59 protein-coding genes, 1 tRNA gene and 1 pseudogene (1 of these 61 cut by a window edge) are annotated in these 55,129 nt (G+C 69.2%); 37 read left to right on the top strand and 24 right to left on the bottom strand.

Annotated features, from left to right (window positions below; genetic code table 11):
- Together ACFWRV_RS19180 and ACFWRV_RS19175 are read left to right on the top strand one after the other, a co-directional pair.
- Window positions 1-446, top strand: partial view of a CocE/NonD family hydrolase gene (locus ACFWRV_RS19180; protein WP_384336017.1) — the end only. The gene continues 1,459 nt to the left of window position 1, outside the view; 446 of the gene's 1,905 nt are visible here — the last part of the coding sequence; the start codon falls outside the window, past its left edge; the stop codon is at window positions 444-446.
- A gap of 136 nt (window positions 447-582) precedes the next feature.
- Window positions 583-1,356 (top strand): polysaccharide deacetylase family protein, encoded by a 774-nt coding sequence (locus ACFWRV_RS19175; RefSeq protein ID WP_384336015.1) that lies wholly within the window; start codon window positions 583-585, stop codon window positions 1,354-1,356.
- Window positions 1,357-1,522: 166 nt separating this feature from the next.
- On the opposite strand, the gene ACFWRV_RS19170 is transcribed toward ACFWRV_RS19175, so the two are convergent.
- A complete protein-coding gene (locus ACFWRV_RS19170) occupies window positions 1,523-2,158 on the bottom strand; it encodes a hypothetical protein (protein ID WP_384336013.1) in 636 nt (211 codons plus the stop codon).
- Between the two features lie 265 nt (window positions 2,159-2,423).
- Between ACFWRV_RS19170 and ACFWRV_RS19165 the strand changes: the two genes are divergently transcribed.
- Window positions 2,424-2,984, top strand: a complete 561-nt coding sequence (locus tag ACFWRV_RS19165) for a hypothetical protein (protein ID WP_384336011.1) — start codon at window positions 2,424-2,426, stop codon at window positions 2,982-2,984.
- A 337-nt stretch (window positions 2,985-3,321) separates the two neighbouring features.
- On the opposite strand, the gene ACFWRV_RS19160 is transcribed toward ACFWRV_RS19165, so the two are convergent.
- A complete protein-coding gene (locus ACFWRV_RS19160; protein WP_384336009.1) occupies window positions 3,322-4,002 on the bottom strand; it encodes a response regulator in 681 nt (226 codons plus the stop codon).
- Window positions 4,003-4,327: 325 nt separating this feature from the next.
- Here ACFWRV_RS19160 and ACFWRV_RS19155 point away from each other — a divergent pair, with 325 nt between their 5' ends.
- From ACFWRV_RS19155 to ACFWRV_RS19145, 3 genes are all read left to right on the top strand, one after another.
- Window positions 4,328-5,383, top strand: coding sequence for an ATP-binding cassette domain-containing protein (locus ACFWRV_RS19155; protein ID WP_384336007.1), 1,056 nt, complete (start codon window positions 4,328-4,330; stop codon window positions 5,381-5,383).
- The gene (locus ACFWRV_RS19150; RefSeq protein ID WP_384336005.1) at window positions 5,380-6,198 is read left to right on the top strand and encodes an ABC transporter permease; all 819 of its coding nucleotides are present in this window, start codon (window positions 5,380-5,382) and stop codon (window positions 6,196-6,198) included. The genes ACFWRV_RS19155 and ACFWRV_RS19150 overlap by 4 nt, the downstream gene beginning before the upstream one ends.
- A 186-nt stretch (window positions 6,199-6,384) precedes the next feature.
- Complete coding sequence (locus ACFWRV_RS19145) at window positions 6,385-8,235, top strand: sensor histidine kinase (RefSeq protein ID WP_384336004.1); 1,851 nt, start codon at window positions 6,385-6,387, stop codon at window positions 8,233-8,235.
- Window positions 8,236-8,513: 278 nt separating this feature from the next.
- Here ACFWRV_RS19145 and ACFWRV_RS19140 read toward each other — a convergent pair whose 3' ends face one another.
- From ACFWRV_RS19140 to ACFWRV_RS19125, 4 genes are all read right to left on the bottom strand, one after another.
- Window positions 8,514-9,272 carry an SDR family NAD(P)-dependent oxidoreductase gene (locus ACFWRV_RS19140; protein ID WP_384336002.1) on the bottom strand — a complete coding sequence of 253 codons (759 nt, stop codon included), beginning with the start codon at window positions 9,270-9,272 and terminating at the stop codon, window positions 8,514-8,516.
- 292 nt (window positions 9,273-9,564) lie between these two features.
- Entirely contained in the window at window positions 9,565-10,149 is a 585-nt protein-coding gene (locus ACFWRV_RS19135) for a TetR/AcrR family transcriptional regulator (RefSeq protein ID WP_384336000.1), read from the bottom strand.
- A gap of 120 nt (window positions 10,150-10,269) precedes the next feature.
- Window positions 10,270-10,482: a hypothetical protein gene (locus tag ACFWRV_RS19130; protein WP_384335998.1), complete on the bottom strand. Its 213-nt coding sequence runs from the start codon at window positions 10,480-10,482 to the stop codon at window positions 10,270-10,272.
- Between the two features lie 213 nt (window positions 10,483-10,695).
- Window positions 10,696-10,917 carry a DUF6243 family protein gene (locus tag ACFWRV_RS19125; RefSeq protein ID WP_384335996.1) on the bottom strand — a complete coding sequence of 74 codons (222 nt, stop codon included), beginning with the start codon at window positions 10,915-10,917 and terminating at the stop codon, window positions 10,696-10,698.
- 418 nt (window positions 10,918-11,335) lie between these two features.
- Between ACFWRV_RS19125 and ACFWRV_RS19120 the strand changes: the two genes are divergently transcribed.
- Entirely contained in the window at window positions 11,336-11,746 is a 411-nt protein-coding gene (locus ACFWRV_RS19120) for a hypothetical protein (RefSeq protein WP_384335994.1), read from the top strand.
- A 523-nt stretch (window positions 11,747-12,269) separates the two neighbouring features.
- Window positions 12,270-12,653, top strand: coding sequence for a hypothetical protein (locus ACFWRV_RS19115; protein ID WP_384335992.1), 384 nt, complete (start codon window positions 12,270-12,272; stop codon window positions 12,651-12,653).
- Window positions 12,654-12,777: 124 nt separating this feature from the next.
- On the opposite strand, the gene ACFWRV_RS19110 is transcribed toward ACFWRV_RS19115, so the two are convergent.
- From ACFWRV_RS19110 to ACFWRV_RS19085, 6 genes are all read right to left on the bottom strand, one after another.
- Complete coding sequence (locus ACFWRV_RS19110; protein ID WP_384335990.1) at window positions 12,778-13,188, bottom strand: Imm50 family immunity protein; 411 nt, start codon at window positions 13,186-13,188, stop codon at window positions 12,778-12,780.
- Complete coding sequence (locus tag ACFWRV_RS19105; protein ID WP_384335988.1) at window positions 13,175-13,660, bottom strand: Imm50 family immunity protein; 486 nt, start codon at window positions 13,658-13,660, stop codon at window positions 13,175-13,177. Before ACFWRV_RS19105 ends, ACFWRV_RS19110 begins: the two co-directional genes overlap by 14 nt.
- On the bottom strand, window positions 13,647-14,066 hold the full coding sequence (locus ACFWRV_RS19100; RefSeq protein ID WP_384336097.1) for an HNH/endonuclease VII fold putative polymorphic toxin: 420 nt from the start codon (window positions 14,064-14,066) through the stop codon (window positions 13,647-13,649). Before ACFWRV_RS19100 ends, ACFWRV_RS19105 begins: the two co-directional genes overlap by 14 nt.
- A 90-nt stretch (window positions 14,067-14,156) precedes the next feature.
- Window positions 14,157-14,645, bottom strand: a complete 489-nt coding sequence (locus ACFWRV_RS19095) for a hypothetical protein (protein WP_384335986.1) — start codon at window positions 14,643-14,645, stop codon at window positions 14,157-14,159.
- A 473-nt stretch (window positions 14,646-15,118) separates the two neighbouring features.
- Window positions 15,119-15,457, bottom strand: coding sequence for a thioredoxin family protein (locus ACFWRV_RS19090; RefSeq protein WP_384335984.1), 339 nt, complete (start codon window positions 15,455-15,457; stop codon window positions 15,119-15,121).
- A gap of 256 nt (window positions 15,458-15,713) precedes the next feature.
- The gene (locus ACFWRV_RS19085; protein ID WP_384335982.1) at window positions 15,714-16,853 is read right to left on the bottom strand and encodes a PucR family transcriptional regulator; all 1,140 of its coding nucleotides are present in this window, start codon (window positions 16,851-16,853) and stop codon (window positions 15,714-15,716) included.
- A gap of 86 nt (window positions 16,854-16,939) precedes the next feature.
- Here ACFWRV_RS19085 and ACFWRV_RS19080 point away from each other — a divergent pair, with 86 nt between their 5' ends.
- Both ACFWRV_RS19080 and ACFWRV_RS19075 read left to right on the top strand, forming a co-directional pair.
- Window positions 16,940-17,995 (top strand): ferredoxin reductase, encoded by a 1,056-nt coding sequence (locus tag ACFWRV_RS19080; protein ID WP_384335980.1) that lies wholly within the window; start codon window positions 16,940-16,942, stop codon window positions 17,993-17,995.
- A 7-nt stretch (window positions 17,996-18,002) separates the two neighbouring features.
- A complete protein-coding gene (locus ACFWRV_RS19075) occupies window positions 18,003-19,121 on the top strand; it encodes a fatty acid desaturase family protein (RefSeq protein ID WP_384335978.1) in 1,119 nt (372 codons plus the stop codon).
- Between the two features lie 504 nt (window positions 19,122-19,625).
- Here the strand turns inward: ACFWRV_RS19075 and ACFWRV_RS19070 are convergent.
- The 5 genes from ACFWRV_RS19070 to ACFWRV_RS19050 form a co-directional block, all read right to left on the bottom strand.
- Window positions 19,626-19,811 (bottom strand): type II toxin-antitoxin system Phd/YefM family antitoxin, encoded by a 186-nt coding sequence (locus tag ACFWRV_RS19070; RefSeq protein WP_384335976.1) that lies wholly within the window; start codon window positions 19,809-19,811, stop codon window positions 19,626-19,628.
- A 251-nt stretch (window positions 19,812-20,062) separates the two neighbouring features.
- The gene (locus ACFWRV_RS19065) at window positions 20,063-20,434 is read right to left on the bottom strand and encodes a DUF6193 family natural product biosynthesis protein (protein WP_384335974.1); all 372 of its coding nucleotides are present in this window, start codon (window positions 20,432-20,434) and stop codon (window positions 20,063-20,065) included.
- 8 nt (window positions 20,435-20,442) lie between these two features.
- Complete coding sequence (locus tag ACFWRV_RS19060; RefSeq protein ID WP_384335972.1) at window positions 20,443-25,272, bottom strand: DUF6531 domain-containing protein; 4,830 nt, start codon at window positions 25,270-25,272, stop codon at window positions 20,443-20,445.
- A 600-nt stretch (window positions 25,273-25,872) separates the two neighbouring features.
- Complete coding sequence (locus ACFWRV_RS19055; protein WP_384335970.1) at window positions 25,873-26,274, bottom strand: DNA-binding protein; 402 nt, start codon at window positions 26,272-26,274, stop codon at window positions 25,873-25,875.
- A complete protein-coding gene (locus tag ACFWRV_RS19050; RefSeq protein ID WP_384335968.1) occupies window positions 26,271-26,519 on the bottom strand; it encodes a hypothetical protein in 249 nt (82 codons plus the stop codon). The genes ACFWRV_RS19055 and ACFWRV_RS19050 overlap by 4 nt, the downstream gene beginning before the upstream one ends.
- Before the next feature lie 350 nt (window positions 26,520-26,869).
- Between ACFWRV_RS19050 and ACFWRV_RS19045 the strand changes: the two genes are divergently transcribed.
- From ACFWRV_RS19045 to ACFWRV_RS19025, 5 genes are all read left to right on the top strand, one after another.
- Entirely contained in the window at window positions 26,870-28,165 is a 1,296-nt protein-coding gene (locus tag ACFWRV_RS19045; protein ID WP_384335966.1) for an RNase A-like domain-containing protein, read from the top strand.
- Window positions 28,166-28,382: 217 nt separating this feature from the next.
- Complete coding sequence (locus tag ACFWRV_RS19040) at window positions 28,383-28,781, top strand: hypothetical protein (protein ID WP_384335964.1); 399 nt, start codon at window positions 28,383-28,385, stop codon at window positions 28,779-28,781.
- Window positions 28,782-28,791: 10 nt separating this feature from the next.
- Entirely contained in the window at window positions 28,792-29,097 is a 306-nt protein-coding gene (locus ACFWRV_RS19035) for an RNase A-like domain-containing protein (RefSeq protein WP_384335962.1), read from the top strand.
- 12 nt (window positions 29,098-29,109) lie between these two features.
- Window positions 29,110-29,799 (top strand): contact-dependent growth inhibition system immunity protein, encoded by a 690-nt coding sequence (locus tag ACFWRV_RS19030; protein WP_384335960.1) that lies wholly within the window; start codon window positions 29,110-29,112, stop codon window positions 29,797-29,799.
- A 102-nt stretch (window positions 29,800-29,901) separates the two neighbouring features.
- A complete protein-coding gene (locus ACFWRV_RS19025) occupies window positions 29,902-30,024 on the top strand; it encodes a hypothetical protein (protein WP_384335958.1) in 123 nt (40 codons plus the stop codon).
- A 338-nt stretch (window positions 30,025-30,362) separates the two neighbouring features.
- On the opposite strand, the gene ACFWRV_RS19020 is transcribed toward ACFWRV_RS19025, so the two are convergent.
- Window positions 30,363-30,911, bottom strand: coding sequence for a UTRA domain-containing protein (locus ACFWRV_RS19020; protein WP_384335956.1), 549 nt, complete (start codon window positions 30,909-30,911; stop codon window positions 30,363-30,365).
- A gap of 14 nt (window positions 30,912-30,925) precedes the next feature.
- A complete protein-coding gene (locus tag ACFWRV_RS19015; RefSeq protein ID WP_384335954.1) occupies window positions 30,926-31,702 on the bottom strand; it encodes a GntR family transcriptional regulator in 777 nt (258 codons plus the stop codon).
- Between the two features lie 638 nt (window positions 31,703-32,340).
- Between ACFWRV_RS19015 and ACFWRV_RS19010 the strand changes: the two genes are divergently transcribed.
- The 15 genes from ACFWRV_RS19010 to ACFWRV_RS18940 all read left to right on the top strand — a co-directional run bounded on the left by ACFWRV_RS19010 (window position 32,341) and on the right by ACFWRV_RS18940 (window position 42,692).
- Window positions 32,341-32,619, top strand: coding sequence for a DUF6284 family protein (locus ACFWRV_RS19010; RefSeq protein ID WP_384335952.1), 279 nt, complete (start codon window positions 32,341-32,343; stop codon window positions 32,617-32,619).
- Window positions 32,616-32,891, top strand: coding sequence for a DUF6303 family protein (locus ACFWRV_RS19005; protein WP_384335950.1), 276 nt, complete (start codon window positions 32,616-32,618; stop codon window positions 32,889-32,891). Before ACFWRV_RS19010 ends, ACFWRV_RS19005 begins: the two co-directional genes overlap by 4 nt.
- Window positions 32,888-33,085 carry a hypothetical protein gene (locus ACFWRV_RS19000; protein WP_384335948.1) on the top strand — a complete coding sequence of 66 codons (198 nt, stop codon included), beginning with the start codon at window positions 32,888-32,890 and terminating at the stop codon, window positions 33,083-33,085. The genes ACFWRV_RS19005 and ACFWRV_RS19000 overlap by 4 nt, the downstream gene beginning before the upstream one ends.
- Complete coding sequence (locus tag ACFWRV_RS18995; RefSeq protein WP_384335946.1) at window positions 33,082-33,960, top strand: DUF2637 domain-containing protein; 879 nt, start codon at window positions 33,082-33,084, stop codon at window positions 33,958-33,960. Before ACFWRV_RS19000 ends, ACFWRV_RS18995 begins: the two co-directional genes overlap by 4 nt.
- Window positions 33,960-34,301 carry an RRQRL motif-containing zinc-binding protein gene (locus ACFWRV_RS18990; protein ID WP_384335944.1) on the top strand — a complete coding sequence of 114 codons (342 nt, stop codon included), beginning with the start codon at window positions 33,960-33,962 and terminating at the stop codon, window positions 34,299-34,301. Before ACFWRV_RS18995 ends, ACFWRV_RS18990 begins: the two co-directional genes overlap by 1 nt.
- Window positions 34,298-34,552 (top strand): hypothetical protein, encoded by a 255-nt coding sequence (locus ACFWRV_RS18985; protein ID WP_384335942.1) that lies wholly within the window; start codon window positions 34,298-34,300, stop codon window positions 34,550-34,552. The genes ACFWRV_RS18990 and ACFWRV_RS18985 overlap by 4 nt, the downstream gene beginning before the upstream one ends.
- A gap of 91 nt (window positions 34,553-34,643) precedes the next feature.
- Entirely contained in the window at window positions 34,644-35,006 is a 363-nt protein-coding gene (locus ACFWRV_RS18980; RefSeq protein ID WP_384335940.1) for a DUF6251 family protein, read from the top strand.
- 17 nt (window positions 35,007-35,023) lie between these two features.
- Window positions 35,024-35,212, top strand: coding sequence for a hypothetical protein (locus ACFWRV_RS18975; protein WP_384335938.1), 189 nt, complete (start codon window positions 35,024-35,026; stop codon window positions 35,210-35,212).
- A gap of 85 nt (window positions 35,213-35,297) precedes the next feature.
- Window positions 35,298-35,621, top strand: a complete 324-nt coding sequence (locus tag ACFWRV_RS18970; protein WP_384335936.1) for a hypothetical protein — start codon at window positions 35,298-35,300, stop codon at window positions 35,619-35,621.
- A gap of 85 nt (window positions 35,622-35,706) precedes the next feature.
- Window positions 35,707-37,860 carry an FtsK/SpoIIIE domain-containing protein gene (locus tag ACFWRV_RS18965; RefSeq protein WP_384335934.1) on the top strand — a complete coding sequence of 718 codons (2,154 nt, stop codon included), beginning with the start codon at window positions 35,707-35,709 and terminating at the stop codon, window positions 37,858-37,860.
- 234 nt (window positions 37,861-38,094) lie between these two features.
- On the top strand, window positions 38,095-38,361 hold the full coding sequence (locus ACFWRV_RS18960) for a hypothetical protein (RefSeq protein ID WP_384335932.1): 267 nt from the start codon (window positions 38,095-38,097) through the stop codon (window positions 38,359-38,361).
- Window positions 38,362-38,445: 84 nt separating this feature from the next.
- The gene (locus ACFWRV_RS18955) at window positions 38,446-39,300 is read left to right on the top strand and encodes a bifunctional DNA primase/polymerase (protein ID WP_384335930.1); all 855 of its coding nucleotides are present in this window, start codon (window positions 38,446-38,448) and stop codon (window positions 39,298-39,300) included.
- 3 nt (window positions 39,301-39,303) lie between these two features.
- Entirely contained in the window at window positions 39,304-40,788 is a 1,485-nt protein-coding gene (locus ACFWRV_RS18950; RefSeq protein ID WP_384335928.1) for an ATP-binding protein, read from the top strand.
- Between the two features lie 525 nt (window positions 40,789-41,313).
- Window positions 41,314-41,508, top strand: a complete 195-nt coding sequence (locus tag ACFWRV_RS18945) for an excisionase family DNA-binding protein (protein ID WP_384335926.1) — start codon at window positions 41,314-41,316, stop codon at window positions 41,506-41,508.
- Window positions 41,508-42,692: a tyrosine-type recombinase/integrase gene (locus tag ACFWRV_RS18940; RefSeq protein ID WP_384335924.1), complete on the top strand. Its 1,185-nt coding sequence runs from the start codon at window positions 41,508-41,510 to the stop codon at window positions 42,690-42,692. The genes ACFWRV_RS18945 and ACFWRV_RS18940 overlap by 1 nt, the downstream gene beginning before the upstream one ends.
- A gap of 54 nt (window positions 42,693-42,746) precedes the next feature.
- On the opposite strand, the gene ACFWRV_RS18935 is transcribed toward ACFWRV_RS18940, so the two are convergent.
- Window positions 42,747-42,817, bottom strand: a tRNA-Gly gene (locus tag ACFWRV_RS18935).
- Between the two features lie 703 nt (window positions 42,818-43,520).
- Between ACFWRV_RS18935 and dcd the strand changes: the two genes are divergently transcribed.
- Window positions 43,521-44,096: a dCTP deaminase gene (gene dcd / locus ACFWRV_RS18930; protein WP_383603401.1), complete on the top strand. Its 576-nt coding sequence runs from the start codon at window positions 43,521-43,523 to the stop codon at window positions 44,094-44,096.
- 6 nt (window positions 44,097-44,102) lie between these two features.
- Window positions 44,103-44,603 carry a phosphoribosyltransferase gene (locus tag ACFWRV_RS18925; protein WP_018514097.1) on the top strand — a complete coding sequence of 167 codons (501 nt, stop codon included), beginning with the start codon at window positions 44,103-44,105 and terminating at the stop codon, window positions 44,601-44,603.
- Window positions 44,604-44,671: 68 nt separating this feature from the next.
- Here the strand turns inward: ACFWRV_RS18925 and ACFWRV_RS18920 are convergent, their stop codons facing one another.
- From ACFWRV_RS18920 to ACFWRV_RS18905, 4 genes are all read right to left on the bottom strand, one after another.
- Window positions 44,672-45,643: a Yip1 family protein gene (locus tag ACFWRV_RS18920; RefSeq protein WP_384335922.1), complete on the bottom strand. Its 972-nt coding sequence runs from the start codon at window positions 45,641-45,643 to the stop codon at window positions 44,672-44,674.
- Between the two features lie 118 nt (window positions 45,644-45,761).
- A complete protein-coding gene (locus tag ACFWRV_RS18915; RefSeq protein WP_384335920.1) occupies window positions 45,762-46,913 on the bottom strand; it encodes an FG-GAP repeat domain-containing protein in 1,152 nt (383 codons plus the stop codon).
- 266 nt (window positions 46,914-47,179) lie between these two features.
- The gene (locus tag ACFWRV_RS18910) at window positions 47,180-49,447 is read right to left on the bottom strand and encodes a heterodisulfide reductase-related iron-sulfur binding cluster (RefSeq protein ID WP_384335918.1); all 2,268 of its coding nucleotides are present in this window, start codon (window positions 49,445-49,447) and stop codon (window positions 47,180-47,182) included.
- Between the two features lie 104 nt (window positions 49,448-49,551).
- Window positions 49,552-50,430, bottom strand: a complete 879-nt coding sequence (locus ACFWRV_RS18905; RefSeq protein WP_384336095.1) for a sugar transferase — start codon at window positions 50,428-50,430, stop codon at window positions 49,552-49,554.
- On the opposite strand from ACFWRV_RS18905, the pseudogene ACFWRV_RS18900 reads away from it, so the two are divergent.
- From ACFWRV_RS18900 to ACFWRV_RS18880, 5 genes and pseudogenes are all read left to right on the top strand, one after another.
- Window positions 50,314-50,733: pseudogene (locus ACFWRV_RS18900) on the top strand (hypothetical protein); the annotation flags it as partial. The gene ACFWRV_RS18905 and the pseudogene ACFWRV_RS18900 overlap by 117 nt on opposite strands.
- 105 nt (window positions 50,734-50,838) lie before the next feature.
- Window positions 50,839-52,692 (top strand): molecular chaperone DnaK, encoded by a 1,854-nt coding sequence (dnaK, locus tag ACFWRV_RS18895; RefSeq protein WP_384335916.1) that lies wholly within the window; start codon window positions 50,839-50,841, stop codon window positions 52,690-52,692.
- Entirely contained in the window at window positions 52,689-53,339 is a 651-nt protein-coding gene (gene grpE / locus ACFWRV_RS18890; RefSeq protein ID WP_384335915.1) for a nucleotide exchange factor GrpE, read from the top strand. The genes dnaK and grpE overlap by 4 nt, the downstream gene beginning before the upstream one ends.
- Window positions 53,340-53,435: 96 nt before the next feature.
- A complete protein-coding gene (dnaJ, locus tag ACFWRV_RS18885) occupies window positions 53,436-54,626 on the top strand; it encodes a molecular chaperone DnaJ (RefSeq protein WP_384335913.1) in 1,191 nt (396 codons plus the stop codon).
- A gap of 1 nt (window position 54,627) precedes the next feature.
- Window positions 54,628-55,071 (top strand): heat shock protein transcriptional repressor HspR, encoded by a 444-nt coding sequence (locus tag ACFWRV_RS18880; RefSeq protein ID WP_384335911.1) that lies wholly within the window; start codon window positions 54,628-54,630, stop codon window positions 55,069-55,071.
- Window positions 55,072-55,129 lie beyond the last annotated feature (58 nt).

The following is a 55,129-nucleotide window of genomic DNA, read 5'->3' as shown; positions in this document are numbered from 1 at the left end:
GCTCCCGCCCCCTGGACCGGCCCACCCGCGTCACCGGCACCCCGCGGATCTCGATGACCGCCGAGGGGGAGGGGAACGTGATGGTCAAGCTGTACGACGTCGCTGAGGACGGCAAGGCCGTCATGTTCGACGAGCAGGTCTCCCGCCTGGACGCGGACCGCCTGGCCCTCGACCTCAAGTCCGCCGACTGGACGCTGGAGGCCGGCCACACACTGGCCGTGGAGATCGGCACGATCGGGACCGGCGACTGGCTCGACACCCCGTCGAAGCAGACCGTACGGATCAAGGACGCACGGCTCGACCTCTCGTTGGACGACCCGTCCGACGACGCGCCCACGGCAGGCGAGCGCGCACCGTACCTGGACACGTATCGGAGCGCGTACACGACCCGACTCCCGGCAGGAAAACCGACGTTCACGCTCCCCGCCCCCAGCTCCCGAGGCTGACGGTGCTCCCCCCGTTTGTCGCCGACTCCCTGCAGAAGTGTCCGTGGTCCGTAACGGAGGGATCCTGCCCGGGCCCGCGGGTGTCTGGATGGGCGCAGGGCATCGGTGGAGACGGCGGCAAAAGGGGCGGGCGGACATGGCGAAGCACAAGGGACGGGCATGGCACAGCCGGCTCCTCGCGGCGGCCCTCGGCGTGACGGCGATGGCCGCCGCCGCCTCGGTGTGGACCGCGCAGGCCGACACCACAGGAGGGCAGCCGCAAGGGCGTGTCTCGTCGCCGGACGCCCGGGACCGGCCGGTGGCCGAGGTGGCGGCAGACATCGCGCACGCCTCGGACCGCGGGGCCCGGGGCGTCAACATCACCATCGACGACGGACCCGACCCGGACTGGACGCCGCAGGTCCTGCGCCTGCTGAAGGAGCGCGGGGTGAAGGCCACGTTCTGCATGGTGGGCACCCAGGCCCGGGCGTACCCGGACCTGGTCAAGGCGGTCGTGGCGGACGGCCACCGGCTGTGCAACCACACCGTCTCGCACGACACCGCCATGGACACCAAGTCCGAGGCCTACCAGTCCCAGCAGATCCTGAACGCCGAGCGCATGATCACCAAGGCGTCCGGCGGGGTCCGTTCGCAGTACTACCGGGCCCCGGGCGGTGCCTTCACCCCCTACAGCCGGCAACTCGCCGCCTCCCACGGGATGCGGCCGCTCGGCTGGAACGTCGACACCAAGGACTTCGAGCACCCCGGTGCGGACACCATGGTCGCCACCGTCAAGCGCGAGATCTCGGGCGGCCCGACCGTCCTCTTCCACGACGCGGGCGGCGAACGCTCCGAGACGGTGGCCGCCCTGCGCGAGGTCCTGCCCTGGCTGGAGGAGCAGGGCTATACCTTCGGCTTCCCCGTGCGGTGAGCGGGACCGGCCCACAACGGCGAACGCAGGGCGCCAACTCGTCCGGACGGAGTCAGTTCGACCAGACTCGGTCACTCCGTCCGGACGGTGTCAGCTCGGCCGGACTCGGTCAGCCCGTCCGTGCGGCGTCAGCTCGACCGAACCGGGCGAGCTCGACCGGACGGGGTCAGTTCGTCCAGACGACCGGACTGTCGCTGTACGCGTCGCCCTCGTCGAACTCGACGGCCGTGACGGGTGCGGTCTTCGTCGCGCTGAGCGAGCAGGTCTCGTACGACGCGCCCTTGGTGGCGAACTCGCCGGGCGCGTCGTCCGCTTCGCACTTGCCCGGGATGTCGCCGACCAGCACGACGCCCGTGCCCGCGCCGCCTTCCAGCGCACCCCTCAGGCTCAGCGACGCGTACGACAGGTCGGTGCCGCCGACGTTCTCCACCTTCATCTTGATGAAGTAGGGCGTCATTCCCTTCGCATCGTCACCGAAGGGAGCCATATCGGCCTCGGCGCCCTTCTCGATCGCCGTGACGGTCACGGCTATGGTGCCCTTTTTGTCGCTCGTGTACTCGAACGGGAGAACGGCCCGCTCGCCGACCTTGAGCTTCGTGCCCGGGGCGGTGACATCACCCTCGGCCGGGGCGGCACCGTCGTCGCCGCTGTCGGCGGCCGGGCTCTCGCTGCTCGGCTCGGCCGGGGCCGACGCCTTCGGTGAATCCTGCGCCGCCGGCGCACCGTCGTCGTCGTTGCAGGCCGAAAGGGCGAGACCCATGGTGACTACGGCGGCCGCGAACACGATTCGTCGCTTGTGCACTACTACTACCTCACTGGCTTACGAAAGCTGCCCGAACACGACAGCTTCGAACGTTCGATGGGTGGGGGGAAGGGCCGACACCGGGCTGGATGCGCGTGAGCGGCTTCCCGACGGGTTTCCGTCCTTGACCGGCACTGTGTCACATCCCGAATTCCGACGCGTACACGCCAGGATCGCGCACCCGGTTCGGCCCAACGGAGGCCGTACCGGCGGCTGGTGCTGGGTGGGCTGCGGGCACGGGATCTGCGCACGCCAGTAGAGTGCGATGCTTGTTCGATTTGGCTACGAAGTGGGGGGCTGGCTGGTGGTCGCGCAACTGAGAGAGACCGCACGGGAGTTGGCGGCGAAGTTGTGGCGGGAACACACCGTGTACCGGGAGCGGTCCGGCGGGGTGGTCATCCGGGGTGAGCACGTACAGCGGTGGATCAGCCTCGCTCCGGCGGGCGGCCGGGACGAGATCCTCGTACGCGCCGGCCGCATCCTGGACGGCGGCACCACCGCCCCGGCGCGTTCGGAGGCCGTGGTGCCCCTCTCCGCCGGTACGGACGTGCTCGCCGCCGCCTGCCGTCGCCTGCTGGCCGATGCGGCGGCCGACGCGGTGCGGGTCACGCCGGGCGGCGCGGCGTCCGGGCGGGCCGACCGGCCGGTGAAGGCCGCGAAGCGAAGAGGCAAGCAGCGAGGAAGCGAGCAGCCAAGAGACAGGCAGCCAAGAGGCAGGCAGCGAAGGGACAAGGGGAGACACACCGGATTGAGCTCGTGGGTGATCCTCGTCTGCGTCGCCGGCGTGATCGCCCTGTACGCCTACAGCAGCGCGATGCACGGTTAGCCGACGCCACCGCGGGAAACGGGCCGGCCGGCCCTGATCCGGGCCAGGACCGTCCCGGTGGTAGCCCGGGTCAGGGCGGCCCGGAGGTGGCCCGGTGAGGGCCGGCCCGGGTCGGGACCGGCCCGGGTCGGGACCGGCCCGGGTCGAGACCGGCCCGGGCCGGGACCGGCCCGGATCGGGACCGTCCCGGTGGTGGCCCGGTTCAGGACCGTCCCGGTGGTGGCCCGGATCGGGACCGGCCCGGTGGTGACCTGGGTCAGGACCGGCCCGGTGGCAGCCCGGCTCGGGACCGTCCCGTTGGTGGCCCGGGTCGGGATCGTCCTGGTGGTGGCCCGGTTCAGGCCCGGCCCGGTGGGACCAGCCCGGCCTCATGCGCGGCGATGGCCGCCTCCACCCGGTTGCGTACCCCCAACTTCCCCAGCACCGAGCTGACATGCGCCTTCACCGTGCCCTCGACCAGGTGCAGGCGGCTCGCGATCTCCGCGTTGGACAGCCCCGCCCCGATGCCCGCCAGCACCTCGTGCTCCCGTTCCGTCAGCCGCTCCAGCGCTCGGTGGGGATGTGCCGCCCGGTGCGCGCGCAGTCCGGCGATGACCCGGCCGGCGACCCGCGGGGACAGGTAGGCACCCCCGGCTCCCACGGCCCGGACCCCGTTGAGCAGTTCCCTCGGGTCGTCCGCCTTCAGCAGGAAACCGTCGGCGCCTTCCTCCAGGGCGCGGGTGACGTACTCGTCCTGACCGAAGGTCGTCAGCATGATCACCCCGACCGGCCGCAGGTCCCGGTGAAACAGCGCCACCGCCGACAGACCGTCCAGGCCGGGCATGTGAATGTCCAGCAGCACGACGTCCGGCCGGTGTTGACGGGTGAGGGCGATGGCCTCGCGCCCGTCTCCCGCCTCGGCGACCACCTCGATCTGCGGGTCCCTGGCGAGGATCGCCCGTACGCCCGCCCGGACCATCGCCTCGTCGTCGGCCACCAGGACCCGGACCGGTCGGCTGCTCGGCGTCATCTTCTCCATCCCTCCACGCGGCGAGCCTACGGCCGACGCGTCACCGCGCGAACGGAAAGCCCCGCAGATCCTCCCGGGGGTGGACCGCACCCCCGACGAACGGCAGGACACCCCTGCCGTTCGCCCGATGGGCCTGGCCTCCGCGGACTCCTAGCGTCGCTTCCGTAAGGGAAACGCGCCGGACCGGCATCGGCGGGTGCGCGCCAGGCCACGAGGCCATCGGGCCGTCGGCACAACGGGCCCCGGATCTCCGGGCCTTACGCGTTCGACTCCGCGCTTTCCGCTTTCCGCGTTCCGTGCTCCGCGTTCCACGACCGACCAGCGAAGGACCTCCGTGATCACCCTCCGAGGACTGACGAAACGCTATGGCGACACCCTCGCCGTGGACGGGCTGACCTGCGACATCAAGGCCGGCCGCGTCACCGGCTTCCTCGGCCCCAACGGGGCCGGGAAGTCCACCACGATGCGCATGATCCTGGGCCTGGACCACCCCACCCGCGGGAGCGCCCTGATCGCCGGCCGGCCGTACGCGAGCCTGCGGCGGCCGCTGTGCGCGGTCGGCGCGATGCTCGACGCCCGGGCGGTCCATCCGGCCCGCTCCGGCCGTACGCACCTCGTGGCCCAGGCCCGCGCCAACGGCATCCCCGTACGCCGTGTGGACGAGGTGCTGGAGACGGTGGGCCTGACCAAGGCGGCCCGCCGGCCGGCGGGCACGTACTCGCTCGGCATGAGCGGGCGCCTAGGGGTGGCGGGCGCGCTGCTCGGCGACCCTCCGGTGCTCGTCCTGGACGAGCCGGTCAACGGGCTCGACCCGGACGGTGTGCGCTGGATCCGCCGGCTCGTCCGTGACCGGGCGGCGGAGGGACGCACCGTGTTCCTCTCCAGCCACCTGATGAGCGAGATGCAGCTGACGGCCGACCACCTCGTCGTCATCGGGCGGGGCCGGCTGCTGAGCGACACCTCCATGGCGGAGTTCCTCGCCGCCGCCTCTCCCGCGTCGGCGCGCGCTCTGGTGCCCGACCCCGGGGAACGGGCGACGCTGGTCCGTCGCCTGATGGCGGCCGACGGTGTGAGCGTCGGGACGACCGTGGCCGGCGAACTCACCGTCGAGGGCCGTACCGCCGCCGAGATCGGCGATCTGGCCCACCACTGCGGGGTCCGGCTGCACCGGCTGAGTGACGTCCGGGTCTCGCTGGAGGAGGCGTACATGGACCTGACCGCGCGCAGTGTCGAGTACGCGACCGGCGGCAGCGGCAGCGGCAGCGCAAGGAAAGCGACCGAGGCGACCGCCACCCCCGAAGCGACCGCGACGACGGTGGTGACCGGCGCGAGCGACGCGGCCCTGGCCACCGACGCGAACGTGGTGCCGCACGAAGGAGAAGCACGGTGACCACGACGACGACACCCGGCCGCCGGACGGACCCGCCCCGAGAGGTGCGCGGTGCCCCCGGCCGAGGTACACCCGGTGGCTTCGCGGGAGCCGTCTCCTGCGAGTGGACCAAGCTGTGGTCCGTCCGAGCCCCCGGTCTGTGTCTCCTGGCCGGCCTCGCGATGACCGGGGTCTTCACCTTCTACTACGCGTCGATCGCCCGCATCAACGCTCATCCGGTGGAGCCCGTCGGGAACGCGACAGCTTCCTCCGCCGTCCTCACCCAGTTCGCCGTCGTCATCCTGGCCACGGTCGCGGTGACCTCCGAATACTCGACGGGGAGTGTGCGGGCCTCGCTGCTGTGGGTGCCCCGGCGGCATCGGGTCCAGGCGGCGAAGGCACTGGTGGCGGCCGTCGTCTCGTTCGCCGCCGGGATCGTGTACGCGGTCGTGGGCGCGGCGGCGGCGTGGGGCGCGTTCGACGGGCGGGCGTCGTTCGACGCCGGTACGACGATCCGGCAGGCTCTGTCCGTCGGCCTCTACCTGGCGCTCGTCGCCGTGCTGGCTGTCGGGACGGCCTTCGCCACGCGCCACCCGGCCGGAGCGCTGTCGGTTCTCGTCACGCTGCTGTGGGGTCTGCCGACCGTGCTCCTGGGGGTCGGCGGCCCGGATCTCGCCGCCGTCAACGACTACCTGCCGCACGGTGCGGGGGACCACCTCATGCGCGCCGGCGTCGACATTCCGTTCGCGCCGGTGCCGGCGATGCTGATCGTTGTGGCGTGGGCGGTGGCGGCACACCTGGCCGGCCTGTACGTCCTCCGCCGCCGGGACGCCTGAGCACGCGACGGGCCGGCCCGGACGCTCGACCCGCAGAATCGACCGGACCGGTCAGGCGATCCATCGGAAGGAAGGACGGTCGAACGCACCATGCCGCACCCGCACCCGCACGCGCACCCGTGCACGAAGCACACGCACACGCGCCTGCGCTTGCGCATACCCCGGCCCCGGCCTCCGGCCCGGTCCGTGCTGAGTGATGTGGCGCTGTGGGGGGTGCTCGCCGCAGCGACCGGTTACGGGTTCCGGGACGCGGGCGCGCCGTCACCGGTCGTGGACCTGTTCCTCCCGCTGGCTGTCCTGGCGGTGGCGGTGCCGCTGTCACGCCCCCGGCCGGGGACCGCGGTCGTCCTCGTCAACGGGCTGTGCGCGCTGGGCCTGGCCGACTCCGCGACGCCCGCCAACGCCCACGTCCTGTCGCTGGCCGCCCTGAGTTGCCTGCTGGGCGCCCGGGTCGCCGCGGCCCGGGGCCCGCTCCTGGTGCTCGTCGGGTGTCTAGCGGTCGATGTCGCGACCTGCGCCGTGCTGCGGGTGCAGCCCGTGTGGTGGTTCTACGCGCTGGCCGTGCTGCCGGCCGCCCTTCTGCTGCCGTGGCTGGCCGGGCGGCACCTGCGTGGCCGCCATGACCTCGTACGGGAGGGCTGGCGGCTGGCCCGCCGTCTCGAAGAGCGGCAGCACCTGGTCGCGGAGCGGGCGCGGCTGGCCGAACGGGCGGACATCGCGTCAGACATGCACGACTCGCTCGGCCACGCCCTGAGCCTGGTCGCCCTGCGCGCGGGGGCCCTGGAACTCTCCCCCGACCTCACCGACCGCGACCGCACCGACTTGGCCGAGCTGCGCGGGACGATCGCGGACGCCGTGGAGCAACTGCGGGAGACCGTAGCCGTCCTGCACGACCCACCGGAAGCGGAAGCGGAAGGCGAAGCGGGAGAGAGGACGGGAACAGAACCGGTTACGTGGACGGAACCGGAACCGGAACCGGAACCGGGACCGGGACCGGGTACGGAGACGGGGACGGAACCGGGTACGGGGACGAAACCGAGAACGGGTCGGCCTGTCAACGACACAGTGGGGGACCTAGTCGCCCGAGCGATCGCCTTCGGGGTGCCGGTCCGGTGGGAGCGGCGAGGGGCGGCACCCACGCTGTCCCCCCTGGTTGAGCGCGGGCTGTACCGGATCGTGCAGGAGGCCCTCACCAACGCCGTGAAGCACGCGCCGGGCGGGGCGATCCGGCTGCGGATAACCCACCAGGCCGACCGTACCCACGTGAGCGTCGTCAATGACGCCCCGCCGGGGGAGGGATCGGCGCACCCGGTCGAGGGCCCGGTGGCCGGCGTCGGCGGGCGAGGGCTGGCGGGGCTTCGGGAGCGGGTGACGGTTCTCGGTGGAACCTTGCGGACCGGCCCGCACCAAGGCGGGTTCCGCGTCACGGCCGTCCTCCCGCACCAGGTCACGGCCCGCCCCCGACAACGAGGAGCCGGAACACGGATGCCGGTACGAGCGGCGGCGCCCGGGAGACGGATGTCGGCAGAGGCGGCGGTCCCCGGGAAGCCGGCCTGGCACCGGAGGCACCCCGGCCGGTCCGCGTCGAGGCCCGGTACCGCTCCACACTCGACTCCGTACGCGGACACCGGCACCCGCGACGCCACCACCCCGGAATCCGCCAGGCGGCTCGAAGACGTACGGGGCGCGGCCCGCCGCCGGTCCGCCGCTGCCATCGCCGCACCGGTCGTCGCAGCCGCCTTCTTCGTTCCCGCCGCTTTCTACCTGGCCTGGCAACTGACGACGAGCGCGCTGCCGCCGTCCAGGTTCGACGAGCTGACCACGGGTCGACCGCGCGCCGAACTCGCACCTCTGCTGCCGGCCCGTGCTTACCCCTACCCGCCCGACCACGTCCGTTCCGCACCCCGACCACCAGGCACCACGTGCGAGTTCTACCGCTCCGGCCGCGACCTGCTGGACGAGGTCGACCTCTACCGACTCTGCTGGTCCGGCACCACACTGGTGACGAAGGACACCGTGTCGACGAAGCGCTCCTGATGGCTCATCAACAGCAATCGCCGCCGGAATCGCACCGCCCGGGCAGGACAGCAGCTCCGCTGCGCAAACCAGAACCTCCCGTCGCACCGAGCCCGGTGACCGCACTGCTCGGCATCACGCACCCGACTGATCCGTCCGGCCTCAGGAGCCAGTGCTCCCCGCCCGGCCGGAGCCTGTCGGCCACAGGCCGCTGGATCGGGCCTGACGCGGCGCGAACAGGCCTGGGAGGGGCTGATCCGGCACCAGTGCGTCGCCTCCCGGCGACCGGGTGCGGGCGGTCAGGCAGACGCCCCACTGTCGATGACCAGGTCGCTACCGACGACCGAACCGGCCAAGGGCGAGGCGAGGTAGAGCACTGCGGCCGCCACCTCCTCGGCTTCCGAGACCCGGCCGAGCGGGTTCTCCGACTTCACCCGCTCCGCCCGCTCGGCGTCGGTCTCGCCGGGCAGGAGCGACATCGGGGCGGCGGAGGCGCCCGGGCTGACCGCGTTGATGCGAATGCCCTGGTGGATGTGGTCGAGAGCGGCGGCCCGGGTCAGCGCGGAGACCGCTGCCTTCGACGTGATGTACGCGGCGGCGTTGGGGATACGCAGGTGCGCGCCGAGGTTGGAGGAGATGTTGACGATGACCCCGCCCCCGTTCTCCTTCATGTGGGCGATCTCGTGTTTCATGGCCAGCCAGACGCCGGTGACGTTGGTCCGCAGCACCGCGTCCCAGTCCTCCTCGCTCACCTCTGCGACCGGGCCGGCGCCGCGGAGTATCCCCGCGTTGTTGACGGCGATGTCGAGCCCGCCGAAGAGGGCGACGCTCTCCCGTACGAGGTCCCGTATCCGGTCGGAGTCGGTGACATCGGCGGTGATGGCGGCAGCCGTGCCGCCGGCTGCCTCGATGAGGCGAACTGTCGCGTTCAGGGAGGCGGCGGTGCGACCCGCCGCGACGACGGACGCGTTCTCGGCGGCGAAGGCGAGGGCGATGGCGCGCCCGAGACCGGAGCCTGCGCCGGTGACAAGCACGGTCTTACCGGTGAAGCTGTTCATTGTTCGGCAACTCCTCTGAATTTGCGCTTTGTTGAGTGAGGGGACATGGCTGCTCACGGTGAGCAGAAGGGCGAAGGCGTACCGGGGCCGCGCACCGGTGACGTGGGTGGCTTCTTCCTCCTGCGGCAGCCGTGCCTCTGCTCTCGTCATAATTGATCGATCGGTCCAATATAGGGACATGCGAGAGCGATTAGCCGGTGACCCCGGCGTGGTTGACGCGCTCCAGCGGTACATCAGAAGGCGTTGGGGTGGTCAGGGTGAATCGGGGTGAACGAGTCGGAGCCAGGGTGATTCAGTCCAGCAGGGTCAGCGCCTGCTCGGCCGCGTCCCGCACCCGGGCGGGGTCGCTGGACGCCTTGCCGACGACCCGCACGCCCTGCAGCAGGACGAGCAGCATGCGGGCCAGGGCGCGCGGATCGCGGCACTCGGGCAGCTCGCCCTGGGCCCGTGCCCGTACCAGCGCGGAGTGCAGCAGGGTCTCCAGTTGCTCCCAGATGATCTCGACCCGGCGGGCCGCCGCGGGGTCGTGCGGGGCGAGTTCGGCGGCCGTGTTGGTGATGAGGCAGCCGTTCAGCCGCCCTTCGGGGGAGGTGGCCTCCGAGGCGAAGCGACGCACCACCGCACGCACGGCGGGCAGAGCGGGCCCCGGCTGGGACAGGGTGGTGAGGAGAAGCGGATCGCTCGCCTCGGCGTACCGGTCCAGGGCCTTGAGGTACAGCTCGTGCTTGTTGCCGAAGGTGGCGTAGATGCTGGCGCGACCGATGCCGAGGTGCTCGACGAGATCGGCGATCGACGTCGCTTCGTAGCCGCGCCGCCAGAACAGCTCAAGGGCCGACTGCAGCGCGGCATCCGGATCGAATTCCTTGGTCCTGGCCACGTCGGAGACCGTAAACCAATCCAGAACGATCGGTCAATAACGTGCTTGCCGCAGGCCGGATTGGCGCCCGAGGCGGACGAGTTGCCGGGCCCGACGGGGCCGGGGTGCGACGCCCCGGGGCTACAAACCCCTCAACGCGTCGTAGAAGTCGGCGTAGGCGGACCAGCAGTCGACGGTCCCGTGATCGTTGAGGCTGCCCATGTACCAGTCCTCGCTGTCGACCGGCTTCATCAGGCACAACCCGTGGAACCCGATGACGATCTCCGGCCGTAGCGGCTCGCCATCCGCTGGGCCGCCCCGCCAGGCTGCCGCGCGATCCGCGTCGAGCGCCACGGCCTCTGGGTCTCCGGAGACATCGCGGACCCGTGCAAGGGTCCAGCCGGGAGGAAGCCGCTCGCTAGCCACGGCGTGATCATGTCACGGCGAGCGGCACGGAAGGCCGCTCCGGACGGCGAGCAAGGCTGCTCCGGACCGCGAGAGAGGCGCTCCGACGGCGAGAGAGGCCTGTGCCTCCCGTGCGGTGCTGCCACCCCTCGGCGCCCGGGGTCAGCTCTGCGCGGTGTCGTCGTCCGTCTGCCCGGAGCCTTCGGTCGCGCCTGAGCCTGCCTTCTCGCGCATCTTGCGCACCAGCTCCGCCTTCTGGTCGGCAGCACCCTTGCGGTCGAGATTGCGGTGCGGCCCGTTGTTCTGCCGTTCGGCGCGGGACAGCCTCTTACGCTGGCCGCCGCCCATGCCCACGGGGTTGTTGATGTTCTTGCTGACAGTCATGGGTTCTCCCGGAATGAGGTGACCTGATCTACGGATTCAACGGTGGGGGACAGGCGCGGCGACGCGGCGACGTCGAGTGACGCCGGCAGGGGCCCATCACGCTCTCACTCGTAAATCGGCGCTTGGAGGAACATGACAAAGACGTTACCCGGTTCCGTCGGCCCCGCACGCCAGGCCTTCCGCCGCCCCGGCATCGACCGGGCTGCCGGGGAGCGCCCGGGGTCGGCCACGTGCTTCCAGGATTCTCAGCACCCGCCGACGCCCGCCCGTACTCGCTGGTGATCAGTGGTCGCGAGCATAGAGACGGCATGAGCACGGGATCTCATGGGGCAGGAATGAACCGGGCGAGCCGGTCCCCCGGCAGGACTGCAGAGAGGCCGCAGTACGTACGCAACGGGAAGTATAAGCAAGAATGAAAATGATCGAACGCCTATGGGAGGATTTCGAGCTTCCCATCAGAGATGCCCTGTATTTTTCGGACGGGAACTCCTGTGATGTTGCCCTCGACTCCGACGTGCCGAGCGGTTTGAGGGTGCTCGCCCCGTTCGACCTGGACCAAATTCTGGAGAGCGATCCGTCTTGGGTTTCTGCGGTCGATGGGCTGGTCGCAGTAGACCTGGGGAGTAAGGGGCTGCTGTGGGGAGGCGAGGGATCGTACGGTTCGGAGGGGTTCATCGCGCGGTTGAACGTTGATCGTGCGCTCGTCTGGGCAATTTTCTTCACGGAATCCAATCCATTCGATCGGATCCAGTTGTCCGGAAACGTGGCAACCTTCAGCTCAACCTCGGAGTGCGAGCTCAGAGTCGACATCGACGATCCCCGACTCTGACCTCTGCACGGCTTGTTCCGGAACGGGTGACGAGGATGTCGACGAAGGGTCGGTCCACTGTGCGGGAGCGGCGTGCGGCCCCGGTTGAGCCGCCGACAGATCCGGTCCGGCCTCGGTGTCCTCCGACGCCTCTTCACTGTGAGGGAGATGCCGCAGGCAGGTGCCCGGCCGTTCGGCGCGCGCTCCTCGTACGGTCTCCGTGACACCAGTGGGCGAAGACGACAAGCCCTCAGAGGCCGGCGATACCAGGAGAGTCGCGCACCGTGTTCAGTTCCATGCCCAAGTGAGAGGCCCCCGAATGCGCACCGGACCTGACCGCGACCCGAGGTGCGGGCCGTCGGCCTGTCTGGACGCCGATGGATGGTCGACCGCGGTCAAGATGTACCGCCATCGGTACTCATTCGTCGCTGTGGGGCCGCGGACCGGGGAGGACTGGCTGCCCGACGTAGGCGCGATCATGCGCAGAGAGGTGGCGGACCCTCGGGGGTGGCGAGGCGACGACCCGGAGGTGGGGGAGCCGGAGTTGCTGGAGGATCCCGCCTTCCCGTTCCGCGTTCCGCCGGTCGATGAGGAGGGTGCTGCGGAGTGGCGCAGCAGGCTCTTCGAGATTCCCCGCAGTTCGGTGGTGCGTCTCCTCGTCATGCTGGCGACCAAGGAGATGAACGTGCCGCGGCACATTGGTTTCCCCGAGCGCAGAGACGGGATGGAACGCCACGCGGCGGCGATCCTTTCACGCTTTCCCGAAGGTTCGGCGTTCTTCACCAACACCCGCCATGGCGGCGAGAATCCGGACTTCTACGAGCGGGTTTCCGGCTGCTGGCCGATGTCTCAGTACAGCTGGGACTTCGGGCTCCTCGCGGTGTCCGATGAAGAAGTCGGCCTCATCTGGTCGTTCGACGCAAGTTGAAGTGGACAGCATGACCCTACGAACCGGCCGGTGCCTCTTCCAGGGCGTGTGCCTTCACACGGAAGCGGGGCTCGACGGTCTCGTGTGTACGCGCCCCGGCATCGGGACGCCGGCGCGATGCCGATCAGGGCGAGCCCTGGAGGTATACGCGGCTCCGGGTCAACGCGGACGTCGCGGCCGAAAAGGTGATGGAGCGGTTCTCGCTGGTCACCGAGACCCGCTGCCGCCCGGTGCCGGTCACCACGACACCCACCGTGCGGTCGCGCGTGTCCGGAGCCTCCGCAGCGATGCCCGTGATGCGCAGCTCGTCCACGCCGGTGAACACGACGAAGAACCGCACCGTGTTGTACTGCTTCCCCTCCCACTCCGCCCTGGGGTGGTCCGGTAGCCGCGCGGTCTCGAAGCCCAGGGTGACCGAGGTGCCCCGTTCGTCCACGTGCACGTAGTACAGCGGGCAGGAGGAGAGTTCCGGCGGCGTCTCGTAGAGCGCCGCCAGCTCGGGCCAGAGGGGAAGGTCCATCTCAGAGGTGCTCATAGAAGGTGTTCACATGGGTCCCGGGGACGGTGGGGAAGAGCTTGCGTCCCAGGATGCTCGTGAAGTGGTGCGGTCCGTCGTCCTCGCCGTCCGGACCCAGCGTGAAGACGCTCAGACGCCCTGCCAGTACATCGGCGTTGGAGGTGTACGCCAGGCCGAGCTTCGGCGCCGTCACGCGTACGGCCAGCCGGTGCCGGGGCAGTGGCGTGAGCGCGACGTCGGCCGCCACCGGCGGACGCCACCCCGTCATCTCGAAGTCCTCCACGTGCGAGAACGCGAGGTGGCACTGCATGGTGTCACCCTCTCCCCGGTCCCAGCGGTCCGGAAACCGGGGCAGGTCCAGGCGCAGCGTGACCACCGAGCCCCAGGCATCGAGGTGCACCGACCGCAGTCTGACTCCCGACAGCTCGGGAACCTCGTCGAAGTACGGTGCGAAGACATCCCGGTTGGGGACGAGATCAGTCCAGGTCATAGCCGTAATGCTCCTCCGCGCCTTGGATCTGTCCATGCCGGGTGGCGTCCCACGGCCGGGCGTGGACGTGCGCCGGCTGGTAGCCGGGCTCGCCAGGTTTCTGATGCCCGACATGGTGGTGCTGGAAGAGCACCACGTCGCTGTTGGGCAACTCGTACCACTCCTCGAGGTAGTAGATCGGCCGACCGCTCGAGTCCAGCCGCTGGCCGCCGCCCTGGTATGGCCAGGACGCCGGCTGTAGTTCCTTGAAGGACACTCTGGGGGCGAATTCCCCGTACTCCCACCAGAGCGGGGACGCCACGGTGTCCGGGGACTGGTCGTACGGCAGCCGCCGGATCTCGACGCCGAAGCCGAGGAGAAGCCTCCTGCTGCGGATCTCGCGCGCGACGCCTGAACCGGTCCACACAACGAGCAAGGCCCGGATCGATGACCCGGTCCTTGGTCATAGAGCGGGTGACGAGAAGCGAAACGAGCGCAGGAGGCGGTCACGGGGCCATTACGGCCCAACCGAGCAGTCCTCCAGCGAGATCTCCGCGACGGCCGCGTCCGTAACAGCCTCCAGGTCCGGGATGTAGGGGCGGACGTCGGGAAGTGGGGTGCAGAAGACGACGTTCGAGGTGAGCAGGGCCTCCTCGGTATCCGCGAAGGAGAGGGAGACGTACGCCTTCACCCGAGTGTCACGGAACTCCTCCTCTGCCTTCCTGAGGCAAGCGCACACGTAAGCCAGGCACCTACGGACGAGGAGGGTCGTGCGTTCGTCCGGTGCGGCCGGGAGGTCATGGTCGGTCATGCCCCTCCCATTGATGGTGGTCTCCTCGGCGAGCCGGTCGACGTAGACGCCGGGCGTCTCCGGACGGAGATCGGTCAGCACGCGCCCACCGGCGGCGGTGACGGACCATCCGCGGTCCACGACCTCACGGAACATAGGGGGAATGTCCCGATCGCTCAGGTCGGTGACATCTGTCGTCCGCAGGATCTCCCGCATCTGAGGATTGCTTCGCATGCCTATCCCTCGCCGCGTGCGGCGAGCCCCTTCCTGATCCCCGAGATGAAGCCCGGACTGCTTCCGACAGCTTTCTCAACGCTGCGTGGAAGCCCTTCGAACTTTCCTTCCTCGAAGTCGTACTGGTACGTCGCGCCCTTGTCGCTCTGGTCCTGGAAGTGGAACCTCCCCGGTCGCCCGCCAGGTCCGGGCTTTTCCACGTCGATCCGGTACGGTCCATGGTTCCGCCTTGCTGGTGATCTGCGTGCGGCCGGCCCCGATCATCCCCCCAGGGAAAGCACCGCGTGCGCCAGGCGAGCTCGGCCGCCCCGTCGATCAGCTCCGTCGGCGTGCCCATCAGATCAGTGACGCTGGCGGAGTACCGCCCAGCTCGGTGGTGTGAGTCGCGCCGTGAAACCGCCCGCGCCCCCCTCGAACGCGACGAGAAGCGGCGGTCCGGGAGCCGCAGCGGCAGCTCAGAGGTGACCGTCCAGGAACGTCCGTACCTCGTCGATGGTCATAGGCCCCGTGCCGTGCGCCACTGCCACTCCCTCCTTCAGCAGGAGGCAGGACGGGGCTCCGGTGATCCCGTATCGCTCGGTTGCCGCCGGGCAGCGCGTGATGTCGGTGCGGACGACTGTCAGGCGGCCCGTGTAGGCGGCGGCGATGTCGCCCGCGACGACATCCATCGCCCGACAGGGCTCGATCGCCTTGGGCCATGCCCCGGTGAAGTAGGTGAGAACCGGAACCTTGCTTCTCCCGAGGATGAAATTGAATTCCGCGTCCTCACGAGGTCGGTGAACCAGCTTTGTCATGGGAGCTCCTGACCTCACGTTTCGTACTCCATCCCATCATCCCTCGCACGGTGTGCCAGGTCGGCCCTGGCCGGCCGGCTGCTCGGCTGCGGAGAGGGAGGTCCGGGCTGTCGTGGGACGGCGGTGGTCCCTGGGACGAGCGGCCGGGCCCTTGTCTCGACGACCGGAAAGCCGTTTCCAGGGTCATGGCGGGTTGGCACCGGGAACGTGCACGATTTCCGGACGCTCGCGGACGCGGCGGTAGACGGGTGACGCGTCAGCGGACCCCGAGACCGACCGCCAGCGTCAGTTCAAGGACCCGGTGTGGTGATGCGAGATCGGGAAACAGCTCCCGCAGCTGCGACATCCGGTATCGAACCGTCTGGGGATGGACGAACAACGCCGCCGCGACCTCGTCCCGCCTGCCCTGGTGCAGCAGCCAGGCCCGCAACGTCTCCTCCAGCCGTCGTGCGGTTGCGGCGGGCAGGGTCTGCAACGGTGCGAGGGCTCGGGCGCGCAGGTCTGCGAACGCGTCCACGTCGGCGCTGAGCACCAGGTCGGGCAGGTGGTCCTCGGTGTCGCGAATGTCAGAGGAAAGGGAGCGCGCGCGTACGGCTCGTGCGTACGAGGCGGACGCGTGGGTCCATGGCCGGGCCGGGCCGACCACGGCGGCGCGGTCGGTCAGCTGCCGCAGGAGACGTGATCGGTCGGCATCGGGGACGAGGAGCACACCGGTGGCATCCGGCAGATCGTCGAGGACGAGGGTGCTCGGGTCGAGTGTCCGGTAGGCAGGCCGGGCCTGGGCGGCGGGCAGCAGGACGGCGGTCAGCGAAACCGGAGGCTGCCACCTGGCCCGTTGGCCGGAGGCCAGCAGCACGTCCGGGCTCGCGCCGGCGAGGAGGTCGCGGGCCAGGTGTTCCAGGTGGCGCTCGTGGGCTCTGCCCCGGGCGGCGAGTTCGTCGGCGTGGCCCGCTGCGCTCGCGGCGGAGAGCTCGTCGATGTAGGCGAAGGTCAGCTCGGCGAACTTTGCGACCTCGGCGGCGGGCAGACCTGCGGGTACGGCGCCCGCTGCCAGACATCGCCAGGCGACCCGGGCGCCGACGCGGTAGGCGCTGAGCAGGGCGTCCATGGAACGGCCGTCGCGCACCTCGCCGCGGCCCAGCTCGTAGGCGGCGTCCCCGGCGTCGCCGCCTGTGGCCTTCCCGCTCGCAAGGTCCAGGTAGTGCCCCAGGGCGGTGCGGACGGCTCTGCGGATGGTGGCGCCCATGCGGCCCGACAAGGCATGGGCGTAGGGAGGAACCTCGTCGATGATCGCCTGGACGACTTCGTCGGCGGTGGTCTTGAGTGCGGCCCGAAGCGCGGTGATCGTCGTCTCATCCAGGGTCAGTTCGCTGGCCCTGCGGATTGCATAGCTCATTTTTTGTTCCCTGCGAACAATTCAGTCGACCAGATTTACGTCCTGTGGTCAGGACTTTACGCCTGGAGGCGCAGCAAGCTGGAGTCATGACGAGTGGAGCCCTCCGCAGTGGGGCGTGGAAACTGCTGGAGATGGTCACGACGCCGCTGCTGCCGTCGGACTACCTCGACCTGGTCAGCCCGCTGCGTGCGGGCGCTGACCTGTGTGGGCGCATCGAGGCCGTCCACTCCGAGACCGATGACGCCGCGACTGTCGTGATCAGGCCGGGGCGGGGCTGGCGCGGCCACACAGCCGGCCAGTACGTGAGGATCGGGGTCGACGTCGACGGAGTGCGCCTGTGGCGTGCCTACTCCATCACCTCGCCGACAAACCGCCGGGACGGCCGCGTCACGATCACCGTGAAGGCGATCCCGGACGGCAAGGTCAGCAACCACCTGGTCCGCAGGGCGAAGCCGGGCACGCTGATCCAGCTCGACCAGCCGACCGGTGACTTCGTCCTGCCGCAGGCCAAGCCCGCCAAGGTGCTCTACCTGACGGCCGGCAGCGGCATCACGCCCGTGATGGGCATGCTGCGCGACACCGTGTTCGACGACGTCGTCATGGTCCACTGCGCGCCACAGCCGCAAGACGTGATCTTCCGCAACGAACTGCACAGCCTGGTCGCGGACAAGAAACTGCGGCTCACCGAGGTGCACACCGACACGGACGGCATGCTCGACATCGCCCGCCTCGACGAACTCGTACCCGACTGGGCCGAGCGCGAGACCTGGGCGTGCGGGCCCGCGGGCCTGCTCGACGCCGCCGAGAAGCACTGGACCGAGCACGGCGTCCATGAGCTCCTGCACACCGAACGTTTCCGCCCCAGCATCGCCGTCGTCGGCGACGGCGGCGAGGTCACGTTCCGCACCACCGGCAAGACCGTCGACGCGGACGGCGCCACGCCGCTGCTGGACATCGGCGAGGAAGCCGGTGTGCTCATGCCCTCCGGGTGCCGCATGGGCATCTGCTTCGGCTGCGTCACTCCGCTCAAGGCGGGCGCCGTCCGAGACCTGCGCACCGGCGAGATCACCGAGGCCGAGCCGGGCGTCCTCATCCAGACCTGTGTGTCCGCCGCGGCGGGCCCCTGCGACATCGAACGGTAGGAGCACCTTGACCGCCATCGACCCCACCGCCCACCTGACCGCGGAGCAGATCGAGGAACTCGGCCGCGAGCTGGACGCCATCCGCGACGAGGTGATCGCCGACCGCGGCGAGAAGGACGCCGCCTACATCCGGCGGGTCATCTCGGCGCAGCGCAAGCTGGAGCTGGTCAGCAGGGGTGTGCTGCTGTTCTCGATCTTCCCGCCCGCGTGGCTGATCGGCACCGCCGGGCTGTCCGTGGCGAAGATCATGGACAACATGGAGATCGGCCACAACGTCCTGCACGGCCAGTGGGACTGGATGCGCGACCCGAAGATCCACTCCACCACCTGGGAGTGGGATCACGTCTCGCCGTCCGATCAGTGGAAGCACTCGCACAACGAGCTGCACCACACGTACACCAACGTGATCGGCAAGGACAACGACCTCGGCTACGGCATCATGCGCGTCGACGAGGACCAGAAGTGGCACCCCTTCCACCTCGGCCAGCCGCTGTGGAACTTCCTCAACGCCTGCTTCTTCGAGTACGGCATCGCCGCGTACGACCTGGAGCTCGGCAAGAACCTCCACAAGCGCCGCCGCAAGAACCCGGAGTTCCGCGCGCGGGCCAAGGCCGTGGGCCGCAAGATCCGCAAGCAGGTGCTCAAGGACTACGTGATCCACCCGCTGCTCTCGGGCCCCTCATTCCTCACCACACTCGCCGCCACGTTCACCGCGAACCTGGTCCGCAACATCTGGACCCACTCTGTGATCATGTGCGGGCACTTCCCCGAGGGCGTACAGGTCTTCGAACGCCGGTCGATCACGGGCGAGACGCGCGGTCAGTGGTACCTGCGCCAGATGATGGGCTCGGCGAACATCAGCGGCAGCAAGGCCATGCACTTCATGACCGGCAACCTGTCGCACCAGATCGAGCACCACCTGTTCCCGGACCTGCCGAGCAACCGGTACGCCGAGGTCGCGGTGAAGGTGCGCGCGCTGTTCGAGAAGTACGAGCTGGAGTACGTCACCGGCCCGCTGCCCAAGCAGGTGTTCTCCGCGTGGCACAAGGTCTTCCGGCTCGCACTGCCGAACAAGCAGCCCAAGGTCGGAACGCCGGACCGTGAGCAGGACCTCGTCGCCGCCTGACACCCCGGCCGCACCTCAAGCCCTTGGTGACGTCACTGCTGCGACACGGCGGCCTGCTCGGCTTTCGTGGAGCGGGTGACGAGGGTCGAACTCGCGCTCTGAGCTTGGGAATCAGTGGTTCTTGGGCTGCCAGAGGGGTCCTGAACTGGGGTTTTGCAGCGGGCAGGTGGATGGGCCCCTGTCTCTGAGAGCCGCATCTGACCGCTGTTGTCCGCTCTGCTGGGCACTGATGGGGCACGTCGACCGTGGGGCATCAGTCTGAGGTTCTGTGCTGGAGCGGGTGACGGAAAACGGAACGGGAGCCACCTGTGCGTGATGTTGAAGGCGTCGCCGATGACGCGCTTCCAGTGCGCCTCAAAGTCCGGCAGGAGGTGCGGAGCGTGTTCCTGAATCGCCAACCGAAGTGCTTGAGGCGTGTGTTCGGGCATGTGCGGCAACCGCAGGGTTCCCCCTCGTACCCATCGAAGTGGAGTGCGTGGGCGGGCATGGTTCGTGCTACGTGGGTCAGGCCGCCTCGTGTCGGTCCTCGTATGGCTGGCGCCCGCGGGCCATCTGCTCGAACCACTCGGCCGGCACCAGGTAGGCGACCGTCTTTCCCTTGCGGGTGATGGCGGCGGCCTCGCCGGCGATCCGGGTCCGGTCCAGGATCTCGCCTATCCCCGTGGCTGGCGTGGCAGGGGTCCCGAGCAAGGGGACGAGGGACTGGAGCAGTACCCCTCCTTTCCGTAAGGACTGGCTGTTCGTGATCGCGGATCACCTGAAGCGTTCGATCGAAGAGTGACGGGTCCGATGACCGCGCAGTGGGCCGTCCGCACGGTGGTCCGTACGGAGTAGGTCCGTATGCGCCTCAGCAGCACCGCCGACGGGTCTTCGTCTTCGTGCACCATCCGCCCCGTGAGCCGCTATGCCGGCGCGGCCCCCCCTGTGGGAAGGCGCTGCGATCACAGGTCGTCCGCAGTGCCGACTACGGCGGGCCCGCAGTTGTCAGGGAGATTGTTGGCGATCAACTCGTAGGCCTCTTCGACAGTGTCGGCCACACCGATGAGGGTCTTATCGGACTCACGGCGTACTCGATAGCCGCCCGCGCTTTGAGGGAACGCCGTTCCCACATCACGTGACCACGGGTACTGGGTGCACCGGCTCAGGTACAGGACGCCGTGGCTGACCATGGGCCAGAGCTCGCGCAGCGAAGGGTGCTGGTAAGCAGCTCGGGGAACGGCCGGATTGATGAGGTCCGTGCCGTAGGACAGGATATCGGACCACTCTGCTGCCACGATCTCAGCTGCACTTCGGGAATTTTCGTTGCTCGCCATGATTTTCGTTACCTCAAGTGTGCCGGCAGGTTCGACAGGTCTGGTTGTATCTCGGGAATGTTCGGCTTGGGTACGGTGATTTCTTCGTATCCCCCCTCCTCGTTTCGGGTGTACCACTTTATCTCCTCCCACGGTCGCCCAGGACGTTCGTCATCTGGGTCTCCCCACGCGGCTGCCCCATCGTAATTGCGTACTGCGTAGGCGACTTCGCTCATTTCCCATGCTGTGCCGTGGCCTTGGCCAGGGTAGTTGTCCTCGTGCAGGGTGTTGAACGGAGCTCCATTCCGTGCCGCGCTCTGGAAAGCGTCCACAATATCCTCGGGTGAGCTCCAGTTCCCGACCCTGCCACTGCTGTTGGGCATTCCGTCGAGCGTGATCGACAGAGTGGTACCGCGATCCCCGATGGCCCCCATCACGTTGGTCATCCAGACCGGCCCGCTTTCCTCGACTCCGGCATAGTCGTCACCGTTGTAGGTGTGGGCTCCCGGATCGCCGTTGGCGCGGAGATGCCTGGCGAGGGAATTCGAGGCAAAATCGGGCTTCTTGTTGATGCCCAGCACCACGCTGTGCTTGTGTTCCCCGCTCCGGTGCGGGCACCCCGCAAGACCCAGCGGGTCGATCCACCGCGTCGGGTCGTCGACATAGGTGACCGCGTTCGGGGCCGGTGTCAGGCCGAGCGGGTCGGGGGAGAGGTAGCGGCCCGACTCGGGGTCGTAGTGGCGGTGGCGGTTGTAGTGGAGGCCCGATTCCGGGTCGAAGTACTGGCCGGGGAAGCGCAGAGGCGTGTACGTGTCGGCGTCGCGGTTCCACGACGTGGCTCCCCACAGGGCGGAACGGGTGCGCCACGCCACCTCGCCCTGTTCGTCGACCAGTTCACGAGGCGTGCCGATGAGGTCGGTGATGATCGCGAAGAAGCGGCTGTCGACTTCCGCCTGGCCCACGAGCCGGCGTTCCACCTGGGTCACCGGCTTCACGCCGTCGTGGTCCCAGGTGAGGGCGATGGAATCCGGGGAGCCCGCCGTGGACGTGGTCTGTTCGCAGAGGGTGTCGCCGTCCCAGGTGAAGGTCACCTCCTCGACCACCGTCGCCCTGTCCTCGGCCAGGCGCTGCTTGGCCGAGCGCCGTCCCAGTGCGTCGTAGAGGTAGCGCCAGCGCGTACCGTCCGGCGTGGTGACCGAGACGAGGCGGTCCTCCGCGTCCCAGCCGTAGCGCCAGGTTTCGGGCTTGCGGGAGAGGCGGGTCCTCTGGCGCAGGATCACCCGGCCTTGGGCGTCGTGCTCGTACCGGACACGGCCCGCGCGGGTGATGCGCGTTCCGGCGTACTCGCGCGGCCCGGAGGCGTCGCCCGCACCGGGCCAGGAGGCACTGGTCTGGTTCCCGGCCTCGTCGTACGCGTATCGCTCCGTCCAGTTCTCCGCCGTGACGCCGGTGACCCGGCCGTCACGGGAGGCCTCCAGCGTCTTGCGGCCTCCGGTCAGCTCCTCGGCCGAAGCGAGATGGCCGTCGGGGCGGTACGCGTACGTGCGGCGCTGGAGGACCTGGTCACCGGTCGTCCGGACGAGCTGGTCGATCAGGCGCCCCGCCGGGTCGTACGCGAGGTCGACGGTCAGCGCGTCACCGATCCGGCGGCCGGTCTCGCGACCCGTCTCGTCGAAACGGAAACTCAGGAGGTGGCCCGAGGCATCGAGCTCGGCGGTGCGGCCGGCCGGGAAGGACCAGGAGCTGACGGCACCGGACGGGGTGACGCGACGGGTGCGCCGCCCGGTCTCATCGTAGGTGTTGACCAGTTCGCGGCCGTCGCTTACCTCCCGGAGGACCCTGCCTGAGCTGTTCCGTACGTACGACAGCTCGCTGTCGGGGCCCGTCGCCGAGGCGAGGCGGCCGTGGATGTCGTAGGCGAAGCGCGTGGCGCTTCCGTCGGCGTCCTTGACGGTGACCCGGCCTGCGAGGTCGCGTTCATAGCGGACCGTCTGGCCGAGTCCGTTCGTACGGGAGAGGAGTTGGCCGCAGTAGTCGTGGGAGTAGCGGAGGGTGCGGCCGTCGTAGTCGGTCTCCGCGCTGGTGCGGCCTGCCGCGTCGTAGGTGTAATCCCAGGTCAGCCCCTGGGGGTTGGTGACCCGGGTGAGGCGCAACTCGGTGTCGTGGGTGAACTCCTGGCGTGCGCCGCCCGGTGTGGTGCGGGCGGAGACCAGGTCGAAGTGGGTGTATTCGAAGCGGGTCTCGCCGCCCGCCGCGTCGGTGTGCGCAAGGCAGTTGCCCTCGCCGTCGTACGTCCACGCCTGCTGCGAGCCGTCGGGGTCCGTCCGGTGGGCGAGTTTGCCCTCGACCGTCCACTCCAGCTCGGTGGTGCGGCCTTGGGGGTCGGTGATGCGCACCGGGCGTCCGAACGCGTCCCGGGCGTAGCGGGTGACCGTACCGAGCGGCCCGCGGACCGCCAGCGGCAGACCGGCCGCGTCACAGCGCAGCCGGTCCAGCGCGCCCAGGGAGTCGGCGACTCCGATGAGCTGGCCCTGCGGGCCGTGGGTGAGTCGGGTGGTGGACCCGTCCGGCCGGGTGAAGAGCGTCGGGTTGCCCCGGCCGTCGTACTCCTGCCGCGAAGTCCCGCCGTCGGCCCTGGAGACGGCGGCGAGCTGGTTCAGCTCGTTGTACTCGATGCGGGAGACAGCGCCGTCGGGGTGCTCGACCCGGACCGGGTTTCCACGATCGTCGTAGGTGTACGTGGTGGTACGCCCGAGGGGGTCGGTCCGGGACAGTAGCCGGTCGTACCGGTCGAAGCTGCGGTGGGTGACGCCGCCCAGCGCATCGATCTCCGCGACGGCCTGGAGCCGGTCGTTGAAGTGGTGGACCTTGGTCGCGCCGAGGGAGTCCGTGTACCGGGTGACGCGGTCGCCCGTTTCCGGATGGGTGTCGTACGCGAACGTGGAGGACAGGTAGCCGTCCGGGCCGATGGTTCGGACCACCCGGCCGACGTCGTCGTACACGTAGCGGAACGTGGAGTCGTTGCGGTCGGTCCAGGACGTGATCCGGGCGTCCGGGTCGTACGTGAAACGCAGAGGCAGCCCGGACGAGTTGATGACGCTGTCGAGGTTGCCGAGAGGGTCGTACCCGTAGCGCATGACGGTGACGGGACCGTCCGGCGTACGCAAGGACATCTCACGCACTCGCGAGTCCTCGACAGCCAGGGTGACCCGGTAGCCGCCGGAATGGATGACGGCGGTCGGACTGCCGTCGCCGAGTCGGGCGAAGTCGATCCGGTTGAGGTTGCGATCCTCGATCTTCCTGAGCCAGTAGGCGGAGGATGCGTTGTACGGGCCGCCGCGGAATGAGCGCGTCAGGCCCGAACGAGGGTCGGTTACGAGATAGGTGGTCTCTCCGTTGTCCTGGCCCCCGTGTCGGATGGGCAGCCGGGGGCCCTCCACGGGAAGCACGCCGTCGTCCCCGGGCAGTGGCAGCCGCGGATAGACGAGGAGGGAACCGTCCTCGCGTGACCACACCGCGCCCGCACCGACCGGGTCGAGTTCGATCCGCTCGTCCAGGGTGGAGGCCCAGCTGCGGCCGAACCACTGACCGTAGCGATGGCCGGAGAGATGCGTCCGGCGCAGGACGAGAGGAAGGACTCCGGGCAGGACCAGGTCGGTCTGCGGCAGGGTCATCTCCCCGGTGGCGACATCCACCGGGTCGTTCTCGCAGGTCTTCTTCTCCAGCGAGATGGCGTTACGTCGCGGCTCGTCCTTGGCGTTCTTCAGAGCGTCGGCCTTGGTGTGAGCGGAGTCCCGGGGCGCTCCGGAGCGCCGGCCGGATTCCCCGTCGCCCTCGCGTACCTTGCCTTCCCTGGCCAGCCGTTCCTTGATATCCAGATCAATCTTCTTCTGGGTCTCCGATATCTCCTTGACCGCCTTCGGCAGTGCCTCGCCGAGATGATTGCCCATCGCCTTGTTGGCCTTGCCGAGAGCTTTCATCGCCTTGTCAATCACGGGGTCCAGAGCGCCTGCGATGTCGTCCTTCCCCCGCGTGCGGCCATGCTGAGTCCTGGCCTTGGACAGCTTGCCGGCGGTCTTGCCGTGAACCTCGACACTGACCAGGTTCAGCCTGGTGCTGGCGCGCGTGTGCTCCGCGTGCTCGATGTGTACGCCTTTGCCGGGGGCGGGCCCGGGGCCATCTGCCGAGGCGAGCTGGAGGGAATCCTTGGCCCCCGCCACTCCTTCGTTGAAGCCCTCTTTGCCCGACTGGCCGACCTGGTTCATGTCGACGCCGTCCTGGAGGCCGAGCATGTTGGCGCCGACCTGCACCACGAGATCCGCGGCCATGTTTTCCAGTGCGGCGACGGCCGGCTCGGTCAGGGCGGAGACGATGTATCCGACGACCTCCTCCATGCACTCCTTGATGATCCGGCGGATGGCCTGCTGGGCGACCGCGATGGCAGCTCCGCCGATGAGCATGGAGAGCCCGCCGGTCACCGGTATCAGCGCCATGGAGATGCCTGCCTTGCCCGCCAGCACGCCCAGGTGAACGAGTGCCGCGTACTTCATGGCTTCGATCGCTGTAGCCGCGTTGTCCAAGGCACCGGCGATCGTGCGCGCGCCACTGGCCAGGTCCTTCACGTGCTTGTTCTTGACCTTGCCCCAGTGCCTGCTGAGCGCGTCGAGGGCTTCGCCGCTACCGGAGGACAGCAAACGTTGCACGTGCTGGTTGGCAAGGTGACCGTCGTCCTCCACGTCCTCGGCGAACTCCCGGAGGGCGTCGGCCATGTCCCGGTACGTGTCTTCATCGACGTTCGGCCAGTTGATACCGATGACGTCAAGCATGGTGTCGGCCCAATCGGGCACGGTTACAGCCATCGTTCGAAGTCCCCCCGTGCAAAGCTGCGTTCACTGAATGCAGGTGCGAACAGGATCTCATTCTCGGGCAGCGTCACCAAGATCGTGCAAGTCGGCGTGCGCTGACGAACGGACAGCCGCGAGGTGGGACCGTGGACGTCGGACGTTCGGTTCTCGCGCCGAGACGAGGCGGCGTGGGCGGAGAGGCGGTGGCAGAGGGCCGCACCCTCCGCGGGTGGCTGCAGGGCCGCCCCCGGCCGAGGTGGGCTGCCGGAGGGCCGCCGCCGGTGGCTGTCCGAGTCTTAGGGGGCGCACCGCCTGGCCCGGATCTGGTGCGCGACGCCTGAATCTTCCAGACAACGAACGAGGCCCGGGTCGATGACCTGGGCCGTGGTCGTGGAGCGGGTGACAAGAATCGAACTCGCGCTCTGAGCTTGGGAATCAGCGGTGCTTGAGTCTCCGGAAGGCCTCTGAGCTGCACTTTCCTGCGAGGAAGCTGGGGTTGCCATGGTCTCTGGATGCTGTACCTGACCGCTGTTGTCCGCTCTGCTGGGCACGGATGGGGCACGCGAGGGCGATACAGCGGACCCTGCCTGGGGGTGTTCGGGGTGGGCCGGCGCGTCAGAGAGGAATGATGCGGACCTGGTTTCCGCAGAGTTTGGTCATGTCGTCGCTGTCGGAGGTCAGGAGGGCGACGGGTTTCGGCTGACGCAGGGCGACCTCGGCGACTGTGGCGTCGATGGCGTACTTGTGCCCGTGCAGTCCGGCACCTTTGAGAAGTTCCGCTGCTGCTTTCGCCGCCTGCTCGGTGACGGGCTCCACCTTGACGCGGGATAGGGCCCAGTTCAGGCGGGGCATGTTGGTGCGGGAGTGGCTGACTTCCACGATGGTGTTGGCCCCGATGACCAGGTCGGCTCCCATGTCATGGAAGACCTGAAGCATCGCGAGAAGCTTGCGGTCCTGCGCGATCCAGGCGGAGAGCCCTTCCGAGTCCAGGACGACGGTTTCGACGCGTTCGCTCACGCGGCATCCGCGCCCGTTGAGGTGCCGGCGGAGCCGAAGATCTTCGCGCGAGCCTCGGCGAGCTCCTCGTCGCGGAAGGGGCCGTGCTCCTCCTCGTGACGGCGGAGGTCGTCGCCCAGGAGCTGGTGCCGGATCTGGCGGGCTACGGCTTCCGCCACGTAGCCGGAGACGTTGTCCGTGAGCTTGCGGAGCTCCGCCACCTGGTCGCTGGGGAGCGTGACGGTGATGCGAGTCGTCGAGGACATGAGTCCAATCATACTGGAGTATGCGAGGATCGGCTTGAGTTACAGGCCCTGCTTTGATGGTTGCGACCGCATGCGTCGGGTGATGACAGAGCCGCTGCTCTCCGGCAGTCCACTGCGGGGCAAGGATTTGGACCGACGCCGCTGGAGGGCAAGCGAAAGGCCCCGGTCATCGACCAGGGCCTGCATTGGAGAGCGGGTGACGAGTATCGAACTCGCGCTCCGAGCTTGGGAATCAACGGTTCTTGGGCTGTTAAAGAGGCTCTGAGCTGCGCCTTTCCGTTGGGTGGGGTGGATGGCTACGGGCTCTGGGAACCGCACCTGACCGCTGTTGTCCGCTCTGCTGGGCACGGATGGGGCACGAGGCTGGCAGTGAGATCGGGAGCCTGACAGGGTGCGTGTTCCGGGGCGGCCTCATGTTCATTATGAAGCCCGTGGTTGACGAGGGGCTGAGACTCGGCCGTATCCATGAGAAGACGCCAGGGGTCAAGGAAGACGAGTTCCGCGACATCGCCAGGGCCTGGAGGGAAACCTCCAAGAACGCGAAGAAGGCGGCTGACGACTTCACGGACGCGATTTCCTACGTCACCGACCCCACGGGAAACGGTGAATGGCAGGCCGCGATGAGAGCCTTCTGCCAGACGATCTGGGGAACCACGGGCTGGGGAAAGGCCCGCGACCAGCGCGCCGAGGTTACCACCAAGAAGGGCACCCGAAACTGGAAGACCAACGGGAAGGTGGACCCCGCCACCAGGCGGCCCATCATCGAGGTCCTCGAAAAGAGCGCGGATGTCATTCAGAAGCTGTTCGACGACCTGGCCGACATGGGTCAGAAGACTACGGAAACCACTACGCGTCTGGCCAAGGAGGCCGCGGACAAGACAGTCGATAGCCTCACCTCGGATCTTGATCTCTCCAAGCTAACCAGGCTCGCGGCCGGGCTCGTGTTCGCAGAAGTCGTTCTGACTTTTCGTTCCCATATGGACAAGGCTTCCATGGACGCGGCGGTCGGGTCCTATCACGAGGCGTTCAGCGACGCTGCGGGCAAGCTGGCCATGCTTGAGTTCGAGCTCGACGAGGCGCTCAAGAGCGTGCCCACGTTCCAGGCGGAACGGGCTCGGGCGCAGGGGTTCGGTGCGCGCTCGTTGAACGAGTTCAAGAAGGAGCACAGCTGGCAGTTGCCGGAAAGTCAGTTCCCTCACAAATACTCGGTGGACCTTGCGGCGAAGGAAGGCGTGGGCGGGGCACACGCTCTCGACAAGCACGTGGGGAAGACCGATGAGCAGTTGTTTCAGCGGCTTCGAGACGAGCGTAAGCCGGACACTGGCGATTACAAGATTCCCGGCGCATCCACCTATGCCGACATCGAGTCCGCTCAGCGATACACGCAGTACTGCCTCCGCGACAATACTGCTGAGATCGATGATTGGCTCAACGAAGAGCCGCCGAAACCGACAAAAGAGATCCGGACGCCGTCCATCCCCCTTCAGGGTCCTCTCCTCGGAAATGCGGTCACCGGCAGGGGAACGATCGTGGGTGGTGACGGTCGGCCTTCGGAGGTGAGCGATACTGAGGGAGTCGCGATACGTCTTCTGTATAAACCGGACTTGAACCCGCCCTACATCGTCTTCAGCTCGATGCCCCAGTGAGAGGCCCCGAATGTGCAGCGAACCTGAACGCGAACAGACGCGCGTGCCGTCCACAGGCCCGGACGCCGATTCGTGGTCGGCGGCGGTCGAGATGTATAGGCGGTACTCATTCATCGCTGTTGGCCCCCGGACCGGGGAGGACTGGCTGCCCGATGTAGGCGCGATCATGCGCAGGGAGGTGGCGGACCCTCGGGGGTGGCGGGGCAAGGACCCGGAGGTGGGTGAGCCGGAGTTGCTGGAGGACCCCGCCTTTCCGTTCCGCGTTCCGCCGGTCGACGAGGAGGGTGCTACGGAGTGGCGAAGCGGACTGTTCGAGGTTCCGCGCAGTTCGGTGGTGCGTCTTCTCGTCATGCTGGCGACCAATGCGATGAACGTGCCGCTGCAACAGGGTTTTGCCGAGCGCAGAGCCGGGATGGAACGCCATGCGGCGGCGATCCTTTCACGCTTTCCCGAAGGGTCGACGTTCTTCACCAATACCCGCCATGGCGGTGAGAATCCGGACTTCTATGACTACGTGTCTACTAGCTGGCCTTTGAGCCAGTATGTCTGGGACTTCGGGCTCCTTGCGGTGTCCGACGATGAAGTCGGCCTCATCTGGTCGTTCGACGCAAGCTGAAGTGGACAACATGACCGTACGGACCCGTTCGGCTACCTACCCGGACCGAGAAACCGCCCACTGGGCCACCCAGCAGGTGGTGACTGCCAACGACCAGAGGATCCATCGCTGGCTGGCCCAGAGCACCCGCGCCCGCCTGGCCATCGAGGCCGCCTGGCCTTCCCGCGAGGCACCCGTCGGCCGCGTACTGCTCCAGGCGATGATGCTCGCCGGCCGCGATCCCGTCGATGTCCGCGCCGCGCGTGTCGTGCTCAAGCGTGATCCGAACAGTCCGCACGGCTTCGTCGTGCTCACCACTGTCCCGATCTACCTGTAGAGGACGAGCGCCGTGTCCATGAAGCCGCTTGAGTTCGACCGCCGCTATGGCGAGTTGGACCAGGTCATCAGCGCGTACTCAGGCATGCCGGCCGACGACGAGCCGGACAAGCCGAGCGAGGCACTCCAGGCCTACCTCCGCCACACCTGGCACACCCGCCCCTGGGCCCTGGCTTCCGCCGAACACCAGATCCGGGAATACGCGCGTAACCCGCCGGGCCGGCTGCGCCTGAGCCTCGGTGAGTTCTACCCCGTGCCGGATATCGGCCTTGCCGAACCGGCCATTCAGGACTGGCTGTTCGTGGTCGCGGACCACCTGAAGCGGTCCATTGAGCAAGGTGAAGTCCCACCCCCGTCCACCCCTCGTACCCATTGGGAGTGGCACGCCCGCTTCCCCGAGCTCGGCCAGCTTCTCGGGGGCTGGTTCTCGCAGGACATGCCGGACGAGTTCCCGGACCATGACGCGGCCGTACGCGACTACACCGCCACGACGGATCCGCAGCTGGTTGTGCGCCTCATGGGCGAGCTGCACGAACTGCTCGCCCTCGCCCTCGAAGAATCCGACTACGCCCTCGCGGTGGCGGAGCTGGGCATGGAGGTCGACCCACCCCGGCCATACTCCCCGAGCGGCTGGCTGGCCCACCTCGCGGACGGTGTGGGCGGATTCAAGGCGGACTATGGACCCGGACCGGCGGCAGACTGACTGCGTGCACGTCTCGCTCATTTTGTCCGGGGTGCCGGCCCCTCCAGGGCGTGGTGAGTCCACGATGCGATCCCGAGCCGGGCGATTCTCTGAGAGGCTGCGTTGATCTACCAGGACTCCGACCTTGAGCGGCAACAGGAAGTGGCCGGCGGCCTGGACGACCTCGTTCGCACCGCCCGTGCGAAGGCCAAGGACAAGCCTTCTGGTGCGGTGCGCGACGCCTGAAGTAGTGGACCAGACAACAAACAAGGCCCGGGTCGATGACCTGGGCCTCAGTCGTGGAGCGGGTGACGAGAATCGAACTCGCGCTCTGAGCTTGGGAATCTTGCCCTTGCGTTCCTGCTTTAGTGCTGTGACCTGCTGCGTTGCATCTCCCGGGGGTCACTGCACCTGCCTCCGGAGTCTCCGGCATTGACCGTGGTTGACCGCCCTAGGTGGTGCTGAGGTTGTGCGCAGGTGGAGCGGCGAACATTCGCTGCAACAGCCCTGAGTCGCCCGTTCATGTCCTAAGCAACGACAACGACCCACGCCATGAGGCGCGGGTCGTTGCGATGAGGATGGGGCTAGCTGATCGGCGGGCTGTACCGGAGAACCCAGCCGGGGCTGGGGCGGTGAACGGTGACCTCAACCGCGCGTCCACCCTTGGTGTAGCCAGTGTGCGTGATCTGCAGGAGGTTGCTGCCCGGTTCGACACCAAACGCGTCGGCTTCAACGGCAGTGGCCTCGTACAGCGAGACTTCCTCGACTGCCTCGGTCTGCTCGAAGCCTGCATCGCGCATCCGGCTGATGATGCCGCCAAGCCCCGGGTCAGGGTTCTCGATGCTCGCGGCCTCGGCCACGTCGATGGGGACGTAGGAGTCGGCGAGCTGCACCAAGCGCTCTCCGTCGTACATGTGCCGCGCGCGGATCACAGCCTGGTCGGAACTGGTGATGCCAAGAAGGTCGGCAACCTGCGCGGGAGCAGTATCACGACGGACCTCAGTCTCCACGCGAGGCGAGCCGCCCAGTCGCTTGATCTCGGTCTCGAAGGCCCCGCGGCTCTCGCCGGCCTCCCGGCGCTCGGTGCGGTAGCGCTCTGTAGCGTCACGGACGATTGCGGTGTTGCTGCTCACTTCGATCTTTCCTCTCAGACAGCGGTCTGGTCGATAGGCCACTCATAGCTGAGCGACCAGAGGGTGACGGGCATGACATGCACGCAGACTTCCACGGCCCTGTCGTCCTCGGTCAGGCCGACGTGGGTGATCTCGTAGACCATCCGGTCCGCAGAAGTACCGAGCGCTTCGGCTTCCTGCTTGGTCGGGAGCCTTACATCCACGGACTCTCGAATACGAACCTGCTGGTACCCGAGATCCGCAAGGCGAGACTTGCTCCCGCCGTCGCCCGTGTCCTGCTGCTCCAGTTGCGTCCCGAACGCCACGTCACCGGGGAAGTAGGAGGTGGCCACCTGGACGACCGTAGCGTCAGCACGCATGACCCTCGCCCTGACGAGGGTCTTCGCCGCATGGTGGATACCGAGAATCCGCGCGACCTGCTTCGGCGGTCGCTCCCGGCTGATCACCGTGGACGCCGTCGACGTCATGCCAAGCCGGGCGATCTCTGCCGCGAACGCGCCGCGCGCGCCGGACTCCTCGCGGGCCTTCTTGATGTAGCGGCCAGTCCCATCTCTGTGGATCTTGCCGAGGATCGGAGAGACGAACGTCCCCTCGCCTCGCCGGGAAATGATCAGGCCCTCATCTTCGAGCACTCGGTACACGTCGCGAGCGGTCTGGTACGCGACCCCCTCGGACTCCTGAAGCTCTCGAACCTTGGGCAGCGCTGAACCAGGGGCGTAGACCCCGTCTTGGATCTTCGCCCGAAGCTCAGCGGCCAGTCGCTGAATCTTCGGAACCTTGACCTCTTGCACTCAGGACTCCCTTGGTGTGTGACGCTCCGTTTTCCAGTGTCGCAGAACTAGTCCTAGAAGGATACCCGGGGCTGCGGTGTGGGCGTACCGCGAGTTCGCGACTCTCTGAACTAGTTCTATTGACCACGGCGCCTGTCCGTGCCTTAATCGTCCTAGCGAACCGCAGAACTAGTTCAGCGGGGCGACAGGAGGGCCCTCTTCGGGGTGCTTCGACGTGCACGACCTGAGTGCCCGGAGGGCCCCGGAAGCGGGAGTGAGCCCAAAGGAAGCGTCCGGTCCTTGAGAACTGAACAGTGAACTGATGCGAGGTGAGAGTCCTCGCTCCCGTGACGGCCGGGTGAGTCGTCGGCAGTAGTACGGCGCGTCGGCGCGGTACGCACGATCCTGCGGCCCTGGAGAACACCACGGTGCCACCCGCAGTGAGCTGCCCTGCTGAGCGCCAGGCAGAGAGATGGCGCCCTACTTCCGCAGTTTCCGCTGCGGCCGGTTGCCTCCTCCGCCCGTCCGGCTCGCCTTCGTGGCGGTGTCGTACGGGCGGGGCTGAGGGGAGCCGGTTCCTGGTTCCAACGGCGAGAACCCCCGGAGCGTGAACTCCGGGGGTTCGTGGTGAGCCGTTCCTGTCTGAGAGGAACAGACCCATGAAGAGCATCGCAGCACTTCAGGCCGTTGTTACGGCCAACCCGTTCGACGACGAGCCGACGAACGCCGATCTGGACGCGATCGACCGGGAGCTCCCGGTGATTCTGGCGGAGGTCGCCCTTCTCGACTCGCAGATCATGACCATTGACCGCACCCCGTCCGAGATGGACGAGCGGCGTATCCGCCGGGCCCGCCGGCGGGTGCTGGCCGCCCGCCGGGACCTCACCAACCTCACCGCCGCCGCGACGAACACCACCGTGTCCGGGGGTGCGGCATGACGGTGTACAGCGCGCGGTTGACCAACAACTTCGACGGTGAGTGGGAGCTCTTCGTCGTCACTGACGGACTGAGCCTGAACTGGCCTGAGCACTCGTTCGAGCGGGTGGGCCCGGTGCCCACGGTGCAGGAGCGGGCAGACGTGCTGGCCGCCCTCGGCTTCGCCGTCGCGGACGGTGCCGAGTGGGCGTGGCTGGAGTGCACCACCGGGGTCATGGACCGCGTCGAACTGCTGGCGTCCGTGGACGTCCGGCGGAAGGACGGTGCGTCATGAACGGCACCGACACCGCCGCTGTCCGGCGGGCGCTGCTGGTCGTGTTCGCCGGTATCGCCCTGGCCGTCATCGGTGCCTCGCTCGCCACCGCGACCGGCCGCCCGGTGTGGCGGGCCGTGGCTGCCGCCGGCGCTCTCGCCCAGACCGCCGGATGGGTCCTCGCGCTCCACTACAGCCGGGGTGGTGCGGCATGAATCGCTTCGGTAAGGGTCTGCTGGTTGCCGCTCTGGTCGGTGTGGTGGGGATGGCGTTCCGGGTGTCGTGGAACGCGTTGCGTGATGTCGCCACGGCGACCGGGGCCGATCCCACGGCCGCGACGCTCTATCCGTTCGTCGTGGACGGGCTGATGGCGTTGGCGCTGGTCGCGACGCTGGTCCTGACCGGGGACGCGCGGCGGTTCGCGCTGCGGGTGCTGGCCGCCTACACCTTGGCCTCCCTCGTCCTCAACTACGTCCACGGTGTCGTCCCGGAGCTGCATGACGAGGTGGTCGACTGGGGTCGACTGGCCGACTGGGACCCCGCCAACTGGGCCCTGGTCCTGCTCGCGACGTCGCTGCCGGTCGGGTCGATCTACTTCGGCTCCGACCTCGTTGCCAAGGTCCTGCACCACCAGCCGATCGACCGGCCGGTCGAGTACCCGGCCACCACACCGAATCAGGATGAAGCGGCCGAGACATATGTAAATCAGTCTATGGCTGACCTGGGCGTATCGGTCGCCGCGCCGATCCTTCCCACCCCGGCCGTGGGAGAGCTTCCGGCGGCTGCGGCGGTGTCCCTGGTGAAGCCGACTGATCGGGTTCCGGCCGGTGCGGTGGCCGCCGAGTCGACCCGCCCGCGTCGGGCGACCGGCCGGGTCCCCGAGGTGGCCCGATCGAGTCGACCGGCCCGTACCGCCGAGCAGCTCCTGATCGAGGCCCGTACGGCTACGGCCGACTGGGCCGATCGGGAGCTGACCGCCGAGGGCATCCGCCGGGCGGTCCGGACGTCCCCGGCCAAGGCCCGCGTCCTGCGCGACACCCTGCGTGCCGAGCGCGAGCAGGCGGCCGGCGCGGGTGGGGCGGCGGCCTGATGGCCACCGTCTACCGGTGGCGTCTGGCCCCGGACGGGTTGGCCACTCGCCGTCAGCTTCGAGCGCTGGGGTTGCGGCCGGGTGGTCAGGACGTCGTGGCTGAGGTCCATCGGCCCCGCCGACGTAGGGCCCCGCTGGTCGCCTACCTCTACCGGGTCGACCGGGCCAAGCCCGTGCGCCCCATGACCCCGGCCCGTGCCGCTGCTCTGGCTGCGGCGATGCGGGCCCGCCGCACCTGCCCCAACTGCCGTACGGACGTGGGGTATTGCATCCCGCGTTCGCTCGGCATGTGTGTTCCCTGCCACGACACCCCGCCCGCCTGGAAGGACACCACTTCATGAACGCCGCCGAGTACCGCGCCGCCGCCGAGCGCATCGTCACCAAGGACACGTCGGCCTGGGGCCCCATCAGCCCCGACAACTTCCGCAAGGCCGAGATCCTCGCCCGGCTCGCCGTGTCCGCCTCGATCTCCGAAGCGACCGACACGCGCTCCCGCCGGCACGACGTGAACGCGGACTTCGAGGAAGCCGACGCGGCCGAATACGCCCAGTTCAACGCCGAGATGGACGCAGCCGACCGCGCCACCGGCTGACGCACCACCGCCCCGGATCACGGCGTGAGGCTGCCGGATCGAATCCGGCCCGGGGCACTCCCCGTACCACCCCGCCTATGGAAGGACCCGCGTGGAACAGCACCTGCCCGCCACCCGGCTGCCGTCCGTCGTGCAGCTCCCGGACGGCACCCCCGCCTACACCGACCACCTCCCCGCCACCTACCAGCCCACCAACGTGGTCCCGCAGGTGGTGCACGTCCACCAGGCCCCGCCGGACCGCACCGTTCAGCGTCTCGCGCTCGGCTCCGGCATGGGCGCCGGAGCCGTCGCCGCCGGCGTCTACTTCGGCCCCCTCCTCGTCGGCGTCCTCACCGCCATCGCCGCGAACCTCGCCCTCCTCGCCCTGGTCGCCGCCGTCTGCGCCTGGGGCATGGTCACCGTCGTGAAATCGGTCGGCGGCACCCACGGCAAGACCGGCCGCAAGCGCCGCTGACCCGGAAGGAGATGCCCATGTTCCAGGCAGGCGACCAGGTGCGGATCGTCTCGTGCCAGGACGACCCGCGCGCCGCCGGCAAGACCGGCCGGATCGTGGATGAGAACCCGCCCGGCCCCCTCACCGGGGGCCGCTGGACCGTGCACGCAATCGGGCCGCTGATCGGCCCGGTCCTTTGCCACACCCACGAGTTGCGGCCCGCCTGACGGCTGCCCGCCGCCCCCGAACTCAGCTCTGTGCGGGGGCGGTTGGGGAGCCGGACAGTCCGGCCCCACCTGTGGGAGGTTCACCGTGCACAGCTACACCAAGGCCGAGAACCGCGAGCGCGGCAGGCTGTTCCGCAAGGGCTTCAAGCAGGCGTTCGCGGACAACGTCGACCCCAGGGTCACCGCCCGCATCCACGCCATCGACGCCGCCGCCGCCGAGCGCGGCGCCCGGGAACTGGCCGCGCTGCACGAGGTGCAGGCCACCGCCCGGCAGGAGTTGGCCGCCGCCAAGGCCACCGAGCGCACCGCCCCCCGCACCGACAAGGCGACCGCCCGCCAGGCCCGCAAGGACGCCGAGGAACGCGTACGCCTCGCGGAGCGGGCCATACACCGCGCCGAGCGCACCTGAGCGGGGGCGGCCGGACCCGGCCAAGGAAACCGGCCACCCCCACCACACCCCACCCAAGCCATTGATCAGGAGAGGCACGTTCATCATGACCGAACCCGCCGTCGCGGACCCCGGAATGGGGACCGTGCACCACCTGGACGACCACCGCCCCGCCCCCGGCACCACCGACCCGGTGGCCGCCGACCTCACCAAGCCCACCACCGCGACGGCTCCGCCGGTCGCACCGGCGGGATCGCGGATCGCCCGCACCGGGCGCGCCGTGCGCAGGGTTGCGGTGCACGACCGCACGCGTTCCACCGCCCGGTTCACCGTCCGCCACGGCATGTACGTGGTGGGCGGGGGGCGGATCGTGGCCCGCCGTGCGTGGGAGGGCCGTACCGCCGCCCGGTACGAGCGGATGCTGCGGGCGGCCGAAGCCGCGGGGAACCTCGACCTCGCCACCGAGTGGGAGGAGCGCGGCCAGCGGTTCCGCGCGGCCCGCCACCAGCGGCGCATGGACCTGCTGTCGGTCCCGGTCAAGGCGGCCAAAGGGGCGGCGGCCGGACTCGGCATCACCGCCGGTGGCCTGCTGCTCCTCGGGATCATCCTCGCGGTCGCCAACGAGAACGTTGCCGACGTCGCCACCCCCACCCTGGCGCTGATCGAGCTGATCCGCTGGATCGTCGTCATCATCACCGTGGTGTGGGGGCCGCTGGTCGCCCTCGGACCGTGGGCGGGACTCCTCGCCCTGTGGGGGGTGGGGCGGCACCAGCAGGCCGCACCGCAGTGGGTGCTGCCCGTCCGCTCGGCCGACGCGGGAGCGCCGATCACCCCGTCCGTCGTCGTCACCGCCCTGCGGGATCTGGGAATCGCGCCCTTGCGCAAGGCCGTGAAGGAGATGGGGGACGCGGGGGCCGCGATGCTCGGCCCGATCCGGATCGCCGGGTGCGGGGTCGAGGTGGACGTCACCCTGCCCTCCGGCGTCGCGACCAACGAGGTGCAGGGGCGCCGGCGGAAGCTGGCGGAGAACCTGGCCCGGCACGAGCACGAGGTGTTCATCACGATCCCGCAGGCCGCCCGCACCGTGCGGCTGTGGATCGCCGACAGCGGGGCGCTGGACGAGCCGATCGGCCCGTCCCCGCTCCTGACCGACACCACCCTGACCGCCGACTACACCAAGGGCCGGGCCCCCTGGGGCCAGGACCTGCGCGGCGATGCCGCCCTGATCAGCCTGTACCAGCGCCACATGCTCATCACCGGCCTGTCCAATCAGGGCAAGACCGCCGCCCTGCGAGCTCTGGCCCTGTGGCTCGCCCTGGACCCCCGGGTCGAGTTCCGGGTGGCGGACCTGAAGGGGGTCGGGGACTGGGGCATGTTCGACGGGCTTGCCACCGTACTGATCCAGGGGCCGACCGATGACCACGTCATCGAGGCGACGGAGATGGTGGAAGACCTGGTCGCGGAGATGGAACGCCGCATCCAGGCCCCGCCCGGCACCGTCTTCACGCCGCTGATCGGGATCGTGGACGAAGCGCAGGTGGCGTTCATGTGCCCGGTCGTGGACGGCCGGAAGCGCCCCTACGGCGGGTCCAAGGCCACCGCCCGCTACTTCATGGCCACCAGGAAGATCCACAACCAGGGGCGGGCCGTGGACGTGCTGCTCTACCAGGGCACCCAGGACCCCACCGACCAGAACCTTCCCAAGCTGGTCCGCGAAGGCGCCCACACCCGCGCCTCCCTCGCGCTCGGCACCGAGTCGCAGGCCCGCATGGCGCTCGGTGACAAGGCCGTCGACGGCGGGGCCGCACCGAACCTCCTGCGCCCCGGGCTCGACAAGGGCACCGTCGTGGTCGCCTCCGACGGGATCAAGATCCCCGCCGGACAGGCCGCGATCACCGTGCGGACGCACTACATCAGCACCGACGACGCCGCCGTGGTCGCGGACCGGGCCAAGGCCCTGCGCGACGGCGTCACCACCCTCCACACCGTCGACCACGAAGCCGACCGGGACCCGATCGCGGACATCATGACCGTCCTGGGAGACGCCTCCCGCGTCCTCACCCAGGACGTCCTCAAGCGCCTCGCGGCGCTGAGCGAGGACGCGTACGGGGAGTGGTCGTTCCTCGACCTGAAACGGGTGTTGGACGGCACCGGGGCCGAGCCCTACAAGTCCGACGGCCGCATGACCATCGGCCGCGAGCGGCTCGCCCGCCACCTCACCAACCTCGGCGCGGACGGTTCCGCTTCCGCCGCCGAGTAGCAGGGAGGCGACCCCCGCAGGGTCAGGGAGGCAGGGAGAAGTCCCTACCCCCCTCCCTGACCCCGCCTCCCTGGCCTTGACCAGCACAAATGATCCGCCAGGGAGGCAGGGAGGCACCGCAGGCCAGCCCCCCGAAACCCCCACCGCACGCACCCCGACAAGGGGGTGCCCAAGCCTCCCTGCCACATCGACGGCAGGGATTCCACTTCCACCTCGGCACGAAAGAGCCCCCGCATGCCCCGACTCCGTGTCCAGCTCACCGGCTGGGACCGCCGAACCTTGATCCTGACCGACACCCCCGACCCCGACTGCCCCCGCTGTGACGGCGACGGCGGGTTCGGCTACGACCACGGCGACCACGAAGGGGAGTACGCCGGCACCGAGTGGGAGCCCTGCCTCTGCTGGGACGAAACCCGCCGCTGGACCCTCTTCCGGTTCCCGCGCATCCGTCACCGCCGCCGGGGCGCGCGCGACCCGTGGGGCATCGAACCGCCCTTCTGACATGCGCAAGGGCGGCCCCCGCCTCGCCAAAGTCTGGGGCCGCCCTCGTCTGCCAGCACTTCTCACAGAACTGGAGACACCAGCATGACCCAACCCACCCCCCTCCGGCGAGTACCCGGTCATCTCAGTACCGCCCTGGACTTGGCCGCCCGGGGCGTGCCCGTGCTGCCGCTGCGGGCCGGGAAGGTCCCGTTCGGGAACTGCCCCACCTGTCGGGACAACGCCTGCGGCGGCCGGCCGAACATGAAGACGCCCGGCCCCTGCACCTGCCCCCGCCCCTGCCACGGATGGGCCGCCGCCACCGTCAACCCCGCCGTCATCGATTCGCCCGACTGGGCGACTGCGTGGCGGCAGGCGCAAGCGGTAGCGTTCTGCCCCGGCGAAGCCGGGGTCACCGTCGTCGACCTCGACCACGCAGAAGCCGTCGCGTGGGCCCGCCAAGCCCTCCCCGCCACGCGGACGGTGCCCACGACGCGGGGCGAGCACTGGATCTACCGGGGGGCGATGCTCTCCGCGAACGCGGTCCGCGACGGCGTCGACATCAAGTCGGCCATGGCCTATGCCCGGTGGCTCGGCCCCGGCGCCGGCACCATGACCACCCTGCCCGACACCGTACGGGCGCTGATCGTCAAGAAGCCGGCGCCGGTCCGGCCCGCCACCGCGCCGATGCCTGCTGGGGGCGGGGAGTGCCGACACCGGACCCCCGCCTACCTGGAGCGCGGCATCACCATGGCGGAACAGCACATCACCGCCGCCACGAGCGGCGTGCACACCACGGTGTACCGCACGTTCCTCGCCGTGCTGTCCACGCACGGCCGGTGCGGGTGCCTCACCGACACCCACGCCGCCCGGCTGTTCGCCGCCGCGCAGACCAAGGGCGAAACCGCCCGGCACTGCGTCGACGCGTGGTCCAACGCCCGCACCGCACTGGGGATGTGAGCCATGTCCGAGGACGAGAAGACCCCGGCACGTGAGATCATCAGCGACTACGCGCAGTCCCACTTCCGGTACTTCCGCACCGCAGACGGCACCGTCTACGCCCAGCGCAACGGCCACCCCGTCGCCCGGCCGATCCGCTCCCAGGGCACCACCGGCAGCCACCGGCAGGAACTCATGGTCGGCATGTTCAAGGACGGGGTCGGCGTCTTCAACGGCACCGCGCTCAAGGAAGCGCTGGACCTGATCGAGGCGCTGGCGATGACCGAGACCACCCAGGCCGTGCACATCCGTGTCGCCCCCGGCTTCGACGGAGCCACCTGGCTGGACCTCGGCCGAGCCGACGGGCAGTCCGTCCGTATCCACCCCACCGGGTGGGAGATCACGGTCCCCGACCTGCGTGAGGTGTGCTGGCGGCGCACCCAGCTCACCGGGGAACTCCCCCTGCCCGTCAAGGACACCGAGGGCAAGGGCATCGACCTGCTGATGCGGCTGTGCAACTTCGCCAACGCCGAAACCGAGTGCCTGGCCATCGCCTGGCTGATCGGCTGCCTCGGTCCCGGTGTCCCCGTCCCGGCCCCGTTCCTCACCGGCCCCCAGGGTGCGGGGAAGTCGACCGGGGGGCGGATGCTGGTGCGGATCGTGGAGGGCATGAGCGGGGACCTGCGCCGGGCGCCGAAGGATGAGGAGAACCTGATCGCGGCCGTGGCCGCCGGATGGGTCACCGCCCTGGACAACTTGTCCCACATGACGCCGGACCTGTCCGACGCCATGTGCTGCATCGTCACCGGAGCCGAGTCCGTCAAACGCGCCCTGTTCACCGACGGGGACGTGCACCGGGCCCGCTACCGCCGCCCGCTCCTGCTGACCGGGATCGACGTCGGCGTCATCCGCCCGGACCTCGCTGAACGGCTCCTGCCCCTGCGGCTGGAGCGGCCCACGGTCCGCAGGACCGAAGCGGAGCTGTGGGCGGAATACGAAGAGGTGCTGCCCGTGGTCCTCGGTTCGCTCCTCGATCTCACGGTCAAGGTCCGGGCTGCCGTGGCGGAGACACCGACCGATCTGCGGATGGCGGACTTCGCCCACCTCTGCGCCCAACTCGACGCCGCCACCGGGCTCGGGGCCCTGCCCGCCTACCGGGCGAGCCTGGACGACCTGAACGACGACGTCATCGAGGGCGACCTGTTGGCGCAGACCGTCCTCCAGCACGCCGACACCATGAATCCCGGCGGCGAGCAGCGCATGACGTCCACGGAGTGGCTGAACGCCCTGAGCCGCCTCTACAGCGGCGAGGAGCTCCGCCCCCTGCCTAAAGGGTGGCCGACCACGGGCAAAGTCCTCTCAGACCGCCTCAAGCGCCTGCAACCCACCCTCGCCGCCCGGGGCGTACTCATCGACAGCGGACGCACCAAGACGGGCCGCTACCTCGAAATGATCCGCCCGGCCGCACCCCCGCCCCCCGAGCAGCCGGAGCAAGGGGCAGCGTTCTGAACGTCCCGGCCACCCCCGGGGGACAAGCAAGAGGAGCACCCCGGCACGGGTGCTCCTCTTGCTGTTCGGCGGAACGCCGCCCAAAAGGCGTGCCCGAAGGGCCCCTCACTTCGCCTGAAGAGTCACCACCACTACTACAGACACCCCTGCCTTTTTCCTAAGTAGGGAAGGTCTGCGTCACCTGCGTCACCCGGGACGGAAAACGGCCCCTGATCAGCACAGACAGGGGTGACGCAGACGGCCAATCCTGCGTCACCCCTGCGTCACCCGCGTCACCTCGCGTCATCCGGTGACGCAGGAGGTGACGCACGGGTGACGCACACCCACGAGGCTGCGTCACCCAAAACCGCAGGTCAAAGTCCCGGATGACGCGGGTGACGCGGTGACGCAGAAATCCACACCTCGGACAACCACGCCGCGCACTGAGGACAGGAGTTGGGCGATATGGCCAACCTTGCTCATCCCGGTCGCAGGCTCGCAGTCGTGCCCAGCACGGCCAGGCCCGCGCCACTGGAAGAGACGTACATGAACGTCAAGGCCCTGGCCAAGCTGCTGGGCACCACCGAGCGATTTCCGCGCCGTCTCGTGGCTGAGCGGCGCATCCGCTACCTGAAGGTCGGTGCCCACGTGCGCTTCCCGGCGAGTGCCGTCGAAGAGTTCCTTGCCGCCAACACCGTTGAACCGATCCGGCCCCGTCGCCGCATGAGGAGGGCCGCTTGATGGCCAAGCGCAATAAGAACGTGAAGAAGATGACGATGCGTCGGTTCGGTGCTGTCAGGCAGTACCGTTCCGGCCGCTGGACCGCTTCCTACCTGGACCCGGCGGGGGAGCGCCGCCGGGCGCCCGAGACGTTCGAGACGCAGACCGATGCCGAGATTTGGCTCTCGCAGGTCGAAGCGGACATGACCCGCGACGCGTGGCGGGACCCGGACGCCGGCGCGGTGAACTTCGAGGAGTACGCGACGAAGTGGGTGGTGGAAAGGGGCGTCGCTCCCCTCACGGAGGAGCTGTATAACCGGCTGCTCAGGCTCCATCTCGTCCCCACGTTCGGTGTGTTCGACCTGGACGAGATCACCCCGCCGCGCGTACGGGAGTGGCGGGCGGAGCGGCTGACCGCCACGGGGGCCACGACCGTCGCGAAGTCGTACCGGCTGCTGAAAGCCATCCTGGAGACCGCGACCGACGACGAGCTGATCCGCCGGAACCCGTGCCGTATTCGGGGTGCCGGAAAGGAGGTCTCGCAGTCGGGCCAGGTGGCGGCTGTCGCCCAGGTCGACGCACTCGCGGACGCGATCGGCATCCGGTGGCGCTTGATGGTCTACCTCGGGGCCTACGGCCCCATGAGGCCGGAGGAGCAGGCGGAACTACGGCGCAAGGACGTGGACGTGGACAACGTCACCGTCGTGGTCCGCAAGGCCGCTCCGGAGCTGGCCACGGGCAAGCGGGCCGAGGGGCCGACGAAGTCGGAGGCCGGGAAGCGCGTGGTCGTGCTGCCGGAGTTCCTGCGGAAAGACCTTCAGCGGCACATGGACTGGTACGCGGAGAAGGGGCCGGACGGGCTGCTGTTCGTGGGGGAGAAGGGTAAGCCGTTCCGCCGCTCCACGTTCGGGCGGAAGTGGCGCAAGGCGCGGACCACGGTCGGGCTGCCGGAGAACTTCCGCTTCTACGACCTCCGGCACACCGGCCACACCCTGTCGACGCGGTCGGGCGCGACGCTCAAGGACACGATGGTGCGCGCCGGCCAGTCGACGGAGAAGGCGGCCCTGATCTATCAGCACTCCGACCACGAGCGTCAGAAGGAGGTGGCGGGCGGGCTGGACCGGATGGTGCGAGCGGCCCGCGACAAGGCGCGCGAGGAGCGCGAAAAGGGGTCAGGTGGTGCGGAGGTGGTGCAAGGCGCCTAGGAAGGTCTAGACAACGACGAACCCCCAGGCCGATGACCTGGGGGTTCGTGGAAGAGCGGGTGACGAGAATCGAACTCGCGCTCTGAGCTTGGGAAGCTCATGTTCTACCATTAAACTACACCCGCGAAGCATGCCGATCACCGGCGTTGCATCGTCCCACACTCTACCCCATGTCAGGCCCCCGGCGGACGCGCCGTGGGGCCTTCGCGTTTTGTGTCGCCAGGGCGAAGAGAGGGTGGATGGGGGTGTGATGCGCGGGAGTTGGGGGCGTAGCGTGGGTGGTCGGAGTGCCGCGTGGAGTGGCGTCCCGTTCATCCCCTAATGTGGCTTTCTCGTCCATATGTGGTTGGGGAAGGGACTTGATGGAGTCGATGGAGCGCACCGTCGTCCGCTGTGCCGAAGGGCACGTTTTCGCTACCTCGTCGTTCCCGATGCAGCAGCTCGGGGCCGACAGGATCGGGCCGGGGCGGTTGATCCGGTGCGCCCGGTTGCGGCAGGCCGTTCCGGTGGCGTTCGAGAAGCGGTAGCCGCAGGCAAGCGGTAGCCGCAGGCAAGTGGTAGCCGCAGGCAAGTGGTAGCCGCGGGCGAGCGGGTGGCCCCCGGGCGAGCGGCTGGCCGCGGGCAAGCGGTACCCGCAGGCAGACAGGAGCCAAAGCGAAGCGTTAGCCGCAGGCACGCGGTGGCCGCAGGCACGCGGTAGCCGCAGGCACGCCGTGGCCGCGAGGAAGCGGTAGCCGAGCAGGCATGCGGTGGTTACGGGGAGGCGTGGGGCAGGCGCGCGGGTGGTCCGGTTGGGGCGGGCTCGCGCGTTCTGCGTATCCTCGGGGCGTGCTTCTCTCAGACAAGGACATCCGGGCCGAGATCGACGCCGGCCGAGTCCGTATTGATCCGTACGACCCTTCGATGGTGCAGCCGTCGAGCATCGACGTGCGGCTGGACCGCTACTTCCGGGTGTTCGAGAACCACCGGTACCCCCACATCGACCCGGCGGTCGAACAGCCCGACCTGACGCGCACCGTCGAGCCGGAGGGCGACGAGGCGTTCATCCTGCACCCCGGGGAGTTCGTGCTGGCGTCCACGTACGAGGTGATCTCGCTCCCCGACGACCTGGCCTCGCGGCTGGAGGGCAAGAGTTCGCTCGGGCGGCTCGGTCTGGTGACGCACTCGACGGCCGGGTTCATCGACCCCGGGTTCTCCGGGCACGTGACCCTGGAGCTGTCGAACCTCGCGACGCTGCCCATAAAGCTCTGGCCGGGGATGAAGATCGGGCAGCTGTGCCTGTTCAAGCTCAGCTCGTCCTCCGAGTTCCCGTACGGCTCCGAGCGGTACGAGTCGCGGTACCAGGGGCAGCGGGGGCCGACGGCCTCGCGGTCGTTCCAGAACTTCCATCGGACCCAGGTGTGATCAATCATGGCTAGTGACGTGCGGGAAAACCTCACCTACGAGGGCTTCGGGCGGGCGGTGCGCGAGTTGGCGCAGGCCGTCGCCGACGACGGGTACGAGCCCGATGTGGTGCTGAGCATCGCCCGCGGTGGGGTCTTCGTCGCCGGCGGACTCGCCTACGCGCTCGACTGCAAGAACATCCACCTGGTGAATGTGGAGTTCTACACCGGGGTCGGGACCACGCTGGAGATGCCGGTCATGCTGGCGCCCGTGCCCAACGCGATCGACTTCTCCGACAAGAAGGTCCTGATCGCCGACGACGTCGCCGACACCGGTAAGACGCTCAAGCTCGTCCACGACTTCTGCGTCGACCATGTCGCTGAGGTCCGCAGCGCCGTGATCTACGAGAAGTCCCACTCCCTCGTGAAGTGCGAGTACGTGTGGAAGAAGACCGATCAGTGGATCAACTTCCCGTGGAGTGTGGAGAAGCCCGTCGTGCGGCGGGACGGGCAGGTTCTCGACGCTTAGGCAGCGGCGTACGCGAAAGGCCCCGGAGTGCGTTTCTTCCGCGCTCCGGGGCCTTCTCGTGCGGTCTCTCAGATCGTGCCCAGCTTGATGATCGACAGCAGCGCGATCAGCTGGATCGCCGACGCTCCCAGCGCCTTCGGCCACGGCAGGTCGTGCGACTTGCTGACCATCGACGTGAACAGCGCACCGGCCGCCAGCCAGGTCAGCCAGCCCACGATCTGGACCAGGGAGTTCTCGCCGCCCAGGAAGAGGGCGAAGAGCAGGCGCGGGGCGTCGGTCATCGACATGATCAGCATCGACAGGCCCACCGTCGGCTGCCACGAGCCCGTGCCGCCGAGCTGGCGGGCCAGGGTGTGGGTCACCGCGCCGAGGACCAGGCCGCCGATGACGAAGCCGACGCCGGTGAACAGGACGTACGGGATGGCCGTCGAGATCGTCGCGTTGATCGCTTCTTCGCGCGCCTGGTCGAAGCCGAACAGCGCGAGCAGGCCGTAGAGGAACGTGACGACCAGCGCCGGGCCCCAGACCGGATAGTCCCGCATCTGCCAGAACGTCGGACCCGGCCGCATCACGATGCCGCTCAGCAGCTCCTTCCAGCGCAGGCGCGGGCCCGTCGGCGGGGCGGGGGCGGAACCGGCGCGGTAGGTGTTGCCGTCGCCGTAGGGGTCCTCGTCGACGCGGAAGGCCTGCGTGTGGCCCGGGTTGTTGGCGTACGGGTCGTGGGGCGCGGGGTCCGCGTACGGGTCACCGAAGTACTCCGGTTCGCCGTGGCCCCCGCCCTGGCCGTGCTGGCCGCCCTGCCCGTGTCCGCCCTGGCCGCCTTGGCCGTGCGGGGCGTAGCCGCCGGTGTTGTACGGGGCGCCCTGCGGGGGCCCGTACGGCGGTGGGGCCGCGCCGTTGCCGGGGCCTCCTGCCGTCGGCCACGGCTGAGCACCGTACGGCGGCTGTGGTTCCTGCCTTCCGTACGGCTGCTGCCGCTGCTGCTGCGGTTGTTGCGGGGTGCGGTTGTCCCGGCCGCGTCCGATCCTGAATCCAGCCACCCGTCGAACGTACCTGGTCCCCGGGGGTCGGGAGTGGGGGCAGGGGGAACCCGCCCGCCATTGCTGCCGAGCTGTGACATCCCCTAGGGGCCGCAGCCCGCGCTCCGGGAGGGGGAGTTCAGGGGAGGAACAGCGCCGTGGAGAAGGTGACGAGGGGCTCCTTCGTGTTACCCGCCGGGTAGAGCGCGATCAGGTCCTGCCGCTCGCCCCGGTACGTCCGCACCACCGTGTCCGGCTTCTTGTCGCCGTCGTGGTCGCCGTGGTCCAGGAGGGCGGTGCGGGTGGCGCCCGTCGTCTTCAGGGGTGCGCTGGGGAGCTTCTCCGCCGCGAACGCGTACGTGCTGCCCGGCCCCGTCGGGCCCTTCGCGGAGCCCAGGAGGAGGGTGCCCCGGCCCGCCTGTCCGGGGGCGTGCGGGCGGGCGGCGGCGACGAGGTCGTCGTAACCGTCCCGGTCGGTGTCGGCCCGGGGTTCGGGGGCGTAGAGGTACGGTCCGCCGTCGGGCAGCAGGTCCGCGCTGCGCGGGGCTCCGGCGCGGGTGAAGGGGCCGTGCAGGAAGGTGACCTGGCCGGCGCCCGCGGTGACCGCGAGGTCGGCCCTGCCGTCGCCGTCGAAGTCGCCGCAGACCGGCTGCTCGGGCCAGTCGTTGCCGAACCTGGCCTTCTGCGGGATGCGTACGGTGACCGCCTTGCCGGTGAGGCCGGCCGGGGAGCCGAAGAGGATCTGGAGGGGTACGGGCGGGGCGCCGATGCCGTTGTACGGGGGGTCGGTGGAGACGATCAGGTCGGTGAAGCCGTCCCGGTCCAGGTCGCAGGCCGACTCGGCGTCGAGCGCGGCGGGCAGGGTGTCGCCGGACTTCGCCGCGTTCGCCCGGGCGCTCAGCAGGTGCCGGGCGGCCGGGTCCAGGGGGCGGTCGCGGTCGTCGGAGCCGTACACGATGCCGATGCCCGCGTCGTCGCCGTGGCTGTCCTCGGGGGCCTTCACCAGGTCGTCGACGACCAGGTCGCGTTGGCCGTCGCCGTTGAAGTCGTACGGGACGCGGCTGCCGGCGCCGCGGGGTACGGGGATGCGCGCCGTGTCCGCCTGGGCCTGTGCCTCCGGTGGGGTGTCGCCGTTCTTGCCGCCGGACGCGGAGGAGGACGACGGCCCGTCGGCGGCCGAGGGGCTCCCGCAGCCGGTGAGGACGAGCAGCAGGCCGGCGCAGCCCGCGGCGAGGGCAGCCGTCGCCCTGGTGGTGACCGCTGCCTTCGGGTGCGTGATGCGTGGGCGCACGGGGCCTCGTTCGTCGTTCGTCCGTTGTTCGCCGGCGTCTGCCGAAGGGCGTGGTTCGGCGTGGTTCCCGACCCGCTGCGGGTCTTCTCCGGGGCACATGATGCTCCAGATGCGTCGTCGCGTACATGTCCCAGTTCACCTGCGGTGGCGGTCACGCCCCGGGCGGCGCGGGACGGGACGGGAGGGGACGCGACGACCCGCGCACGGAAAAGCGGCCGGTCCTGCCCCCGAGGCAGGTCCGGCCGCTCATCGCGCTGATGCTTACGTCACTGTGCCGGTTCCGGCTCCGGTGCGTCCACCTGCTCCGGCTCGCCGGTCGGGTCGATGGGCGTCTTCACGGACTCCAGGAGGAGCTGCGAGACGTCCACGACCTGGATGGACTCCTTGGCCTGGCCGTCGTTCTTCTTGCCGTTGACCGAGTCGGTCAGCATGACGAGGCAGAACGGGCAGGCGGTGGAGACGATGTCCGGGTTGAGGGCGAGGGCTTCGTCGACGCGCTCGTTGTTGACGCGCTTGCCGATCCGCTCCTCCATCCACATCCGGGCACCACCGGCGCCACAGCAGAAGCCGCGCTCCTTGTGGCGGTGCATCTCCTCGTTCCGCAGACCCGGGACCTTCGCGATGATCTCGCGCGGCGGGGTGTAGATCTTGTTGTGACGGCCCAGGTAGCACGGGTCGTGGTACGTGATCAGGCCCTCGACCGGGGTCACCGGGATCAGCTTGCCCTCGTCGATGAGGTGCTGGAGCAGCTGGGTGTGGTGGATGACCTCGTACTCGCCGCCGAGCTGCGGGTACTCGTTCGCGATCGTGTTGAAGCAGTGCGGGCAGGTCGCGACGATCTTCTTCGACGACTTGGGCTTCTTCGTCTCCGGCTCGTCATCGTCCTCGCCGTACGCCATGTTCAGCATGGCCACGTTCTCCTGGCCGAGCTGCTGGAAGAGCGGCTCGTTGCCCAGGCGGCGGGCGGAGTCACCCGTGCACTTCTCGTCGCCGCCCATGATCGCGAACTTGACGCCCGCGATGTGCAGCAGCTCCGCGAAGGCCTTGGTGGTCTTCTTGGCCCGGTCCTCCAGGGCGCCCGCGCAGCCGACCCAGTACAGGTAGTCGACCTCGGTGAGGTCCTCGACGTCCTTCCCGACGATCGGGACCTCGAAGTCGACCTCCTTGGTCCACTCGACGCGCGCCTTCTTGGCCAGCCCCCAAGGGTTGCCCTTCTTCTCCAGGTTCTTGAGCATCGTGCCCGCCTCGGACGGGAACGCGGACTCGATCATCACCTGGTAGCGGCGCATGTCGACGATGTGGTCGATGTGCTCGATGTCGACCGGGCACTGCTCGACGCAGGCGCCGCAGGTGGTGCAGGACCACAGGACGTCCGGGTCGATGACGCCGTTCTCCTCGGCGGTGCCGATCAGCGGGCGCTCGGCCTCGGCGAGGGCGGCCGCGGGAACGTCCTTGAGCTGCTCCTCGGTGGCCTTCTCCTCGCCCTCCATGGTCTTGCCGCCGCCGGCGAGCAGGTACGGCGCCTTGGCGTGCGCGTGGTCGCGCAGCGACATGATCAGGAGCTTCGGCGAGAGCGGCTTGCCGGTGTTCCACGCGGGGCACTGCGACTGGCAGCGGCCGCACTCGGTGCAGGTGGAGAAGTCGAGGATGCCCTTCCAGGAGAACTGCTCGACCTGGGAGACGCCGAAGGTGTCGTCCTCGCCCGGGTCCTCGAAGTCGATCTCCTTGCCGCCCGACGTCATCGGCTGGAGCGCGCCGAGCGCGACATCGCCGTCGGCGTTCCGCTTGAACCAGATGTTCGGGAAGCCGAGGAAGCGGTGCCAGGCGACGCCCATGTTCGTGTTCAGCCCGACCGTGATCGCCCAGATCATCGTCGTACCGAGCTTGATCATCGCGGCCAGGTAGACCAGGTTCTGCAGCGTCTCGACGCTCAGCCCCTTGAAGGCCAGGACGAGGGGGTACGAGGCGAAGTACGCGGGCCCGTAGCCGTCCACGTGGTGCAGCGCGCCCTCCAGGCCGCGGAGCACCATGATCGCGGCGCCGATGATCAGGATGACCGCCTCGACGAAGTACGCCTGGCCCATCTTCGAGCCCGTGAACCGCGACTTGCGGCCGGCCCGCGAGGGCAGGTTCAGCTGGCGGATCGCGATCAGGACGAGGATGCCGAGGGTCGTGCCGAGCGCGATGAACTCGATGTAGACCTCGTACGGCAGGAAGGTGCCGATGTACGGCAGCACCCAGTCGGCCTTGAACAGCTGGCCGTACGCCGTGACGATCGTCAGGCCCAGGGTCAGGAAGCCGACCGCGACGAACCAGTGGGCGACGCCCACGATTCCCCAGCGGTTCATGCGGGTATGGCCGACGAACTCCTTGATCAAGGTGATCGTCCGCTGCTTGGGGTCGTCGGTGCGGCTGCCTGCCGGTACCGCCTGTCCGAGACGGACGAAGCGGTAGATCTGCGCGACGGCTCGGGCGACGAGCGCAACGCCGACGACCGTCAGCACCAGCGACACGATGATCGCGGCGAGTTGCATGAGTGGGGCTCCTCGGGCCTGCGAGAGCGGGATCCAGTGGGTTACGTGATACTGCCCGCTACTACTAAGCAGTAACTTAATTAGTCTGTGCTGACACTATCCACTTAGTCCACCCTCCTACAGGCGGGCGGGCGGTGATCTGTGTCGCTCAGGTGTGCCTTGGTTCGGCGCGCCCTCGGGAGCGCCGTACGCAGGTGGTCGCGTACGGCTTCCGTCAGAATCGCCAGGTCGAGCACCACTCCATGGTGCTCTGCGTAGTGCTGGTCCAGCAGAGCGGGGTCGTCCCACGGCATGCCGGAGCGGGCGCGTACCTGCGCCAGACCGGTCAGGCCCGGCCGCAGTTCCTGCCGCCACTGCCGCGCGCCGGTCCCGGAGGCCCGTGGGTCGCCCGGGGCCAGGGGGGCGGGGCCGACCAGGGACAGGTCGCCCCGTACGACCTGGGGGAGCCGGGAGAGCAGGTCCAGGCGGAAGCGTCGTGTGCGCAGAGTGCGCAGTTCGAAGACCCGGCCGCCCAGGCCGGTCCGGGGCCGGCGGTCCCAGGCGCCGCCCGGGGTACGCCTCGCGGTCAGGGCGAGGGCCGCGACGGCGACGGCGGGGGCGGTCAGGAGCAGCAGGGCGGTGCCGAGGGTCAGGTCGAGGACCCGTTCGGCCGGTGCGCGCGGAACGAAGCGGTCCGCCAGGTGCCCGGCCCGGTCGGTGAGCCCGGCCAGGCGGGCGGCGGGGCGGGAGGGGAAGTGGCCCCTGGCCGTGCCTGTCACGGTCCTGTGCGGGTACGGGTGCGGATGCCGCGCGTGCGGGTGCGGGCCGGGTGATTCCGTCGCGTACGGCTCCGGGGCGCGCGGCTCCGTCGCGTACGGCTCCGGGGCGCGCGGCTCCGTCACGTACGGCTCCGGGGCGCGCGGCTCCGTCACGTACGGCTCCGGGGCGCATGGCTCCGAGCGGGGCTGGGGCGGCTGCGCTGGCTGGAGTGGCTGGGCCTTCAGGGTCTTGAGGGCCTTCTGTGTCTTCTGGTGCGTCTGCTTCTGGTGGGTCTTCTGTGTCTTCTGGATTTTCTGCCGTACGCGCCGCTTCCTCGCGTTCTGCATCGCGCCCGCCCGGGGTTCGAGGTTCGATGGGTGACGATCCACGCTGAAACCTGCCGGTCGGTGACGGTTGCAGCCATCTCACGGCAATTTGTGACAGAACGATCCCACGGTGGGACCGTGGGGCGGGTGGTGTGCGAGGGGTGTGGCGTGCGTCGGTGCGGTGGTGTGGCGGGCGTACCAGCGCAGATGTGGTCCGCATAAGCACTTAAGTTGAGCGTGCCCGACTCAGGTCTGTTGACTCACGGGTCGGCGTCATGCATTCTTGAGTCAGATCCACTCAAGTAGTCAGTTGTTGGAGGAATTGAAATGGCACGTGCGGTCGGCATCGACCTGGGCACGACTAACTCCGTCGTCAGCGTTCTCGAAGGCGGCGAGCCCACCGTCATCACCAACGCCGAAGGCGCCAGGACCACGCCGTCCGTCGTCGCCTTCGCCAAGAACGGCGAGGTGCTCGTCGGCGAGGTCGCGAAGCGCCAGGCGGTCACCAACGTCGACAGGACCATCCGCTCCGTCAAGCGCCACATGGGCACTGACTGGAAGATCGACCTGGACGGCAAGAGCTTCAACCCGCAGCAGATGAGCGCGTTCATCCTGCAGAAGCTGAAGCGCGACGCCGAGTCCTACCTGGGCGAGAAGGTGACCGACGCGGTCATCACCGTCCCGGCGTACTTCAACGACTCCGAGCGTCAGGCGACCAAGGAGGCCGGTGAGATCGCGGGCCTCAACGTCCTGCGCATCGTCAACGAGCCGACCGCCGCCGCCCTGGCGTACGGCCTCGACAAGGACGACCAGACGATCCTCGTCTTCGACCTCGGTGGCGGCACCTTCGACGTGTCCCTCCTGGAGATCGGCGACGGCGTCGTCGAGGTGAAGGCCACCAACGGTGACAACCACCTCGGTGGTGACGACTGGGACCAGCGCGTCGTCGACTACCTGGTGAAGCAGTTCGCCAACGGGCACGGCGTGGACCTGTCCAAGGACAAGATGGCTCTCCAGCGTCTCCGCGAGGCCGCGGAGAAGGCGAAGATCGAGCTCTCGTCCTCGACCGAGACCACGATCAACCTGCCCTACATCACGGCGTCCGCCGAGGGCCCGCTGCACCTGGACGAGAAGCTCACGCGCTCGCAGTTCCAGCAGCTGACCTCGGACCTCCTGGACCGCTGCAAGACCCCGTTCCACAACGTCATCAAGGACGCGGGCATCCAGCTCTCCGAGATCGACCACGTCGTTCTCGTCGGGGGTTCCACCCGTATGCCGGCCGTCGCCGAGCTCGTCAAGGAGCTGACCGGTGGCCAGGACGCCAACAAGGGTGTGAACCCGGACGAGGTCGTCGCCATCGGCGCCTCGCTCCAGGCCGGTGTCCTCAAGGGCGAGGTCAAGGACGTCCTGCTCCTCGACGTCACCCCGCTGTCCCTCGGCATCGAGACCAAGGGAGGGATCATGACCAAGCTCATCGAGCGCAACACCACGATCCCGACCAAGCGTTCCGAGATCTTCACGACGGCCGAGGACAACCAGCCGTCCGTGCAGATCCAGGTCTACCAGGGCGAGCGCGAGATCGCGGCGTACAACAAGAAGCTCGGGATGTTCGAGCTGACCGGTCTGCCGCCGGCCCCGCGCGGTGTGCCGCAGATCGAGGTCGCCTTCGACATCGACGCCAACGGCATCATGCACGTCGCCGCCAAGGACCTCGGCACCGGCAAGGAGCAGAAGATGACCGTCACCGGCGGCTCCTCGCTGCCGAAGGACGAGGTCAACCGGATGCGCGAAGAGGCCGAGAAGTACGCGGAGGAGGACCACGCCCGCCGCGAGGCCGCCGAGTCGCGCAACCAGGGCGAGCAGCTCGTCTACCAGACGGAGAAGTTCCTCAAGGACAACGAGGACAAGGTCCCCGCCGACGTCAAGACGGAGGTGGAGACTGCGGTCGAGGAGCTGAAGGAGAAGCTCAAGGGCGAGGACTCCGCCGAGATCCGTACGGCCACCGAGAAGGTCGCGGCCGTCTCCCAGAAGCTGGGCCAGGCGATGTACGCCAACGCCCAGGCCGAGGGGGCGACCCCGGGCGCCGAGGCCCCGGGCGAGGGCCAGGCCAAGGCCGATGACGATGTCGTCGACGCCGAGATCGTGGACGACGAGAAGGACACCAAGGGCGGTGCGGCGTGACCGAGGAGACTCCGGGCTTCGAGGAGAAGCCCGACGTCCCCTCCGGCGCCACCCCTGATGACGCCGAGCCGAAGGCCGCCGACCCCTCCGAGGAGGAGGCGGCGGCCCCGGCCGGGGACACCGACGCGACCGTCGGTCTGACCGCACAGCTGGACCAGGTACGCACCGCGCTCGGCGAGCGCACCGCGGACCTCCAGCGGCTCCAGGCCGAGTACCAGAACTACCGCCGCCGCGTCGAGCGGGACCGGGTCACGGTCAAGGAGATCGCCGTCGCGAACCTCCTGTCCGAGCTGCTGCCCGTCCTCGACGACGTCGGCCGCGCGCGGGAACACGGCGAGCTGGTCGGCGGCTTCAAGTCGGTGGCCGAGTCGCTGGAGACCACCGTCGCGAAGCTGGGCCTCCAGCAGTTCGGCAAGGAGGGCGAGCCCTTCGACCCGACGATCCACGAGGCCCTGATGCACAGCTACGCGCCGGACGTCACCGAGACGACCTGCGTGGCGATCCTGCAGCCGGGGTATCGCATCGGCGAGCGCACCATCCGCCCCGCGCGGGTGGCCGTCGCCGAGCCGCAGCCGGGCGCCACGCCCGCCGCGGCCAAGGAAGAGAAGGCAGACGACGAGGAGAGCGGTGGCACCGAGGAGGTCTGACGTCGACCCGTCTGATCACCACGGTGCACACCGACCGGCCCGGCGGCCGGCCCACGGGCCGGCCGCTCGGCCGATCGTCCGGAAGGAGGGACGTCGATGAGCACGAAGGACTTCGTCGAGAAGGACTACTACAAGGTCCTCGGCGTCCCCAAGGACGCCACCGACGCCGAGGTCAAGAAGGCGTACCGGAAGCTCGCCCGCGAGTTCCACCCGGACGCCAACAAGAACGACGCCAAGGCGGAGGAGCGCTTCAAGGAGATCTCCGAGGCGAACGACGTCCTCGGTGACCCCAAGAAGCGCAAGGAGTACGACGAGGCGCGCGCCCTCTTCGGCAACGGCGGCTTCCGTGCCGGTCCCGGTGGTGCGGGCGGCAACTTCAACTTCGACCTGGGCGACCTCTTCGGCGGGGGCGCCCCGGGCGGCGGGCAGGGCGGCGCGGGCGGCGGCTTCGGCGGCGGGGGCGGTCTCGGCGACGTCTTCGGCGGGCTGTTCAACCGCGGCGGCGCGGGCACCCGCGTCCAGCCGAAGCGCGGCCAGGACATCGAGTCCGAGGTGACGCTCAGCTTCACCGAGGCGGTCGACGGGGCCACGGTCCCGCTGCGGATGTCCAGCCAGGCGCCCTGCAAGGCGTGTTCCGGCACCGGCGACAAGAACGGCACCCCCCGGGTCTGCCCGACCTGCGTCGGCACCGGCCAGGTCTCGCGCGGCAGCGGCGGCGGCTTCTCGCTCACCGACCCCTGTGTGGACTGCAAGGGCCGGGGCCTCATCGCCCAGGACCCCTGTGACGTCTGCAAGGGCAGCGGCCGGGCGAAGTCGGCGCGCACCATGCAGGTGCGGATCCCGGCGGGCGTCTCCGACGGCCAGCGGATCCGGCTGCGCGGCAAGGGCGGCGCGGGCGAACGCGGCGGCCCGGCCGGGGATCTGTACGTCGTCGTCCACGTCGACGCCCACCCGGTCTTCGGCCGCAAGGGCGACAATCTCACGGTCACCGTGCCCGTCACGTATCCCGAGGCGACGCTCGGCGGCGACATCAAGGTCCCCACCCTCGGCGGCCCCCCGGTCACCCTGAAGCTCCCCGCCGGCACCCCCAACGGGCGTACGATGCGCGCCCGGGGCAAGGGCGCGGTGCGCAAGGACGGCACCCGCGGCGACCTGTTGGTCACCGTGGAGGTCGCGGTCCCCAGGGACCTGGGCCAGGAGGCCAGGGACGCCCTGGAGGCCTACCGGAAGGCGACCGCGGACGAGGACCCGCGGGCGGAACTGTTCCAGGCCGCGAAGGGAGCTTGAGATGGACGGCCGTCGACGCAATCCGTACCAGCTGACCGATGAGACACCGGTGTACGTGATCTCGATCGCGGCCCAGCTCTCGGGCCTGCACCCGCAGACGCTGCGCCAGTACGACCGTCTCGGCCTGGTCTCCCCGGACCGTACGGCCGGGCGCGGCCGGCGCTACTCGGCCCGCGACATCGAGCTGCTGCGCACGGTGCAGCAGCTGTCGCAGGACGAGGGCATCAACCTCGCGGGCATCAAGCGGATCATCGAGCTGGAGAACCAGGTGACCGCGCTCCAGCAGCGTGTCGCCGAGCTCTCGGCGGCGGTGGACGGCGCGGCGGTCGCCATGCAGCAGCGCGAGGCCCAGGTGCACGCCTCGTACCGCCGGGACCTGGTGCCGTACCAGGACGTGCAGCAGACCAGTGCGCTGGTGGTCTGGCGGCCGAAGCCGAAGCAGTAGCTCCGGGCGGGCTGTCCGTACGAAGACGGCCGGGGCGGAAGAACACCACGTGTTCTTC

This window comes from Streptomyces sp. NPDC058576, from assembly GCF_042718715.1.
Classification (GTDB): domain Bacteria; phylum Actinomycetota; class Actinomycetes; order Streptomycetales; family Streptomycetaceae; genus Streptomyces.
This window is presented reverse-complemented; position numbering and strand designations above follow the sequence as displayed.

What these genes read in the sequence shown, in the direction of transcription:
- ACFWRV_RS19175 (WP_384336015.1), top strand. Translation starts at nt 583, where the DNA reads ATGGCGAAGCACAAGGGACGGGCATGGCACAGCCGGCTCCTCGCGGCG.
- ACFWRV_RS19165 (WP_384336011.1), top strand. Translation starts at nt 2,424, where the DNA reads ATGCTTGTTCGATTTGGCTACGAAGTGGGGGGCTGGCTGGTGGTCGCG.
- ACFWRV_RS19160 (WP_384336009.1), bottom strand. Translation starts at nt 4,002, where the DNA reads ATGGAGAAGATGACGCCGAGCAGCCGACCGGTCCGGGTCCTGGTGGCC.
- ACFWRV_RS19140 (WP_384336002.1), bottom strand. Translation starts at nt 9,272, where the DNA reads ATGAACAGCTTCACCGGTAAGACCGTGCTTGTCACCGGCGCAGGCTCC.
- ACFWRV_RS19125 (WP_384335996.1), bottom strand. Translation starts at nt 10,917, where the DNA reads ATGACTGTCAGCAAGAACATCAACAACCCCGTGGGCATGGGCGGCGGC.
- ACFWRV_RS19120 (WP_384335994.1), top strand. Translation starts at nt 11,336, where the DNA reads ATGATCGAACGCCTATGGGAGGATTTCGAGCTTCCCATCAGAGATGCC.
- ACFWRV_RS19110 (WP_384335990.1), bottom strand. Translation starts at nt 13,188, where the DNA reads ATGAGCACCTCTGAGATGGACCTTCCCCTCTGGCCCGAGCTGGCGGCG.
- ACFWRV_RS19105 (WP_384335988.1), bottom strand. Translation starts at nt 13,660, where the DNA reads ATGACCTGGACTGATCTCGTCCCCAACCGGGATGTCTTCGCACCGTAC.
- ACFWRV_RS19095 (WP_384335986.1), bottom strand. Translation starts at nt 14,645, where the DNA reads ATGCGGGAGATCCTGCGGACGACAGATGTCACCGACCTGAGCGATCGG.
- ACFWRV_RS19090 (WP_384335984.1), bottom strand. Translation starts at nt 15,457, where the DNA reads ATGACAAAGCTGGTTCACCGACCTCGTGAGGACGCGGAATTCAATTTC.
- ACFWRV_RS19085 (WP_384335982.1), bottom strand. Translation starts at nt 16,853, where the DNA reads ATGAGCTATGCAATCCGCAGGGCCAGCGAACTGACCCTGGATGAGACG.
- ACFWRV_RS19080 (WP_384335980.1), top strand. Translation starts at nt 16,940, where the DNA reads ATGACGAGTGGAGCCCTCCGCAGTGGGGCGTGGAAACTGCTGGAGATG.
- ACFWRV_RS19065 (WP_384335974.1), bottom strand. Translation starts at nt 20,434, where the DNA reads ATGGCGAGCAACGAAAATTCCCGAAGTGCAGCTGAGATCGTGGCAGCA.
- ACFWRV_RS19060 (WP_384335972.1), bottom strand. Translation starts at nt 25,272, where the DNA reads ATGGCTGTAACCGTGCCCGATTGGGCCGACACCATGCTTGACGTCATC.
- ACFWRV_RS19050 (WP_384335968.1), bottom strand. Translation starts at nt 26,519, where the DNA reads ATGTCCTCGACGACTCGCATCACCGTCACGCTCCCCAGCGACCAGGTG.
- ACFWRV_RS19045 (WP_384335966.1), top strand. Translation starts at nt 26,870, where the DNA reads ATGGGGCACGAGGCTGGCAGTGAGATCGGGAGCCTGACAGGGTGCGTG.
- ACFWRV_RS19035 (WP_384335962.1), top strand. Translation starts at nt 28,792, where the DNA reads ATGACCGTACGGACCCGTTCGGCTACCTACCCGGACCGAGAAACCGCC.
- ACFWRV_RS19010 (WP_384335952.1), top strand. Translation starts at nt 32,341, where the DNA reads ATGAAGAGCATCGCAGCACTTCAGGCCGTTGTTACGGCCAACCCGTTC.
- ACFWRV_RS19005 (WP_384335950.1), top strand. Translation starts at nt 32,616, where the DNA reads ATGACGGTGTACAGCGCGCGGTTGACCAACAACTTCGACGGTGAGTGG.
- ACFWRV_RS19000 (WP_384335948.1), top strand. Translation starts at nt 32,888, where the DNA reads ATGAACGGCACCGACACCGCCGCTGTCCGGCGGGCGCTGCTGGTCGTG.
- ACFWRV_RS18995 (WP_384335946.1), top strand. Translation starts at nt 33,082, where the DNA reads ATGAATCGCTTCGGTAAGGGTCTGCTGGTTGCCGCTCTGGTCGGTGTG.
- ACFWRV_RS18990 (WP_384335944.1), top strand. Translation starts at nt 33,960, where the DNA reads ATGGCCACCGTCTACCGGTGGCGTCTGGCCCCGGACGGGTTGGCCACT.
- ACFWRV_RS18985 (WP_384335942.1), top strand. Translation starts at nt 34,298, where the DNA reads ATGAACGCCGCCGAGTACCGCGCCGCCGCCGAGCGCATCGTCACCAAG.
- ACFWRV_RS18975 (WP_384335938.1), top strand. Translation starts at nt 35,024, where the DNA reads ATGTTCCAGGCAGGCGACCAGGTGCGGATCGTCTCGTGCCAGGACGAC.
- ACFWRV_RS18965 (WP_384335934.1), top strand. Translation starts at nt 35,707, where the DNA reads ATGACCGAACCCGCCGTCGCGGACCCCGGAATGGGGACCGTGCACCAC.
- ACFWRV_RS18960 (WP_384335932.1), top strand. Translation starts at nt 38,095, where the DNA reads ATGCCCCGACTCCGTGTCCAGCTCACCGGCTGGGACCGCCGAACCTTG.
- ACFWRV_RS18955 (WP_384335930.1), top strand. Translation starts at nt 38,446, where the DNA reads ATGACCCAACCCACCCCCCTCCGGCGAGTACCCGGTCATCTCAGTACC.
- ACFWRV_RS18950 (WP_384335928.1), top strand. Translation starts at nt 39,304, where the DNA reads ATGTCCGAGGACGAGAAGACCCCGGCACGTGAGATCATCAGCGACTAC.
- ACFWRV_RS18945 (WP_384335926.1), top strand. Translation starts at nt 41,314, where the DNA reads ATGAACGTCAAGGCCCTGGCCAAGCTGCTGGGCACCACCGAGCGATTT.
- ACFWRV_RS18940 (WP_384335924.1), top strand. Translation starts at nt 41,508, where the DNA reads ATGGCCAAGCGCAATAAGAACGTGAAGAAGATGACGATGCGTCGGTTC.
- ACFWRV_RS18925 (WP_018514097.1), top strand. Translation starts at nt 44,103, where the DNA reads ATGGCTAGTGACGTGCGGGAAAACCTCACCTACGAGGGCTTCGGGCGG.
- ACFWRV_RS18910 (WP_384335918.1), bottom strand. Translation starts at nt 49,447, where the DNA reads ATGCAACTCGCCGCGATCATCGTGTCGCTGGTGCTGACGGTCGTCGGC.
- dnaK (WP_384335916.1), top strand. Translation starts at nt 50,839, where the DNA reads ATGGCACGTGCGGTCGGCATCGACCTGGGCACGACTAACTCCGTCGTC.
- dnaJ (WP_384335913.1), top strand. Translation starts at nt 53,436, where the DNA reads ATGAGCACGAAGGACTTCGTCGAGAAGGACTACTACAAGGTCCTCGGC.
- ACFWRV_RS18880 (WP_384335911.1), top strand. Translation starts at nt 54,628, where the DNA reads ATGGACGGCCGTCGACGCAATCCGTACCAGCTGACCGATGAGACACCG.